Annotated in this window: 56 protein-coding genes and 2 pseudogenes (1 of these 58 cut by a window edge); 28 read left to right on the top strand and 30 right to left on the bottom strand. The window is 59.6% G+C overall.

The window, feature by feature from the left end; all coding sequences use genetic code 11:
* A protein-coding gene (locus tag BMY98_RS21145) for a dicarboxylate/amino acid:cation symporter (RefSeq protein WP_074892349.1) crosses the window boundary here: on the top strand, positions 1-1,328 show its 3' portion. It extends 10 nt beyond the left edge of the window; the window shows 1,328 of its 1,338 coding nt (coding positions 11-1,338); its start codon lies beyond the left edge, outside the window; it ends in the stop codon at positions 1,326-1,328.
* A 109-nt stretch (positions 1,329-1,437) separates the two neighbouring features.
* A complete protein-coding gene (locus BMY98_RS21140) occupies positions 1,438-2,619 on the top strand; it encodes a CaiB/BaiF CoA transferase family protein (RefSeq protein WP_074892341.1) in 1,182 nt (393 codons plus the stop codon).
* A 9-nt stretch (positions 2,620-2,628) separates the two neighbouring features.
* Here BMY98_RS21140 and BMY98_RS21135 read toward each other — a convergent pair whose 3' ends face one another.
* Both BMY98_RS21135 and BMY98_RS21130 read right to left on the bottom strand, forming a co-directional pair.
* Positions 2,629-3,123, bottom strand: a complete 495-nt coding sequence (locus BMY98_RS21135; RefSeq protein WP_074892340.1) for a SprT family zinc-dependent metalloprotease — start codon at positions 3,121-3,123, stop codon at positions 2,629-2,631.
* 83 nt (positions 3,124-3,206) lie between these two features.
* Positions 3,207-3,809, bottom strand: coding sequence for a Yip1 family protein (locus tag BMY98_RS21130; protein WP_074892339.1), 603 nt, complete (start codon positions 3,807-3,809; stop codon positions 3,207-3,209).
* A gap of 440 nt (positions 3,810-4,249) precedes the next feature.
* Between BMY98_RS21130 and ttcA the strand changes: the two genes are divergently transcribed.
* Positions 4,250-5,074, top strand: a complete 825-nt coding sequence (gene ttcA, locus BMY98_RS21125; protein ID WP_074892338.1) for a tRNA 2-thiocytidine(32) synthetase TtcA — start codon at positions 4,250-4,252, stop codon at positions 5,072-5,074.
* A 214-nt stretch (positions 5,075-5,288) separates the two neighbouring features.
* Here the strand turns inward: ttcA and BMY98_RS21120 are convergent, their stop codons facing one another.
* From BMY98_RS21120 to arsC, 16 genes are all read right to left on the bottom strand, one after another.
* On the bottom strand, positions 5,289-6,206 hold the full coding sequence (locus BMY98_RS21120; RefSeq protein WP_074892337.1) for a dihydrodipicolinate synthase family protein: 918 nt from the start codon (positions 6,204-6,206) through the stop codon (positions 5,289-5,291).
* A gap of 252 nt (positions 6,207-6,458) precedes the next feature.
* On the bottom strand, positions 6,459-7,496 hold the full coding sequence (locus BMY98_RS21115; RefSeq protein ID WP_074892336.1) for a trans-3-hydroxy-L-proline dehydratase: 1,038 nt from the start codon (positions 7,494-7,496) through the stop codon (positions 6,459-6,461).
* A gap of 25 nt (positions 7,497-7,521) precedes the next feature.
* The gene (locus BMY98_RS21110) at positions 7,522-8,244 is read right to left on the bottom strand and encodes an amino acid ABC transporter ATP-binding protein (RefSeq protein WP_074892335.1); all 723 of its coding nucleotides are present in this window, start codon (positions 8,242-8,244) and stop codon (positions 7,522-7,524) included.
* Positions 8,237-8,887, bottom strand: coding sequence for an amino acid ABC transporter permease (locus BMY98_RS21105; protein ID WP_074892334.1), 651 nt, complete (start codon positions 8,885-8,887; stop codon positions 8,237-8,239). The genes BMY98_RS21110 and BMY98_RS21105 overlap by 8 nt, the downstream gene beginning before the upstream one ends.
* Positions 8,888-8,897: 10 nt before the next feature.
* Complete coding sequence (locus tag BMY98_RS21100) at positions 8,898-9,563, bottom strand: amino acid ABC transporter permease (RefSeq protein ID WP_065992814.1); 666 nt, start codon at positions 9,561-9,563, stop codon at positions 8,898-8,900.
* Positions 9,556-11,328, bottom strand: a complete 1,773-nt coding sequence (lhpI, locus tag BMY98_RS21095; RefSeq protein WP_074892333.1) for a cis-3-hydroxy-L-proline dehydratase — start codon at positions 11,326-11,328, stop codon at positions 9,556-9,558. The genes BMY98_RS21100 and lhpI overlap by 8 nt, the downstream gene beginning before the upstream one ends.
* Before the next feature lie 391 nt (positions 11,329-11,719).
* Positions 11,720-12,532 (bottom strand): ABC transporter substrate-binding protein, encoded by an 813-nt coding sequence (locus tag BMY98_RS21085; protein ID WP_074892332.1) that lies wholly within the window; start codon positions 12,530-12,532, stop codon positions 11,720-11,722.
* Positions 12,533-12,930: 398 nt separating this feature from the next.
* Entirely contained in the window at positions 12,931-13,683 is a 753-nt protein-coding gene (locus tag BMY98_RS21080; RefSeq protein WP_074892331.1) for an AraC family transcriptional regulator, read from the bottom strand.
* Positions 13,684-13,809: 126 nt separating this feature from the next.
* Positions 13,810-15,105, bottom strand: a complete 1,296-nt coding sequence (locus BMY98_RS21075; protein WP_074892330.1) for an NAD(P)/FAD-dependent oxidoreductase — start codon at positions 15,103-15,105, stop codon at positions 13,810-13,812.
* Entirely contained in the window at positions 15,102-15,338 is a 237-nt protein-coding gene (locus BMY98_RS21070) for a (2Fe-2S)-binding protein (RefSeq protein ID WP_074892329.1), read from the bottom strand. Before BMY98_RS21070 ends, BMY98_RS21075 begins: the two co-directional genes overlap by 4 nt.
* Complete coding sequence (locus tag BMY98_RS21065) at positions 15,331-16,467, bottom strand: NAD(P)/FAD-dependent oxidoreductase (protein ID WP_074892328.1); 1,137 nt, start codon at positions 16,465-16,467, stop codon at positions 15,331-15,333. The genes BMY98_RS21070 and BMY98_RS21065 overlap by 8 nt, the downstream gene beginning before the upstream one ends.
* A complete protein-coding gene (locus tag BMY98_RS21060; RefSeq protein WP_074892327.1) occupies positions 16,464-17,414 on the bottom strand; it encodes a 4-hydroxyproline epimerase in 951 nt (316 codons plus the stop codon). The genes BMY98_RS21065 and BMY98_RS21060 overlap by 4 nt, the downstream gene beginning before the upstream one ends.
* Before the next feature lie 710 nt (positions 17,415-18,124).
* Complete coding sequence (locus tag BMY98_RS21055) at positions 18,125-18,808, bottom strand: GntR family transcriptional regulator (RefSeq protein WP_074892326.1); 684 nt, start codon at positions 18,806-18,808, stop codon at positions 18,125-18,127.
* 90 nt (positions 18,809-18,898) lie between these two features.
* On the bottom strand, positions 18,899-19,570 hold the full coding sequence (locus BMY98_RS21050) for a DNA-3-methyladenine glycosylase I (RefSeq protein WP_065992830.1): 672 nt from the start codon (positions 19,568-19,570) through the stop codon (positions 18,899-18,901).
* A gap of 241 nt (positions 19,571-19,811) precedes the next feature.
* On the bottom strand, positions 19,812-20,417 hold the full coding sequence (wrbA, locus tag BMY98_RS21045) for an NAD(P)H:quinone oxidoreductase (protein WP_074892325.1): 606 nt from the start codon (positions 20,415-20,417) through the stop codon (positions 19,812-19,814).
* Complete coding sequence (gene arsC / locus BMY98_RS21040) at positions 20,414-20,767, bottom strand: arsenate reductase (glutaredoxin) (protein WP_074892324.1); 354 nt, start codon at positions 20,765-20,767, stop codon at positions 20,414-20,416. The genes wrbA and arsC overlap by 4 nt, the downstream gene beginning before the upstream one ends.
* 135 nt (positions 20,768-20,902) lie before the next feature.
* Between arsC and BMY98_RS21035 the strand changes: the two genes are divergently transcribed.
* Complete coding sequence (locus BMY98_RS21035; RefSeq protein WP_074892323.1) at positions 20,903-21,370, top strand: TlpA family protein disulfide reductase; 468 nt, start codon at positions 20,903-20,905, stop codon at positions 21,368-21,370.
* Positions 21,371-21,414: 44 nt separating this feature from the next.
* Here the strand turns inward: BMY98_RS21035 and BMY98_RS21030 are convergent, their stop codons facing one another.
* Entirely contained in the window at positions 21,415-21,927 is a 513-nt protein-coding gene (locus BMY98_RS21030) for a GNAT family N-acetyltransferase (RefSeq protein ID WP_217648325.1), read from the bottom strand.
* 150 nt (positions 21,928-22,077) lie between these two features.
* Positions 22,078-22,857 (bottom strand): AraC family transcriptional regulator, encoded by a 780-nt coding sequence (locus BMY98_RS21025; protein WP_245760102.1) that lies wholly within the window; start codon positions 22,855-22,857, stop codon positions 22,078-22,080.
* A 234-nt stretch (positions 22,858-23,091) separates the two neighbouring features.
* Here BMY98_RS21025 and BMY98_RS21020 point away from each other — a divergent pair, with 234 nt between their 5' ends.
* Both BMY98_RS21020 and BMY98_RS27715 read left to right on the top strand, forming a co-directional pair.
* Positions 23,092-23,550, top strand: coding sequence for a VOC family protein (locus BMY98_RS21020; protein WP_074892321.1), 459 nt, complete (start codon positions 23,092-23,094; stop codon positions 23,548-23,550).
* A 473-nt stretch (positions 23,551-24,023) separates the two neighbouring features.
* Positions 24,024-24,845 (top strand): hypothetical protein, encoded by an 822-nt coding sequence (locus BMY98_RS27715; RefSeq protein ID WP_245760101.1) that lies wholly within the window; start codon positions 24,024-24,026, stop codon positions 24,843-24,845.
* Between the two features lie 127 nt (positions 24,846-24,972).
* On the opposite strand, the gene BMY98_RS21010 is transcribed toward BMY98_RS27715, so the two are convergent.
* Positions 24,973-25,431: a GNAT family N-acetyltransferase gene (locus BMY98_RS21010; protein ID WP_074892320.1), complete on the bottom strand. Its 459-nt coding sequence runs from the start codon at positions 25,429-25,431 to the stop codon at positions 24,973-24,975.
* 341 nt (positions 25,432-25,772) lie between these two features.
* Here BMY98_RS21010 and BMY98_RS21005 point away from each other — a divergent pair, with 341 nt between their 5' ends.
* From BMY98_RS21005 to BMY98_RS20985, 5 genes are all read left to right on the top strand, one after another.
* On the top strand, positions 25,773-26,072 hold the full coding sequence (locus tag BMY98_RS21005) for a hypothetical protein (RefSeq protein WP_175514198.1): 300 nt from the start codon (positions 25,773-25,775) through the stop codon (positions 26,070-26,072).
* A gap of 41 nt (positions 26,073-26,113) precedes the next feature.
* The gene (locus BMY98_RS21000) at positions 26,114-26,476 is read left to right on the top strand and encodes a hypothetical protein (RefSeq protein WP_074892319.1); all 363 of its coding nucleotides are present in this window, start codon (positions 26,114-26,116) and stop codon (positions 26,474-26,476) included.
* Positions 26,477-26,821: 345 nt separating this feature from the next.
* A complete protein-coding gene (locus BMY98_RS20995; protein ID WP_139214555.1) occupies positions 26,822-27,634 on the top strand; it encodes a GTP-binding protein in 813 nt (270 codons plus the stop codon).
* A gap of 162 nt (positions 27,635-27,796) precedes the next feature.
* Positions 27,797-28,459: an Nmad2 family putative nucleotide modification protein gene (locus BMY98_RS27015; RefSeq protein ID WP_342742128.1), complete on the top strand. Its 663-nt coding sequence runs from the start codon at positions 27,797-27,799 to the stop codon at positions 28,457-28,459.
* Between the two features lie 326 nt (positions 28,460-28,785).
* Positions 28,786-29,103 carry a hypothetical protein gene (locus tag BMY98_RS20985; RefSeq protein ID WP_245760100.1) on the top strand — a complete coding sequence of 106 codons (318 nt, stop codon included), beginning with the start codon at positions 28,786-28,788 and terminating at the stop codon, positions 29,101-29,103.
* A gap of 107 nt (positions 29,104-29,210) precedes the next feature.
* On the opposite strand, the gene BMY98_RS20980 is transcribed toward BMY98_RS20985, so the two are convergent.
* Positions 29,211-30,008, bottom strand: a complete 798-nt coding sequence (locus tag BMY98_RS20980) for a phosphodiesterase (protein ID WP_074892315.1) — start codon at positions 30,006-30,008, stop codon at positions 29,211-29,213.
* A 243-nt stretch (positions 30,009-30,251) separates the two neighbouring features.
* Between BMY98_RS20980 and BMY98_RS20975 the strand changes: the two genes are divergently transcribed.
* The 3 genes from BMY98_RS20975 (at position 30,252) to BMY98_RS20965 (ending at position 33,499) form a co-directional block, all read left to right on the top strand.
* Positions 30,252-31,244 (top strand): AraC family transcriptional regulator, encoded by a 993-nt coding sequence (locus BMY98_RS20975; protein ID WP_074892314.1) that lies wholly within the window; start codon positions 30,252-30,254, stop codon positions 31,242-31,244.
* Between the two features lie 132 nt (positions 31,245-31,376).
* Positions 31,377-32,411: a histone deacetylase family protein gene (locus BMY98_RS20970; protein ID WP_074892313.1), complete on the top strand. Its 1,035-nt coding sequence runs from the start codon at positions 31,377-31,379 to the stop codon at positions 32,409-32,411.
* Positions 32,408-33,499: a polyamine ABC transporter substrate-binding protein gene (locus tag BMY98_RS20965; RefSeq protein WP_074892312.1), complete on the top strand. Its 1,092-nt coding sequence runs from the start codon at positions 32,408-32,410 to the stop codon at positions 33,497-33,499. Before BMY98_RS20970 ends, BMY98_RS20965 begins: the two co-directional genes overlap by 4 nt.
* A 100-nt stretch (positions 33,500-33,599) precedes the next feature.
* Here the strand turns inward: BMY98_RS20965 and BMY98_RS20960 are convergent, their stop codons facing one another.
* Positions 33,600-34,499 (bottom strand): LysR family transcriptional regulator, encoded by a 900-nt coding sequence (locus BMY98_RS20960; RefSeq protein WP_074892346.1) that lies wholly within the window; start codon positions 34,497-34,499, stop codon positions 33,600-33,602.
* Positions 34,500-34,609: 110 nt separating this feature from the next.
* On the opposite strand from BMY98_RS20960, the gene BMY98_RS20955 reads away from it, so the two are divergent.
* The 4 genes from BMY98_RS20955 to BMY98_RS20940 all read left to right on the top strand — a co-directional run bounded on the left by BMY98_RS20955 (position 34,610) and on the right by BMY98_RS20940 (position 38,847).
* Complete coding sequence (locus BMY98_RS20955; protein ID WP_074892311.1) at positions 34,610-35,785, top strand: saccharopine dehydrogenase family protein; 1,176 nt, start codon at positions 34,610-34,612, stop codon at positions 35,783-35,785.
* A 96-nt stretch (positions 35,786-35,881) separates the two neighbouring features.
* Positions 35,882-36,880, top strand: coding sequence for an NAD(P)H-quinone oxidoreductase (locus BMY98_RS20950; RefSeq protein WP_074892310.1), 999 nt, complete (start codon positions 35,882-35,884; stop codon positions 36,878-36,880).
* A gap of 51 nt (positions 36,881-36,931) precedes the next feature.
* Entirely contained in the window at positions 36,932-37,528 is a 597-nt protein-coding gene (locus tag BMY98_RS20945; protein WP_245760099.1) for a Na+/H+ antiporter NhaA, read from the top strand.
* Between the two features lie 50 nt (positions 37,529-37,578).
* The gene (locus BMY98_RS20940) at positions 37,579-38,847 is read left to right on the top strand and encodes a DUF2254 domain-containing protein (RefSeq protein WP_074892309.1); all 1,269 of its coding nucleotides are present in this window, start codon (positions 37,579-37,581) and stop codon (positions 38,845-38,847) included.
* A gap of 28 nt (positions 38,848-38,875) precedes the next feature.
* On the opposite strand, the gene BMY98_RS20935 is transcribed toward BMY98_RS20940, so the two are convergent.
* Positions 38,876-40,114, bottom strand: a complete 1,239-nt coding sequence (locus BMY98_RS20935) for a cation:proton antiporter (protein ID WP_074892308.1) — start codon at positions 40,112-40,114, stop codon at positions 38,876-38,878.
* 288 nt (positions 40,115-40,402) lie between these two features.
* A complete protein-coding gene (locus BMY98_RS27915; protein WP_139214553.1) occupies positions 40,403-40,702 on the bottom strand; it encodes a P-loop NTPase family protein in 300 nt (99 codons plus the stop codon).
* A gap of 26 nt (positions 40,703-40,728) precedes the next feature.
* On the opposite strand from BMY98_RS27915, the gene BMY98_RS20925 reads away from it, so the two are divergent.
* The 4 genes and pseudogenes from BMY98_RS20925 to BMY98_RS28185 all read left to right on the top strand — a co-directional run.
* Positions 40,729-41,241 (top strand): hypothetical protein, encoded by a 513-nt coding sequence (locus tag BMY98_RS20925; protein WP_074892307.1) that lies wholly within the window; start codon positions 40,729-40,731, stop codon positions 41,239-41,241.
* Between the two features lie 7 nt (positions 41,242-41,248).
* Positions 41,249-41,689 carry a DUF421 domain-containing protein gene (locus tag BMY98_RS20920; protein WP_074892306.1) on the top strand — a complete coding sequence of 147 codons (441 nt, stop codon included), beginning with the start codon at positions 41,249-41,251 and terminating at the stop codon, positions 41,687-41,689.
* Positions 41,690-41,883: 194 nt separating this feature from the next.
* A pseudogene (locus BMY98_RS27850) lies at positions 41,884-42,945 on the top strand (PAS domain-containing protein); the annotation flags it as partial.
* 48 nt (positions 42,946-42,993) lie between these two features.
* Positions 42,994-43,230: pseudogene (locus BMY98_RS28185) on the top strand (methyl-accepting chemotaxis protein); the annotation flags it as partial.
* Between the two features lie 121 nt (positions 43,231-43,351).
* Here BMY98_RS28185 and BMY98_RS28180 read toward each other — a convergent pair.
* Complete coding sequence (locus BMY98_RS28180) at positions 43,352-43,708, bottom strand: response regulator (RefSeq protein ID WP_367948771.1); 357 nt, start codon at positions 43,706-43,708, stop codon at positions 43,352-43,354.
* 265 nt (positions 43,709-43,973) lie between these two features.
* On the opposite strand from BMY98_RS28180, the gene BMY98_RS20905 reads away from it, so the two are divergent.
* The 5 genes from BMY98_RS20905 (at position 43,974) to BMY98_RS20885 (ending at position 50,491) form a co-directional block, all read left to right on the top strand.
* Positions 43,974-45,785, top strand: a complete 1,812-nt coding sequence (locus BMY98_RS20905; RefSeq protein ID WP_074892303.1) for an ABC transporter ATP-binding protein — start codon at positions 43,974-43,976, stop codon at positions 45,783-45,785.
* Positions 45,786-45,926: 141 nt separating this feature from the next.
* Complete coding sequence (locus BMY98_RS20900) at positions 45,927-46,970, top strand: MsnO8 family LLM class oxidoreductase (RefSeq protein WP_074892302.1); 1,044 nt, start codon at positions 45,927-45,929, stop codon at positions 46,968-46,970.
* A 2-nt stretch (positions 46,971-46,972) separates the two neighbouring features.
* Positions 46,973-48,094 carry an alkene reductase gene (locus tag BMY98_RS20895; protein WP_074892301.1) on the top strand — a complete coding sequence of 374 codons (1,122 nt, stop codon included), beginning with the start codon at positions 46,973-46,975 and terminating at the stop codon, positions 48,092-48,094.
* Positions 48,095-48,407: 313 nt separating this feature from the next.
* Positions 48,408-49,883 (top strand): catalase KatB, encoded by a 1,476-nt coding sequence (gene katB, locus BMY98_RS20890; RefSeq protein WP_074892345.1) that lies wholly within the window; start codon positions 48,408-48,410, stop codon positions 49,881-49,883.
* 53 nt (positions 49,884-49,936) lie between these two features.
* Complete coding sequence (locus tag BMY98_RS20885; RefSeq protein WP_074892300.1) at positions 49,937-50,491, top strand: ankyrin repeat domain-containing protein; 555 nt, start codon at positions 49,937-49,939, stop codon at positions 50,489-50,491.
* Between the two features lie 29 nt (positions 50,492-50,520).
* On the opposite strand, the gene BMY98_RS20880 is transcribed toward BMY98_RS20885, so the two are convergent.
* From BMY98_RS20880 to BMY98_RS20865, 4 genes are all read right to left on the bottom strand, one after another.
* On the bottom strand, positions 50,521-52,440 hold the full coding sequence (locus BMY98_RS20880) for an ATP-binding protein (RefSeq protein ID WP_074892299.1): 1,920 nt from the start codon (positions 52,438-52,440) through the stop codon (positions 50,521-50,523).
* 164 nt (positions 52,441-52,604) lie between these two features.
* On the bottom strand, positions 52,605-53,009 hold the full coding sequence (locus tag BMY98_RS20875) for an META domain-containing protein (RefSeq protein ID WP_074892298.1): 405 nt from the start codon (positions 53,007-53,009) through the stop codon (positions 52,605-52,607).
* Complete coding sequence (locus tag BMY98_RS20870) at positions 53,006-53,443, bottom strand: hypothetical protein (protein WP_065992852.1); 438 nt, start codon at positions 53,441-53,443, stop codon at positions 53,006-53,008. The genes BMY98_RS20875 and BMY98_RS20870 overlap by 4 nt, the downstream gene beginning before the upstream one ends.
* A gap of 85 nt (positions 53,444-53,528) precedes the next feature.
* Positions 53,529-54,515, bottom strand: coding sequence for a 2-hydroxyacid dehydrogenase (locus BMY98_RS20865; protein WP_074892297.1), 987 nt, complete (start codon positions 54,513-54,515; stop codon positions 53,529-53,531).
* 553 nt (positions 54,516-55,068) lie between these two features.
* Between BMY98_RS20865 and BMY98_RS20860 the strand changes: the two genes are divergently transcribed.
* On the top strand, positions 55,069-55,936 hold an 868-nt coding region (locus BMY98_RS20860; RefSeq protein WP_074885320.1), incomplete at its 3' end, for an IS110 family RNA-guided transposase.

The raw sequence follows: 55,936 nt of genomic DNA, 5'->3' as shown, positions 1-55,936 counted from the left end.
GTCAGCCCATCTATAAATCCCTGTACGCTCAGGTGATCGTCGCGATCATCGTCGGTATCGCGCTTGGTCACTGGTACCCCGAAACTGCCGTAACGCTCAAACCGCTGGGTGACGGTTTCATCAAACTGATCAAAATGGTCATTGCACCGATCATCTTCTGCACCGTCGTCAGCGGCATCGCTGGCATGCAGAGCATGAAATCCGTGGGCAAGACCGGCGGCTACGCGCTGCTGTACTTCGAAATCGTCTCGACCATCTCGCTGATCATCGGCCTGATCGTGGTCAACGTCGTCCAGCCGGGCGCCGGCATGAACATCGACGTGTCCACCCTCGACGCCTCCAAAGTCGCGGCCTACGTGACCGCCGGTAAAGACCAGAGCATCGTCGGCTTCATCCTCAACGTTATCCCGAACACCATCGTCGGCGCGTTCGCCAACGGCGACATCCTGCAAGTGCTGATGTTCTCGGTGATCTTCGGTTTCGCCCTGCATCGCCTGGGCGCTTACGGCAAGCCGATCCTGGATTTCATCGATCGCTTCGCCCACGTCATGTTCAACATCATCAACATGATCATGAAGCTCGCCCCGATCGGCGCGCTCGGCGCCATGGCGTTCACCATCGGCGCTTACGGTGTCAGCTCGCTGGTGCAGTTGGGTCAGTTGATGCTGTGCTTCTACATCACTTGCCTGCTGTTCGTGCTGCTGGTGCTGGGCTCCATCGCAAAAGCTCACGGCTTCAGCATCCTCAAGCTGATCAAGTACATCCGTGAAGAGCTGCTGATCGTGCTGGGTACCTCGTCGTCCGAGTCGGCGCTGCCACGCATGCTGATCAAGATGGAGCGTCTGGGCGCGAATAAGTCCGTCGTCGGTCTGGTGATCCCGACCGGTTACTCGTTCAACCTCGACGGTACCTCGATCTACCTGACCATGGCCGCGGTGTTCATCGCTCAGGCCACCAACACCCACATGGACATCACCCATCAGGTCACCCTGTTGCTGGTGCTGCTGCTGTCGTCCAAAGGTGCGGCAGGCGTGACCGGTTCCGGCTTCATCGTGCTGGCCGCGACGCTGTCTGCCGTGGGCCACCTGCCTGTGGCTGGTCTGGCGCTGATTCTGGGCATCGACCGCTTCATGTCCGAAGCCCGCGCCCTGACCAACCTGTGCGGCAACGCCGTGGCAACCCTGGTTGTTGCCAAGTGGGTCGGCGAGCTGGACGTTCCGCAGATGCAGGCCGAGCTGGCGTCTGGCGGTCGTGCCATCGACAACACCGCGCCGACCGACGACCTGGGTGTGGCCGAAACCGCGCCTACTCCTGTTGTGCGTTCGTAAGCTGCACTAGCGGTAAGAGTTGTTGAAAAAGCCTGTCTTCGGACAGGCTTTTTTTATGGGCGAATCGCACCTACTCTGAGACCACCCGCTGGCCATCAGAGAACGCCCCATGCACGGTCCGCTGTCATCGCTCAAAGTCCTCGATTTTTCGACGCTGCTGCCCGGGCCATTCGCTTCGCTGTTGCTGGCGGACATGGGCGCCGAGGTGTTGCGCATTGAGTCACCTAACCGGCCGGACCTACTGCGGGAATTGCCGCCCCATGATCAAGGCGTTTCGGCCAGCCACGCCTACCTCAACCGCAACAAACGCAGCTTGGCGCTGGACCTCAAGCAGACCCAGGCCATCGAGGTGATCAAGCGGCTGGTGGCCGATTACGACATCGTCCTGGAGCAGTTTCGGCCCGGTGTGATGGACCGGCTGGGGATTGGCTATGAAGCGTTGAAGGCGATCAATCCGCGGCTGATCTACGTCGCCATCACTGGTTACGGTCAGACCGGGCCTTATCGCGATCGCGCCGGCCACGACATCAATTACATGGCGGTGGCCGGGCTGGCCAGCCTCACCGGGCGCCAGGACAGCGGGCCGTTGCCCTTGGGCGTGCAGGTCGCAGACGTCGCCGGGGGTTCGCTGCATGGGGTCATTGGTTTGCTCGCGGCGGTGGTCGCCCGCCATCAGACCGGGCAGGGCCAGTACGTCGACGTCAGCATGACCGATTGCGCGTTCAGCCTGAATGCCCTGGCCGGTGCGGGGTATCTGGCGGCCGGCGTCGAGCCCGAGCGGGAGGCGCAGATGCTCAACGGCGGCAGCTTCTACGATTACTACCGCAGTCGCGACGGCCGGTGGTTTTCGGTAGGGGGGCTGGAACCGGCGTTTCTTCACGGGATGTGCGCCGCGCTGGGGCGACCGGAGCTGGCGCGGCTTGGCCTGTCATTCGAGCCTGACGAACAGGCCGCTCTGAAACGCGAGCTGGAAATCGAGTTCGAGCGCCGCAGTTCCGATGAGCTGGAAGCGCTGTTCGCCGGCATCGATGCCTGTGTTGAGCCCGTATTGAGCTTCTCCGAATCGACGCAGCACCCGCACATCCAGGCGCGGGAGATGTTGGCGCAGGTGCCTCGCGGTGATGGCAGCGCTCAGCTGCAGATGGCCTGCCCGCTGAAGTTTTCAGCGGGACTGCCCGCGCCCCGGCACATCGGCGTGGCCGTCGGCGCACACTCTCAGCAGGTGCTGACCGAAGCGGGGTTTAGCGCGCAGGAAATTCAGTCGATGGGTGAGGCGGGTGTATTTGGATGAAGCGGGGGATCACTCCACCCGCGTCTCGCCGCTGAACACCAATATCCCCCGGCACCGCTTGCACAGATAGCGGCGGCCCTTGCGCACCAGCTTATGGCGCTGGGCGGTGAAGGGGAAATCGCTTTCCGGGCAGGGGCAGCGGTAGATGTAGCGGGTCACGCTGCGGCGCTGGATTTCGTAGGTGTGGCAGCGATTGGGCGGCAGCTCGTAGACGCCGCGCATGATCAGCTGCCATTCCTCGCCATGGGGCTGAATGGTGTCGCCGAACAGTTGATAAGCCACCAGGTGCGCCACCTCGTGAGGAACGGTCTGGCGCAGAAAGTCTTCGCTGTTTTCGAGGTACAGCTGCGGATTGAAGCGCAGCATGTTCTCGTGCAGATGGGCCACGCCGGCCTTCTGGCCGCGCAACTTGACGCTCACGACCGGACGTTTGAAAGGGCGCTTGAAGAAATCTTCGGCTTGCTGGTAGCAGGATTCGACGCGGGTGTTGAGTGGTTCGAGCATGCTTCATCGGTCTCCAGAGGAGGCGAGTATGCCGCAAAGCTTCTGTACCGCCAAAACCCAAAGCGCCGAATGGTCGCCCGGTCCTAATTCGTATACTCCGGCCCCATGCCGACGCCCCACAGCACCACCGTAAACGCCATGATCGCCACCAACACCACCAGCCCGACCGCGAGCACCGAGCTTGAGAACATGAAGCCGTCCTCCGGGTGTACGCCCATGAACACCGGCAAACCGACGTACAGCAGGTACACGGTGTAGCAGACCGCGGCCAGCCCGACCATCATCCCGAGCCACATGTGCGGGTAAATCGCGGCCATACCGCCGAGGAACAGCGGCGTCGCCGTGTAGGTCGCAAATGCCACGCAGCGCGCCAGGCTGGGCGTGGCGTCATAGGTGCGCGCCATCCAGTGGATGAAGCCGCCCATGACGGCGACCCCGGCGAGCATCGCGAAGTACGACATCAGCCCCATCCACACCGCGCTAGCGCTGGTCAGCACGACTGGCGGATGATCGCCGATCATCCAGCCCACCTGGGTGGTCCCGATGTACGCCGACACGGCGGGGATCGCCGCGAGGATCAGCGTGTGAGTGAGGTAAAGGTGGCCGATGCTTTCTTCACCTTCGCCACGTATCTGTTGCCATTCCTGATCGGGGTGGGTGAACAGCCCCAAGACGTGATGGATCATGTCCGTTACTCCCGTGAAGTGTGCCGCCGCTTCAGACGAAGCGCCCGACTGCAGATGCCGTCAGGACAAGGTCACAATCAATCATGGGAAATGGCTGCGACCTCTCAGGTCAGTATAGAAACCTGAGCACCCGAAAACCGGCTGGCTTAGAGCGATTGAGGTGTTCAAAGGCCCTGCTAATAGCGGGTGGTCATGAACGCTCGGGCAAGCGCTCTACAAACTGTAGGAGCGCGCTTGGTCTGGGCCGCATCCGGACGAAGGCGTCGTTTCAGTCACTGGATGAGGTCCTGAAACACCGCAATCGTCCGGATGCGGCCCAGCGCCAAGGGCGCTCCTACAGTCGGTGGGATGGACCGGCATTACCCAACCGGGGCTTTTTGCGTAAAATGCCGACCCTTTCCCCCCATCACTTCAGACCACAGCGAGCGGATACCAGCGCCATGGGCACCCTTTCAGTCAATCAGAACAAACTGCAGAAGCGTCTGCGTCGGCTCGCGGGCGAAGCAGTGGCCGACTACAACATGATTGAAGAGGGCGACAAGGTGATGGTCTGCCTGTCCGGCGGCAAGGACAGCTACACGCTGCTGGATGTGCTGATGCATTTGCAGAAAGTCGCGCCGATCCACTTCGACATCGTCGCGGTAAACATGGACCAGAAACAGCCGGGATTCCCGGAGCACGTCCTGCCGGCGTACCTGGAACAACTGGGCGTGGAGTACTACATCGTCGAGAAAGACACCTACTCGGTGGTCAAGGAATTGATCCCCGAGGGCCGGACCACCTGCTCGCTGTGTTCGCGCCTGCGTCGCGGCACGCTGTACACGTTTGCGGATGAAATCGGCGCGACCAAGATGGCCCTCGGTCACCACCGTGACGACATCGTCGAGACGTTTTTCCTGAACATGTTTTTCCAGGGCAGCATCAAGGCCATGCCGCCCAAGCTGCGCGCCGACGATGGCCGCAACGTGGTGATCCGTCCGCTGGCCTACTGCGCCGAGAAGGACATTCAGGCGTATTCGGACATCAAACAGTTCCCGATCATCCCGTGCAACCTGTGCGGCTCCCAGGAAAACCTGCAGCGTCAGGTGGTCAAGGACATGCTGCAGGACTGGGACCGCAAAACCCCGGGCCGCTCCGACATGATTTTCCGCAGCCTGCAGAACGTCCAGCCGTCGCAACTGGCGGACCGCAACCTGTTCGATTTCACCAACCTGCGCATCGACGAAACCGCCGCCTCGCGGTTTGTGAATCTGGTGAATGTGTAAGGGCGAATGCGCTGGCTCATGCGCCGCAAAACCGTAGGAGCGTGGCTTGTCCCGCGATCGGCGACGCAGTCGTCGTGAAACCTGCAAACGCGGGGCACCTGACTCACCGCGGCTGCCTGTTTGCTGCCGCTTCGCGCCAGATCGCGGGACAAGCCACGCTCCTACCGTAGATGGTGCGGGGCTCACGTAAGCGTTCACCCCATCAAAGCGCGTGTTACAACCCCACATCCGGCAACACCGGCTTGTTCGCCAACGCCGTCTTCATCAATTTCTCGACATATTCCCGGTCGCTGTCCGGCAGCGCCAAACGCGGTGGGCGGGTGAGGGCGCTGCCGCGTTCCATGATCGCTTCGCACAGCTTGATGCACTGCACCAGGTCCGGACGCGCGTCCAGGTGCAGCAGCGGCATGAACCACTCATACAGCGCCATCGCCTCGGCAAAGCGCCCGGCCTTGGCCAGACGGAACAGCGTCTCGCCCTCTTTCGGAAAGGCGTTGGACATCCCCGACACCCAGCCTACCGCGCCCACGGCGACGCTTTCCACCAATACGTCATCCAGCCCGGCAAACAGCACGAAGCGATCGCCGACTTCATTGCGCACGTCGATAAAGCGGTTGGTGTTGCCCGATGAATCCTTGAAACACACGATCGTGTCGCAGTCCGCCAGGGAGATGAGAATGTCCGGCGTCACGTCGTTCTTGTAGATCGGCGGGTTGTTGTAAACCATCATCGGCAGGTCGGTGGCGGCGGCCACGGTGCGGAAGTGCGTGGCGGTTTCGAAGGGCTTGGCCGAGTACACCAGCGCCGGCATCAGCATGATCCCGTCAGCCCCGGCTTTCTGCACTTGCTTGGCAACGTCACAGGCGTTGGCGCTGGTGAACTCGGCAATGCCGGAAATCACTGGCACGCGCCCGGCCGAGGCGTCTTTGGCGGCTTCCACCAGGCTGATTTTTTCCGCGACGCTCAACGAAGTGTTTTCCCCGACCGTGCCGCAGATCACCAGCCCGGACACACCATCGCGCACCAGGTTGGAAATGACCTTGTGGGTCGCCTCCAGATTGAGTGAGAAATCGTCGTTGAATTGCGTGGTAACGGCAGGGAAGACCCCGCTCCAGGATACGGACTGGCTCATGATTGACTTCCTGATTGGATAAAGGTATTTCGTATACGCTTAATTTCGGACGAATCACGCCCAGCGATTGCTGCGTTTAACCTGTACTTCAGGCCGCCCCGATCCCCTGTAGGAGTGAGCTTGCTCGCGATGCGGTGTGTCTGCGACGTATGCGGTGACTGACACAACGCATCGCGAGCAAGCTCACTCCTACAGGGTTTTGCATTCATTCAGAAAAATCGGTTTCGCATTTATTGAAAGCAGCCGCAGCATTTAAAACTTCAACCCCACCGGCCAGGTGTCACTCAACTTGTACCCCTCCGGCCACGGGTCGCTCGGGTCGAGCATGTGCTGGTGCGTTCCGGTGATCCACGCCCGCCCGGACAGGCTCGGGATGATCGCCTTGCGCCCGGCCACTTCGGTCTCGCTCTGAATCTTGCAGTGAAACTCCGAGCCAATGATCGAACGCCCGATAAACCGGTCGCCCACCTTCAGCTGGCCCTTGGCATGCAACACCGCCAGTCGCGCCGAACACCCGGTGCCGCACGGCGAGCGGTCGATCTTTCCCGGGCGAATCACCACCGCGTTCGCCGCGTGGGCCACACCGCCGTCAAAACTGACCGGCGCGGCGATCTGGCAGAAGGAAATGTGATTCCAGTCCTTATTCAGTGGATGGCTGAACCCCAACTGCTCGTTGGCCGCCTTGGTGATTTTCAGCCCGGTTTCCACCAGGTCCTTCGCTTCATGGGCGGTCAGGGAAAAGCCCAGCTTCACCGAGTCGACGATGGCAAAACTGTCGCCGCCATAGGCGGTGTCGACCTGAATCGAACCCAGCCCCGGCACTTCGATCCACACGTCCAGCTGATCGGCGAAAGAAGGGTGGTTGTGCACCTCGACGCTGGTCACCTTGCCGTCGCGGCACTGGGCTATCGCCTCGATCAGGCCACCGGGCGCCTCAAGAATCAGGCGGGTTTCCGGCTCGGTCATCGGCAGGATTCCGCTGTCCAGCAGCACTGTCGCCACGCACAGGGAGTTGGAGCCAGACATCGGCGGCACGTCGGCCGGTTCCATGATGATCCAGCCCATCTGCGCTTTCGGGTGCTTGGGCGGCACCAGCAGATTGACGTGGCGGAACACCCCGCCGCGCGGCTCGTTGAGCATGAAATTGCGCAGCACGTTGTCCTTCTCGATCCAGCGCGACTGCTCCCAGATCGTCTCCCCCGGCGGCGGCGCAACCCCGCCGACAATCACATCGCCCACCTCACCTTCGGCGTGACAACTGACCACATGAATCACTTTCGTTGAGCGCATGACCTAAGGCCCTCCTGAAATGGCTCTAGTTGATCGACCTCAAAAAATCCGCCGTCTCCGGACGCTGCGGGTGGCCGATCACCTGATCCGGCGTGCCGATCTCATGCACCAGGCCGTTGCGAAAAAACGCCACGCGGTCGGACACGTCCCGTGCGAAGCGAATCTCGTGGGTCACCAGAATCATCGTCATGCCGTCCTCGGCCAGCATGCGCATGGTGTCCAGCACCTCGCCCACCAGCTGCGGATCAAGGGCCGACGTCGCTTCGTCAAACAGCATGTAATCGGGCGACATCGCCAACGCCCGGGCAATCGCCATGCGCTGTTGCTGACCGCCCGACAACTTGCCGGGAAACACCTTGAGCTTGTCGCCCAGGCCCACATGGGTCAGTTGCTTGACCGCAAGCGCCTCGGCTTCGGCCTTGCTTTTGCCCAGCACGGTGCGCGGGGCCAGCATGACGTTTTCCAGCACCGTCAGATGGGGAAACGCGTTCCACTGCTGAAACACGATGCCGATCTTCTGCCGCAGCTTGTTGATGTCTGTGCCTCTGGCGTGAACCTCGGTGCCGTCGACGCGAATGCTGCCGCTCTTGATCGATTCCAGCCCGTTGATGCACATCAGCAGCGTCGACTTGCCCGAGCCCGAACCGCCGATGATCGACACCACTTCGCCCTTGTTCACCTGCAGGCTCACGCCCTTGATGACCTCAAGCTCGCCGAATGACTTGTGCACGTTGTCGATCTCAATCATTTTCCTGCCACCTCGTTTCCAGCCGGGCGCCCAGGCGAGCGACCACCAGACTCATGACGTAATAAATCAGGCCGGCGATGCACAGCACCAACAGCGGCTCCTGAATGCGCGTGACGATGGTTTGCGAGGCGCGCAGCAGTTCGACGATGCCGATCCACATCACCAGCGCGGTGTCCTTCATCACCCCCAGCAGCAGGTTGATCCAGCCGGGAAACGCCACGCGGGTGGCCATCGGCATGACGATCTGGCGCAGGTCCTGCCAGTACGTCAGGCCCAGGGAACGGCTGGCGCGGCGCAACGTGAGCGGCACCGACAGCACGCCGCTGCGCACGATCTCCGTGCAATACGCGGTGACGTACAAACCCAACACCACGCAGGCGACGGCGAATGCGCTCCAGTTCAGGCCGACGATGCTTTTCAGCGCGTTGAACAGCACGAACTGAATCAGCAATGGCACGCTGCGAAACACGTCCAGCACCCAGGCCAGCGGAATGGTGGTGCGTGGCAGCAGGGCGCGGGCCATGCCGCAGATCACCCCGGCCAGGGTGCCGATGAACATCGACACCACCGTCAGCAAAATCGTGACCCAGGCGCCTTGCAGCATGAATTGCAGGTCGTTCCAGCTGAACGTGCTCTCGAACATGCCCCTCTCCTCAGTACCGGAACAGCCGCCAGGACAGCAGGCGGGCAACGGCCACGATCAGCTTGGCGATCAGGTAATAGAGCACCGCCGCAATGGCGAAGAATTCAAAGGTGCGGAAGGTCTTGACGTTGTAATCCTGGGTCACGCCGGTGAGGTCGTTGTTGAGGCCGACGATCACCCCCATGGATGTCATCAGCACGGCCCAGACCATCTGGTTGGTCAGCGGATAGAAAACGATGCGCAGCAATTGCGGAATGACGATCAGCCGATAGGCCTGGGGCGCACTCATGCCCAGCGAACGGGCGGCGCGCAACTGGGTGTCGGGCACGGCCTTCAGACCGCCACGGAAGTTCTCCGCCAGATAGCCCGCGTTGTTGATGGTGATGCCGGCGAGCAACGCGGCCCACGAACTGATGTGCAGCCCGAACGAGCCCAGGCCGAAATACAGGATGTACACCTGGAAGAGCGACGGCGTGTTGCGCGCGATGGAAATCCAGGTCGCCGCGAAGCCCCGGAACAGGCGGTTTTTGCCTTGACGCATGAATACCAGAAACAGCGCGATGGTGACGCCGAGGATCATCGACAGCGCGGCGGTTTCGAAGGTCACCCAGGCGCCGTTGAGCATGTCAGGCAGCGCCTTGAACGCCGCGCGCCAGTGGAAGTTGTAATCAAACATCTGCGCTGACCTCCGCTTGGTGCGCCGCCATCAACCAGACCGGCAGGCGCCCGCTGGCAACCCCGGTGATCGCGCTGTGTACGCACTCGGCCAGGCTGGCGAAATGCACGCTACGCCCCACCAGTCCGGGGGCGTAGTGCGCGTATTTGCCGGAGTTGGTCATCAGGTTGCGCGCGGTCGGCGGGATGACCGGCTCGCCGAGCATGCACCAGCAGGTGTCGGTGACGAACTGCACGCCGAAGTTCTCCAGCGTCTCGACATAGCCAGCCTGTTGCGCGCGCTCGAGGGTGGCGCGGCCGCAGGTGATCACGATCGCCACGTTTTCATGCTTGCGCTGGTTGCCACACAGGTGCGCCAGCGTCGCGCATTCGCTCAGGGAAAAATGCGGATTGCCCAACGTCACCGCGTCCACTTCTGGCGTTTGCGCGCTGTTCAGCTCGCGCCAGCTGTGCAGCAGGTTCGCCGGGCTGACGTTCAGGGTTTTCTCCGGCGCATGCCCGCCCAGCGCCAGTTCGGCGGTAGTAGCTTCGGGGGTCACGCCGGCGATATGAAACATCGGCGCAGCGGAGGTGGTGGCGAACGCGGCACCGAACGCCTTGAGGTCATCCAGCGTTGGCGCCTTGGTTTCGAGCCCGCAGACCACCGGGATCGTGGCGCCGCACAGAAGCCCGACGTGATAGCCCAGCAGCGGATAGAAACTGTCGTCGAGGCCTTCCAGCGCGGGGGCATCAATGCGCAGGGTCGCCAGCCGTTGTTGGGTCAGGTGGCAGCCGATCTTAGGCGCGCGGCCGGTGAGGGCGATGCAGATGTCGAGGTAGTCCGGGTACTTCAGGGTGCGCGCGCCGATCACGCTGTTGGCGTACACCACCGCGTTGGATTCGGCCCAGACGATCTGCTCACCCAGCTCCGGGGCGCTGTCCAGCAGGTACGGCGCGCAGGTAAAACTCACCCGCGCGCCCATCTCCAAATAGGCATCGCCGAGCTGGCTGGCCGGTTCGCCGAGGGCCGGATCGACACCCAGTTCGCGCCAGCGGCGCTTGTCCACGGAAATTGAATTGAGAGTGGTGGGCACGCGCACCTTGGCGCCCCATGTCACCAGTTGCCGGGCGAAACGAAGGCTGGCCGGTCCTGTATAGATGCAGCCGTCGATGTGCGCCTGGGTGATGTCCAGCAGTTCGGTTGCGCCCTGCAGCTCGGCCATGCGCAGGATGATGCCCATCGCCACTTGCGCAGCTTTGCCGTAAGCGCCGTCGAGAAAACCCTGATCAGTTTCGGTGAGTGAAATCTGACTGATCGGGCGGTGACTCGCCTGTTTTGTTTGATCGCGAGAGAGAGGCGGCGGCGGGGAAGCAAAGCCGCTGACGCAATCATCCTCGACCCGCACGAAAGCGACGTTCCGCAGCGCTGCAAAACCCGCTTCGCCGAGGCTGATCACCGGAATCGAATGGCCGAACATGTGCTCGGCGATCAGCACGCCGAGGGTGAGGATGTCTTCCACGCGTTCGAAGACCAGCGCGGCCGGCGCGTGGCCATTGAGGATCAATTCCAGCAACACGCTGCTGCCGGTGCACGAGCCGCGCCCGCTGGGAATGGCCAGCACCCGACCGTTGATGAACTGGCCGCTGAGAGGGTGATGGCGGTCGATGACTTCACCGGTAAACGGCTCGACCCCGCCCCAGAAACTCAGGCCCACGTCGGCGTACAACAACTCACCCTGAGCGCAGCCGGAAACGAGACAACGCCCGTTCAACGAGACTTCAGACATCGTGGGCTCCTGAGTAATGAACCGGTTCCAGCGTGGGTGCCGAGTGATGATCGTTCCCACGCTCCGCGTGGTAATGCCGCTTTTGTTTGATCGTTCCCACGCTCCGCGTGGTAACGCCGCGTGCGACGCTCCGCGTTGCGCTTTTCTGACGCAGAGCGTCAGGCCCTGCATTACCACGCAGAGCGTGGGAACGATCAGCATCAGCACGAGGAGCGAGGGAACGATCATCCTTGTAGGAGCGTGGCTTGTCCCGCGATCTGCCGGGAACCGGCAGCAGACCGGAAAACGCGGTGTGTCAGGTCCAGCCGGTTGCCGGGTTTCACGACGGGTTCCCCGCCGATCTCGGGACAAGCCACGCTCCTACACGGTCCGCGCCCTCTGATCGTTCCCCTCAGTAATAGACGCCCGGCACGGTCAGGTCCACCGGCTTGCCGCTCACCCATTTTTCATACAGCTCGGCATAGCGCCCCGAGCGCACTTGCTGGTTCACGAACAGGTTAAGGTAATGAATCAGCCCGTACTCGTTACGCTTCGCCGCAAGGGAAACGTAGTCGATGGTGTACGGCGCATTGCCCGCAATCTTCAGGCCTTTGTACTTGCCGGATTTGAGCGTGGCGGCGGCGACGGTGTTGGTCACCACGGACGCTTTGATGTGGCCCTGGGCGACGGCGAGGATGGTGTCGTTCTGGGTCTGGTAGGCGCGGAAACTGCCGCTGCCCCATTTTTTCTGATCCTTCTCCAGCGCGATCGCTTCGAACGTGCCGCTGGTGTTGCCGACATCCTTGCCCTTGAGGTCGTCGTAGCTGTTGATGCCGGCGTCGTCGCGGGTCAGCACCACCATCTGGAAGGCGAAATACGGGATGCTCATCGCCACCGTTTTCGCCCGCTCCAGGGTGTCCGAGGTCGACGCCACGATCACGTCAGCGCGCCCTGAAACCAGTGCAGGAATGCGGTCCGGAAACGGCGTTTCCACTACTTCGGCGGTGACGCCCAGCACCTTCGCCAGGTCGTTGCAGTAATCAACGTCAAATCCGACCGGGTTGTTCTTGTCGTCACGGGACCCCATCGGCGGGAAGTCCAGGGTCACGGCGCAGCGCAGCTTGCCGGAGTCGATGATGTCATCGAGCTTGTCGGCCAGCGCGGTGTTGATAAAGGCAGAGCTCATGACGGCGAGGAGGGCGACGGCGACAGCTTGGTTTTTCATAGAAGCCTCGGTGCGTGCAAAGGGAGAAACGGCCGGATAAGTAATTTCGTATACGATATTTGATATGCACGCAACGTGCCCGTTTTGCCAGTAAGCCGTGGAAGGCTCTGGATCAAAGGGCGCGTGGATAGCAGCGTGGTTTGAGAGAGGAGAGGGGTGTTACATAAAGGAGCAGGAATGCGTGGCGTGCTTCATTGATGGACGTTGCAGTGCCGGAGACTGCTGCCCTTGCCGCACCGCAATCATCCAGCGGGACTGCAATCATTGTAGGACCGGCTTCAGCCGGGAACGCGTCATTCGGCACACTGCAAAATCAACGGTGCACACCCCGGCCTCTTCCCGGTTAAAGCCGGTCCCACAAAAAGCTCTGCGATCATCCAGGGAGGATGGCAGCGAACTCAAATGCGCCTTTGCGAACCCCGATACTCACTCGGCGAAGCCCCGGTCAACGCCTTGAACTGGCGGCTGAACGCGCTGTGATCGGTGTACCCGCAGCGCAGGGCGATCTCGGTGATCGACAGGTCTTCCTGCAACAAGCGCGACGCTTCACCCAGCCGCGCCTTGTGAATCATCTGCCGTGGCGTGAGCTGGAAGATGCGTTTGCAGTGCCGCTCCAGCTGGGCGATGGACAGCCCGGCAATGGCGGTCAGCTGTTCAAGGGTGATGGGCCGCGCGAAGTGTTCGCGGATGTAGGCGTCGACCTCGACCAGCTTCTGATACGCCGGATGGGTCGTCTGCAGGATTTGCAGATCCCGGGAAATCCCCGCCAGCCCGATGATCGCGCCGTGCCGGTCGCGCAGGGCGATCTTGTGGGTCAGGCACCAGATCGGCTGATTGCCGTAATAAAGGTGCAGCTCCAGCTGATCGCTCAGCTGCCTGCCATCCGCCAGCACGCGGCGGTCCTGGGCGGTGTACAGCGGGCCGAAGCGCGCGGGGAAGACTTCCTCGGCGGTCAGCCCGACGATTTGGTTCTTCTCCTTGAAACCGCAGCGCTGCACCAGCGTCTGGTTGACCAGCGCATAGCGCGCCTGAGCATCCTTGACGAAGAACACCACCCCGGGAATCGCATCGAACAGCGGCGCGACCAATTCCAGGCTGGCGAGCAGTTGATCGAGGTCGTGCAAGGGCGCGGTGGGGATGAGGTCAATCATGTTCACGGGCGGGAAGGCCGGGCGGGAGGATGGAATCGATGATGCGGGATGTTGGGTGCGGCGGCTAGTCGGGGGGCGACTGATCTGCGGGGACAGATTGATTTACGGTGAAGCGCTGTAAATAAATCAGTCCCCTTTAAACAAAACAGATTCGCCCTCATCCAGGCAGGCGAGGGTGGAGATCCGCGCCGGGCTGAAGGGTGGGCGCAACAACGGCGGTTCCCAGCCGAACAACGTCTGCGCCGCCGTCCCGCAGATACGTCCCTGACACGCGCCCATTCCGCAGCGGGTGGATAGTTTGGCGCTGGTCCAGCTGCCATGTTGCGCAAGGTCCGCGTAACGCACGTCCTCACAGCGGCAGACCAGCGTGTCCGGCATCGCCAAGTGTTTCAGCGCAGGATTCAGGCTGAACGCCTTGTTCAACCGATCCGCAAAACCCTGCCAGCGCTGCCGCTCACCCCTCAAGCCTTGGGCCATTTCGCGTTCGCCGACCGCCACAAGCCCGGCAATACGGCCCTCGACCAATGCGAGTTCGCTGCCGCCGAAACCGGTGCATTCACCCGCTGCGAAGTGATCGGCCAGACTGCTCGCCTGCCAGTCATCCACCACGATGGCCTGATCTCGGACGGTACAGCCCAGTGCTTGGGCGATCTCGACATTGGGGACCAGACTGAAACCGCAGGCCAGACGATCGCAGGCCAGTTCCTCAACCTTGTCGCCCACCTGAACGCGCACGCCTTCCAGCCGATCCGTGCCCAACGCCGCCAGCACATGGGCCGACGTTCGATAGGCGGCGCTCGCCAAGGTTACCGCCTGAATCGCTTTGTTCGGCCAGCGCCACAACCCGGCGGCAAACCCGGCGACGGCGCTCAAGGGCGCCTGCTCGGCAACGCGTACCACCTCGGCGCCGTGCTTTTGCGCGGTCGCCGATGACGCCAGCAACAGCGGGCCAGTCCCGGCAATCACGATGCGTTCATCAGCGACCGCCAGCCCGCCTTTGATCAGCGCCTGCAAACCGCCGGCGCCGGTGACCCCCGGCAGTGTCCAGCCTGGGAAGGGCAGCAGCCGCTCCCGCGCGCCGGTGCACAAAATTAGCCTGTCGTAACTCAACACCCAGCCGCGTTCGGCGTCCTCCAGCAGCAAGCGCTTCGCCCCGGCCAGCGCGACCACCTTGCAGCCGCTGTGCAGGCGAACGTTGCAGAAACCCTGCAACTCCCCGCGCATATCGTGAGCCTGTTTCGGCACCTGAGCGTTGGGGCCGTCGCGCCAGATCTGCCCGCCCGGCAGCGGGTTGTCGTCGAGCAGGGCAATGCTCAGCCCGTGAGGCGCCGCAGCCAGGGCTGCCGCCATGCCCGCCGGACCGGCGCCGATGATCAGCAGATCGACGTGCTCGGTCGTTGTCGGGTTCACGGCCGCGGTCATGGCTGAGTCTCGACGCGCATGCCGTCGCGGCAGAGCGTCTGGCAGGCCAATCGGCGCAGGCCGTCGATGCTCACCCGGCACTCCTGGCAAATGCCCATGCCACACAAGGGCGCGCGACGCTGGCCGCTGACTGACGTGCGGCTGCAACGATCGCCGCTCGACATCAGCGCGGCGGCCACCGTGGTGCCCTGGGCGAAGCGAAAGGGCTGACCGTCGATGCTCAATTCAGGCATGGGCGCGGGCTCCGATAAAGCGTTGCGGCAGATAGGGTTCCAGGTCGAGGGGCGGCAGGGTGCGCAGCATTTGCGCGGCGAGCAAGCGGGCGGTGCCGGTTGCCGTGGTGACGCCGAGGCCTTCGTGCCCGACCGCCAGCCACAAGCCGGGTTGATGCGGGTGCTCGCCAATCAGCGGCTGACCGTCGGGGCTGGCGGATCGAAAGCCGGTCCAGCTGCGAAGGCCAGTCATATCGCCCAAGCCGGGGAGAAAATCCATGGCCCGGCGCAGCATCCGCCCGAGCATGGCCGCGTCCACTTCAGGGTCATGGTTGTCGAACTGCCGCGATGACCCGATGAACAACTGGCCGGTCGGACGCTGCTGCACATTGAACGCTACCGACGGGCCGTTGCCTTTGTGGGCGCTGGTGACGTAGCCCAGTTCGACCAGCGTGTGGCTGATCTGCGCAGGGTAACGGTCGGTGATCAGCAGGTGGCCCTTCTTGGCTTGCAGCGGTAAATCGGGACAGAGTTCGCGGGCGTAGATGCCGCTGGCCAGCACGACGGCGGGGGCTTGCAGCCATTCACCACTCGCCAGCCGAACACGGTTGCCCTGAACCTCTGCGACCTCCGCATGACGCTGAACCACTCGGGAAGACTGGCGCTGCAACAGCCAGCGCGCGGCATTGGGCGCGTACAGAATGCCGTCGCCGCTGACCTTCAATGCGCCGAGCAGGCCGGATCGCAATGACGGCTCGGCCTTCGCCAGTTCGGCGCCGGACAGCAACTCGCAGGCCAGTCCGTATTCGCTCAGCGCCGCCTGCTTGCGCTCGGCTTCTTCCATTTCCTCTTCATTGCAGGCCAGCCACATCGTGCCGTTGGTGCGCATCGCACAGTCGTCCGGCATCTGCGACGCCAGCTCGCGCCAGGCCCTGACCGAATATTCCCCCAGCGCCAACTCGGCAGCGCTGTGGTCCAGCACCACCAGATGGCCCATGCCCGCAGCGGTCGCGGCGGGGCGCTGACCATCCAGCACCAGCACATGCAAACCCTGAGACGCCAGCTCATCCGCACACGCCGCGCCGACGATGCCGCCGCCAATGACGATCACGTCGGCGGCATGGCCTTGCAGGGTGGCGGCGTCGGTCATGAGCGAATGCCCCAGGCGAATGGGTCTTCGACGTCCAGCAACAAGGTGGCTTCGGCGCTGATGTAGGCGCGGCCACGAATGGTCGGCACGATGCGGTCGCCCGTCTGCCGCTCGCCTTGCTCCCAAACGAAGCTGCCTTCGAACTGGCTGCCGATCACGCTGGCCTGCTGCCATAAGGTGCCGGGTTGAAGTTTGCCGTCTGCTGCCAGGCACGCCAGTTTGGCGCTGGTGCCGGTGCCGCAGGGCGAGCGGTCGTAGGCTTTGCCGGGGCAGAGCACGAAGTTGCGGCTGTCGGCGTGATCGTCGTCCGCGAACAGCTCGATGTGGTCGATGACGCCGCCGTCTTCGCCGCGAATGCCCTGGCTTTCCAGCGCCTGACGGACCTTCCAGGTGTAATCGGTGAGGGCGTCGAGGTTATCGGCGGCGACGTTCAGGCCGTGGTCGGCGATCAGGAAAAACCAGTTGCCGCCCCAGGCGATGTCGCCGGTCACGCTGCCCAGTTTCGGCACCTCGACCACGAAGTTTTTGCGATAGCGGTAGGAGGGCACGTTGTCGACGCTGACCGAGCGGTCCTCGTGGAGCGTGGCCTGAACTGTGCCGACCGGGGTTTCGATGCGGTGCACGCCAGGGCCGATCCTGCCCAGATGCGCCAGCGACACCACCAGCCCGATGGTGCCGTGGCCGCACATGCCCAGGTAGCCGCTGTTGTTGAAAAAGATCACCCCGGCGCAGGCCTCGGGATCCACCGGCTCACATAACAGCGCACCGACCAGCACATCGCTGCCGCGGGGTTCTAGCACGGTGGCGGCGCGCCAGTCATCGAACTGCTCAGCCAGACGCTGACGCCGCTCGGCCATGCTGCCCCGCCCAAGATCGGGAAACCCGTCGAGCACCAGCCGAGTCGGCTCGCCGCCGGTATGAGAATCGAGGATCTGGATGCGTTTCATGTATTCCCCTGTCGGACTGAGTCTGGAACTGGCTACGACGATTGCTGGTGGGACCGCGTACACCCGATGTCACTGGCTACCACGATCCCCGTGGGACTGGCTTCAGCCGGGAAGGCGTCGGTCGCTACGCTGCAAATTCTGTGGTGCCAATGCTGGCCTATTCCCGGCTAAAGCCGGTCCCACTAAAAGCGCTGCGTACACCCGATGCCACTGGCTACCACGATCCCTGTGGGACCGGCTTCAGCCGGGAAGACGTCGGTCGCCACACCCGAGATCTATGGTGTTCACACCGGCCTCTTCCCGGCTAAAGCCGGTCCCACTAAAAGCGCTGCGTACACCCGATGTCACTGGCTACCACGATCCCTGTGGGACCGGCTTCAGCCGGGAAGACGTCGGTCGCCACGCTGCAAATTCTGTGGTGCCAATGCTGGCCTCTTCCCGGCTAAAGCCAGTCCCACTAAAAGCACTGCGTACACCCCGATGTCACTGGCTACAACGATCCCTGTGGGACCGGCTTCAGCCGGGAAGACGTCGGCCGCCACGCTGCAAATTCTGTGGTGCCAATGCTGGCCTATTCCCGGCTAAAGCCGGTCCTACAGATCACGGCGCGGAGCCACTTCATTATTGAGGCAAGAGTGCCGCGATCGACGTCCAGGGTCTTGACCGATTTCACCCTTCTCAATGACGAAATCGGCACAGCCGTCAGTCGCTCAGATCTCGCTTAGCACCGCGTGGGGCAGGTGGGCGTAGAGGGTTCGGCAGACGCCGATGATGTGGTGCTCGATCAGTTCGGCGGCTTTGTCTGCGTCACGATCGGCACAGGCCTTGAGTATCTCGCGGTGTTCCAGGTCAGCCCGCTCCTTGCCTTCGTCGAAGCTCATCTGCACCCGCAGATAGCGTTCGACCTTGTCGTGTATCGAGCGAATCATGTTCAGCAAAAACGGCCGCTGCGCCGCTTCATACAGGCAGGTGTGAAACGCCCAGTTCAGCTCGGCCCAGCGTCCGATGTCGTCATCGCGCATGAACTCGTCACAGATGGCCCGGGCCCGATCCAGCTGGGCAGCGGTCATTCTCGGCACGGCGAGGCGGATGGCTTGGACTTCCAGCAGCACCCGCACTTCAAAGATCTGCGCCAGTTCCGGCTCGGAAATCCGCGTGACCACGGCACCCTTGTTGCGCTGGAACTGCACCAGCCCTTCGGCTTCCAGGCGCTTGAGCGCTTCACGCACAGGGATCTTGCTGACGTTGAACACGCGGGCGATGTCGTCCTGACGAATCGGCTCGTCCTCGGCGAACTGGCCGGAGATGATCGACTCGCGCAGGTACTTGGAAATCACCTCGGACGCGGAGGGCGCGACACCGAGGTTGGGGGCGTCAGGGAGAAGGAAAGGCACGCAGATGACTCGACAGGGGCTGATGCCGAATATTGTATACGACCTCCGATTTGTTACGCGCTGTGTCTTCTCCGTCGGTAGGAAAATGGATCAGTGGTTCGCCGTGTACGACAGCATCATCGACAGCTGACACATCGGCCGTCCGCTGTCCGCATGCCACTGATTGAACGCCGCTTGCACCGCCGCCTGATCGCGCTGGCTGCTGGGCACGCGGTCGACGATCTTCTGCGCATTCAGCGCCGCGACCACATCATTGCTGGGAATGAAGGTGTCCTTGCCGACCATCCGCAGAAAGCGCGGCGACGACAGCCCGCCCATCTGATTGCCGTGCTTGAACAGGTAACGCCACAACCCGACGATATCGGTCACCGGCCATTCAGCGATGAAATTGCCGAAGCTGCCGTGTTCGTGGGCGATGTCGAGGATCAACTGCGCGTTGCGCGGCACGCTCTTGAGCTTGCCCAAGTGACGGATGATCCGCGCGTCTTGCATCAGGCGTTCAAGGTGATCGCCGCCCATTAGCGTGACCTTTTCCGGATCGAAGCCGAAGAAGGCCTGCTCGAAGGCCGGCCATTTGGCGTCCACCAGGCTGTGCTTGAGACCGGCACGAAACACCCGCAACGCCATGGTCGACAGGTAGCGGTCGTCGCTGAGGGCTTTCAGTTTTTTCGGCGTGGCGGGGGTCGGCAGATGCGCCTCGAGGGCGGCGACGGAACCAAAGCGGTTGAGACAGTATTCATGGAGCCATTTGTAGTCTTGCATGCCCTCTCCAAAACAAAATTCATGTGCGCGATTGCTGGCGTAGCGCATTTCTCACTGTTTACGGCAGACCTGTAGGAGCGCGCTTGCCCGCGAATGCGGTGTATCAGTCAATAAATACGTTACAGACAGATCGCAATCGACCGGATGCAACCCAGACCAGGCGCGCCCCTACAGCGCCCTGTGTTTGACCCGGTTTGAGCAAGGGGTTCCAGCAATCGCGCGCGAGCAACGCCTTGGGCTATTAACCCTTGGACGGATCGAGCAACAACGCGGTTTTCGCCAGCCGCTGACCCAGCGCGCGACACAACGCCGTTTCGTGCTCATCCAGCGCGCGTTTGCCGTCGGCACCGGCGTGATGACTGGCGCCATACGGCGTGCCGCCGCCACGGGTTTCGATCAGCGCCGCTTCGCTGTAGGGCAGGCCGCTGATGAGCATGCCGTGGTGCAGCAGGGGCAGCAGCATCGACAACAACGTGGTCTCCTGGCCGCCGTGCAGGCTAGCGGTGGAAGTGAACACGCTGGCCGGTTTGCCCACCAGTGCGCCGGTCAGCCACAGGTTACTGGTGCCGTCGAGAAAGTACTTCAGCGGCGCGGCCATGTTGCCGAAGCGGGTCGGGCTGCCCAAGGCCAGGCCCGCGCAGTTTTTCAGGTCATCCAGAGTCGCGTACAAAGCGCCGGCGTCCGGAATGCTCGGCGCCACGGCTTCGCAGTCGGTGGACACTGCCGGGACCGTGCGCAGGCGCGCTTCCATGCCGGTCATCTCGACGCCACGGGCGATCTGCCGCGCCATCTCAGCAGTCGCGCCGTTACGGCTGTAAAACAGAACCAGAATGTACGGCGCGCTCATGGCAGGATCTCCAGAATGTTTTCCGGCGGACGGCCAATCACGGCCTTGTCGCCGACGACGAGAATGGGGCGTTCGATCAACTTGGGATGGGCCACCATGGCGGCGATCAGTTGTTCGTCGCTCAGGCTGGTGTCAGCCAGGTTCAGGGTTTTGTACTCGTCTTCACCTTTGCGCAGCAGCGCGCGGGCGCCGATGCCAAGCTTGCCCAGCAGGTCGCTCAGTTGCGCAGCATCGGGCGGGGTGTCGAGGTAATGAATGATGGTCGGCGTCAGGCCGCGGGCTTCAAGCAATTCCACCGCGCCACGGGATTTGGTGCAACGCGGGTTGTGATAAAGCGTGAGATCGGTCATTTGCGGGTCGCATCTTGCCTGAGGTGGCGGCTATTCTACCTGCGTCACGGTAACGACCGGTAACACGCGGCGAGCGATGCACCATCGGCGTAGCGTGCATCTGGAAAAAAAGAGCACCTATAAGGAAACAGCATCATGGCAAGGCGATTGACAGCGGCGGCAGCACTGATTGGAAGTCTGTTGCTCAGTGGGTGCGGCGTGGACCTCGGCACCGACCAGAATGGCGAAAAAGTCGCCAGCAGCCGCGTCGACAAGCACTGGCTGGTGGTCAATTACTGGGCCGAATGGTGCGGCCCGTGCCGGACCGAAATCCCCGAACTGAACACCCTGTCCGAGCAGGTCAAAGGGCAGAACGTCAGCGTGTTCGGCGTCAACTTCGACAACCTCCAGGGCGAAGACCTGAAGAGCGCAAGTAAAGCGCTGGGCATCACCTTCACCGTATTGGCCCAAGACCCGGCCGATCACTACGACCTGCCGAAAAGCGAAGCCCTGCCGGTGACCTACATCATCGACGACAAGGGCAAAGTGCGTGAGCAGTTGATGGGCGAACAGACGGCGGCAGGGGTGATGCAGAAGCTGACGGAGTTGAAGGGGAAGGGCTGAGGCAGATCAAGTCAGCTTAGTTGCGCAACGGGATTGCTCGCGGATTAACGCTCATCGGCCAGAAGCGCCCAGCGCTCGTGATCGCACCAGACCCCGGCGATCTGGAGGTATTTCGGGGAGAACCCCTCTTTCCGAAATCCCAGGCGTTTGACCAGCGCGATTGAACGCACATTTTCAGGTTGAATATTGGCTTCAATACGGTGAAGACCCAGCTCCTCAAAAGCATACCTCGTCGTCAGTTCCACCGCCTGGGACATCCTTCCCGTCCCGGCAAACGAGACCATGCCCCAGTAGCTGAGATACGCGTTCTGAAAGCCTTTATAGAAAATCTGGCTCAGGTTGGTCACACCCACAATATGGTCGGATTCTCTATCGCGAGCCACGAGCCCAACGCTGGCGCCTGTGGTTTGAGCGGAGTACCACTCCTCGAACCCTGAAGCGGTTATGAACGGCTGTACCCAGCGACCGTGGTAGTCCCGGCTTTCCTGATTCGCGTGTAGAAGCTCGTCGATATCGGTGCGTGTCACCCGGGCGAGCTTAACGTTTGACATTTCCATGTGAGTGCCCCACCAGCTAAAAGAAAACTGATCCTCTGGCGACTCCTGAAGTGGCTGGCATTAATTTCTTCATCTGTTCCGGCACATGGTTGAAGGTCTAGCCTGTAGCGTGCAGGATCGGGTTGGCTGGTACAGCGGTTCTTACACCCATCAACTTGATCTAGAAATTGCCGCTTTGCTAATCAGTGTCTGCGCTCGCACATATTGTCCTGGCGTAACACCCATTATCCGACGGAACATGGCAATGAAAGCACTAATATTTTCGTAGCCAAGCTCAATCGCCGTTGTCGTCACTGACATCCCCTCGACCAATAGTTGAATAGCGCGCAACGTGCGTGCACGTTGACGCCATTCAGAAAAACTAAAACCGGTTTCAGCGACCAGACGCCGGGCAAGTGTTCTAGGTGCCATACCTGACCAAGCAGCCCAATCCTCAAGTGATCTATTGTCATCAAGCTGAGCAAGTATCGCATCGGTGATACGCCTCAAGCGCGGGTCATTGGGGTGCGTCAGACCGATGGGTTCAGCAGGTGAGGTAGCAATTTCATCCAAGATGACTGCTGCAACCCGCGACTCCATTTCGTTGCGGGGTGGTTGTCCCCACGACGCAGCGCGGCTTACCGCTTCGCGCAGCAAACTGCTGACCCTAAATGTGCATGGCATTTGATGCAGGATCCCGCAATCTTGCTCCGCGATATAGACCATCGCTCCTGCAAAAGCGCCATGTGACATCATCGCGTGTGCGACACGGGGAGGTATCCAAATGGCATGGGTAGCCGGCACTACCCATGAGCCGCCGTCAGTGCTGACGGAAAGCAGCCCGGCAAGGCTTGCGATTAGTTGGCCTGTCGTATGAGTGTGGGGCGCCGTTTCGCGGATCGCGCGGTCGCGTTGCTCTATCGCCAACAGTGGCATAAGCGCGCGGTTCATGGCTGGTTTACGTTATCCAATGTCATATCCGAGGTAGCCATATCATGAATGCCTAATGGAGAATAAGACCGGTGAGAGGAATACTCAATGTCTAGAAATCGCAAATGTTGCTTCTCTTGGATTGGTCTGATTATGCGTACCTCCCACACATGTATTTTCTGTGTTTTGGCCGTAACAGCTGGATGCGCAAGCTCACCTCCCTATTTGGCCCGTTAACCTTTAAAGGATCATTTGATGAATTCTAGCCACATGGTGCATGCCGTCGATCATATTGGCTTCGCAGTCAGTTCACTGGAAGAAGCCATTCGCTTCTGGACAATTGGACTTGGGTTCACTCTTGAGCGTCAGTCGGAAATGGGCGGATCATTCATTTTGCAAGTAACCGGCACCGCCGATCCGAGCGTGCGAACGGCGATAGTCAAAGGCCCGGATGGCAGCCGAGTAGAGTTGCTGGAATATTCGCAGGGTGACCGCCACGGTATCACTCCGCCTACGGCATCAGCGATTGGCTCAGCGCATTTGGCATTGAGAGTGCAAGACATATACGCCGTACTCGAACGCATTGAGCAAGCAGGCTGGAAAGCAAGAGGCAAGCCTCAGGCGATTCCCGCAGGCCCACGCAAGGGAACTCTAGTTGTATATGTGACCGGGCCAGACCATATCACTCTGGAACTGATGCAGGCCAATGAGTAGCTTCCTGCCGAAGGCTGTTGAGCTTATTTCCCTAACGCAATTACTTAAAGCGCTCTCCGTCGCGCATGACGTCTCATGGCAAACATAGAGATCATCACCTTCAAATATATAGCTGGCGTAATCATACACTTCGCCACCCGCATAAAAGTTGGATTTCCTTTCTGGCACTCCACTGCGCAGATCGAAAAACTAAAGCCCTGTTAGTGCGCTAGAGCGCAGATCACTAACGCGAAAAGGCGCAGATCTTAAATTACCGCCCTATAGGATCTATCAATGACTGCTTTTGGCGGCGGACATTCCTGAATTAGCAGCTTCTGGCCTTTCGTCCCTATTGCAAACATCCGCGCTTCCAGGCGTTTGCTCTTTACTAGACGCTTACGATGGCATGGGCAGACCAGGCCCTTATTCGAGGCGTTTTCTTTACCCTCGCCCCTGAAAACTCCAGCTCTCAGATGAATCGCCGATAAACAAAGGTGAAATTGGATTTTTCAACACATGGAGATCAGATTTTGGTCAGCTCAATCAATACCAATACTCCCTCGAACCCGAATATCAAAGTGTCCGGCATCCAGGTCAGCCAGACCTTGTCAGTGCCCTCGACGGCGGCCGAAACGCTAGCGACTACGTCCGGAAGTGCTAAAGATACTGGCTCACTCTCCTTACTTGCGCGCCAGTTAAGTGAAGCCTCCGCTCGTGCAGAAGCAAGGGATAAAAGCCTCAGCCGCAAAGAACTGGGTGAGAAAGTCGGACAGCTGACCGAGCAACTGGTTGGCAGCAGCTACGACGCCAATAAAGCACGGCACGATGCGGAAACTCCTGACAGCGACGACCCTGAACGCATGGAGCGGGCCAAAAACGCGACCCAATTTGTCAATGGCAGCGGAAAAAACCCGTTCGGCGGAATCTCACGAGAACAGCTTTCTGTCATCGCCTATGACGAAAGCGGTGATTTTACAGTCAACGAGAAAAAATCGGCCTGGTTGGAGTCATACCGTCAGGAGCGCGTATGGCGCCAGCAAGTCGTGGCTAAAGGAAGTGTGGAATACAGCGCGACAGGCAAGCTGACTGATTTTTACACATCGGTTCTCGATCACTATAAAGGACTACCAGCCATTGAGCAGTCGCAATACCCCACTGAGTACGAAGCCAAGCTTCAGAGCTGGATTGACCAAGACTTCAACTACAAAACGAACACCGCTGGAGATAATACTGATAACAAAAGCTTTCTGGACAAAGTCCTAAATCCTGAAAGCAATATATTTACCGGCCAAGGCACCTCAGGCACTCACTCCTGAAAGCTTCCTTTTTCGTGACCAATCTGCAACGCGTTAGCCACCGAAGCCTTTAATGCTGGAGTTCGGTAGGTGATTTGGCCGGATGCTTACGTTTGCTCTCCATCTTATGCTGTAAACCTGAGCGAGTTCAAAGATCCCGCAGCATCAATCGCTGCTCCTTACCCCACGCCCGAAAAGTCTCCTCCACCTGCCATCCACGCTTGGCGTAGTAGTCGCTGCGATCATAGGTGTGCAAGTACAACCGCGTGGTGCCGTTGGCCTTTGCGGCGTTGCAGATGCCTTCTATCAATTGTTCCGCCAACCCTCGCTTCCTTGCCTGCGGGGCGATAAAGACGCAGGCTAGCCAGGGCCCCAGCTCCGGGCGCTCGGGCAAGTCGTTGCCGGCAAGTGCAGCGCCGCCAAGTAGCTGGTCATTCTCTAGGGCGATCAGACATTGCCAATCACCATTGCCCTGGCCTTCCGCGAATTCGCGTTGCCAATCGGCCAATGGCTGCTCAACAAACTCGTATGCGAACTGCTGATGCAGCCACTGCGCCAGGGTGTCGCTGTGTTGCATATGGTCACGCAGCCAAACCAGGCGGGGCATGTGAGAATCTTCCTTGTTTTTGGATCAGTACGCGTATGTGGCCGCAAGGAGGGAATAGGGTCAAGCGCAACGGTGAAAAGGAGGCTGAAACGGTAAAAGATTTATTTTTTCTTACGGAATGACCGCTTCTGGCCGATGTCTGCCTGTCGTGAAAGGCGGGCATTTACAACAAAATGCCCCCCGTCTGGGGTTAGAATTCATGAGCCTAGCTCTAGGTGTGCGACCCTATATTTCACCTGAGACCCGTCGATATAGAAAGCAGCCGTTCAAGCTATGAACAAGTTTAGCCGCGCCCAACCTACTCTGTTTACAAATGCCTGCTGACACGAAGGATCCTGTGCATGCTCCAATCCCTGCTCGACAAAATCTTCAGTCGTCCTCTGACTCAGGAAGGATTTGCCAAAAAATTTATCGAGTCAGCCCGCAAGGCTGGCTACAGCGAGGCCATGGACTTTCAGGCTAGCGAGTTTCGCATCCGTCATAACAATGGCTCGTACTTCAATCTTCATAACGCCTTTCACGACTATCAAAATGGTGACAAGACCCAGAAGGTCGCTATTCTGAATGGTTACGTATCGACTCGCTACCGGACACTAGGATTTCCTTCAGCAGAGCAGCTTGATCGCCTGACTGCCTTGTGATCGCCGCTCAACTAATCTGGCGCACTGCGATGGAGGCATGAATGCCCGACACTTACAGCGCGCATGATCACGCGAACCGTAATCAGGCCGAAATTCTCATCAGCAACCATTGCGCTTGCTTTGGTTGCTATGCGGTATTTCCTTCGTCTGATGTGACACGGTTTACTGAGATCACGGCATGGTGTCCAAAATGCGAGGCTTTCAGTACGGTCGTTGGCGATGCTTCCGGGCTGCCTTTGGATCGAGAGTTTCTGGAGGCAGTTCACGATCATTGGATCGGGCCTCAAGATTGGTTAGATGATATGGCGGCGCAGACTCATGCGATCGCAAATGCTGTTTACAGGCAGACAAGCACAACGATGGATGAGAAACGAGTTCGCCCTTGGTGGAAGTTTTGGCGATGACACTCCCAATTATCCAGCGAATGCAATTGATCAGATTCTTGGTGTCACTGACGGTGCCGCATTTTTGAGCAGGTTTAACGTCGTCCGGATAGCGCTCAACCTAGATGACCGCTTCTGAGATCATCCTGGCGGCAGGCATTACGGTAGCGGGGCATTTGCAGAGTGGTGCCTTGTGGATATTCTTCGGGCCATTCGGCCAAACACCGCAGTGTGTCTCGCTCCTGTAACCGAGCCGGACGCACTTGGAGCCTAAGGTGCAGGTTTTTGTCGAATGGCTACAGAATAATTTTGCGCAGTGGCAGGAGAAAGCAGGTGATCGCTAGAACCGGCCGTAATAGGAACTCAATGAAGTCGACAATCTGTAAGGCCATCGCCTGCATGCTACTCATGTTTTCCCTGCCCACATGGAGCAACACGCTCCCCGATATCGTGGTGCTTGGTGACGACACTCGTGTGTTATTGGTGAAACAATGCACGCAGCCATGTCGTTCCGGCGAGAACAGCATAGCGGCTGCAACACTGGGCAGTTCCGCCTCAAGCATCGCCTCCCTGGCCCAGCGCGGGAAGCATGCGGTGATTGTGGTCGACGCAACACAAGGCCCGCTACAAATTATCCGTGAACATATCCTGATCGCCCGGCAGGCGGGAGTGCCCAGCCTATCTTTGTTGTTCGTCAACACCGACCGAGTGAAAGACAGTGAATTGCTGAAGATGGAAGAACAAGAGGCCCGGGCATTGCTGAACACCTATGAGATGAACGGCGATCACGCTGCGCTGTTCACGGTCAAGACCTTGCGGCGCGGTGGCGATGAGTTAAGTGGCGCTCTTGCTGCACTCAAAAACACCCCGGATCGGCCCGAACAATCGCTCTCTTTTACCAACGGTCAGCAACTCGCGACATTTATCTATCTGGTTACGCCGCTAGAGTCGAACTGGACTTTGGCACTGCAAAAAGACAGTCCCGTCACCGTCTGGATAAACGGCCAGGTTAGCCAAGAGCGGGTGTCGTCGACCCGTACCTTCAACCCTGGCGACAGTGGCGATCTGACCCTGCAACTTAGCGCGCCGGTTCGAGCGGCTGCCGGCTCACGCTTTTTGCTGGAGAGGGAGGGCAGAATTATTGCGTTGGGGGTGGTGAAGGGCGTAGGCGCCGGGTAGGGCAATCGGCTTGCAGAGACGGCTCGGGCGAGCGTCTGCCTCTGGCCGAAAGCTACCTGCCCCCAAGGCCCGCTTTTGGCCAAAAGGAGGCGGTCGAAATGTACGTAGAGCCCGGCAGTGGGTGTTACGGTGGGCATCCAGAATTGCACCAATACTAGGGGTATGGCTCAATCGGTCGGTTGTGCAGGAGGCATGATTTTGCGAGTTCACACATATGTGATCGCTACAGACGCGGGCTCAGCCCCGAACTACGACATGCCTGCCGTGACGCTGGCTGTCTGTAAGCCGCGAATCCGCAAGAAGGCTAAGGTGGGTGATATGGTGCTCGCATTTGCTGGTTCGAAAGTGAATCCCATTTCAAGCCACAGTGTCGTTTGGGCGGGAATCGTATCGGAGGTGCTGGCCTTCAGCGAGTACTGGAACGACCCTCGCTTTGCCTCCAAGAAGCCTGGCCGTACCGAGGTACCGGACAACTTCTACAAGCCCACAAACGGTGGCTTTATCTGGCAGCCCAATCCTGTTCACGGCCCTGAAGCTCAAGATCGCGACACCGGCGGGCTGAATGTCCTTGTGTTCAACCATGCTTGGCGCTTCGGGGGCCTCGGTCCCCTTCTGCCAGAGCATTTTGGTCTGCGCATGGTTAGCCGGCGCGGAGAGAGAATCGCAGATCTTCCCGATTTCAAATGGCATAGCCTGGAGACTTGGCTAAATGCCCAATCACAGGTCACCACTGAGCCAACCAACCAGGGCAAATCTTGCAGCAATAAATTGCCGCGTTTGCCTCCTGCACCACGACCAGCGTCGCGAACCAAGCGGTGCAGTTAACAGCAGCAAATCTGTTGCGTGTGTGCATTCGCTGCTGAAGCCATTTTTTCACCAAATCGGCCAAAGGTAAGACACCTATCGGCCAGAAGCAGCCCGTCGCGATCAGAAACGTTTGACGACAACGTTTCGCTCTTGCAGTCTGCTTTGCCCCCTATTTATTCACTAGGCTTGCTATGTCATTCGCAACTGTAGTGCTGCTCGACTCCTGGCCACAACCAAGTACTTCGCCCGAACCCGTCGTATTTGCCACAGACACGCAGCTGTGTTTACGGTATTGCACAGATGAGGAAGAGATAGTTTTAATCCATTTTCCCCTAGTGCGAAAAATGCAGTTTGGCTCCCCAAACGATGAAGCTTTGGGCGGCCATCCGCTTATTGCACATGGCCTCAAGCATTATCAAATTCATCGAATAGATAATTCGCCATGGCTGGCAGAGCTTGAGCAGAGAAACGCCATTCATCCGCGACACGATAAACATCGGTTTCTAAAAGATGCCATCCATTATGTCTTTACGTTTCAGGACTCTACCCTGGAATGCATCGTCATTGAGGGGCAGTTCTCGCATCCGACAGTGCAAGTCTTTACCTCGGAGCAGAAGGCACGGGATGTCTGGCGCGAACTGATAAATGACGTAGGCGCATGATCACAATAGTCACGATTGCGTAATTGCTTTGGGTCGGTAAGTGCCTGTCACCAGCACTCACCCGTGCAGGCACTCACCCTTATCCACTCCCCGCCAAACTTCTCCGCTCATGCAAACGGCAGTGGCCCGCGGAATGTGCCGATTGGCACCCAGTGGGTAATCAGACCGGTATCCATCTTCCAGTGATGCAGGAGTAACGCCGGCGGCTCCACATAGGACGCCTCTTCAGCCTCTGCATCCAGGGCCAACCCGATGGCCGTCGTTGTGCTGGGCGCAGTGCACAGGACTGTGCCGCCAAAACGTAATTGCATTGAGCGGTGAATGTGTCCGCACACCACACGTTCGATCGCCGGATAGCGCTGCACCACCTCGCGCAGCCGCTCCGAGTTCCGGCAGGCATAGGTGTCGATGTAAGGAATGCCACTGAGGAACGGCGGCTGGTGCAGCATGACCAGAGTAGGGCGCGTCGGCTCCTGGGCAAGTGCCGCATCGAGCCAGGCCCCAGCCGCCTCGCTCATGTCGCCGTGATGTTCCTGCGGTACGGTCACATCCACACCAATGATCCGTACCGGTCCGAGGTCATCGGCGACGAAGTGCCACGGGCCTGCCGTTGAAGAGAGATACGGCTGGGAAAAGGTACTACGCATTAAGTTTCGGTCATCATGATTGCCAGGAATCATCAGCAACGGCTGCTCGATCCCGGCCAGCAATGTACGCGCCATTGCATACTCTTGCGGTAGCCCCTCATCCACCAGGTCGCCGGTGATGATCACGACATCGGGTCGCGGCATGAGCCTGTTCAGGTGTGCAATGGCCTGCTCGCACATCGTGTTTGAATCAACCAGCCCCTGATAAAGCATGCCTTGCGGCCTGATATGCAGATCGGAAAGGTGGGCAATCAGCACGGGATATTCTCCATGGAGGATGCGGTGATCAATGGCGGGGTGAAGGTAGCATGCCTGAGCTGCGAAGGATGGGGTCAGCGTCCATGCGGCATGCCAGAGCGCCGAGATCTCGAAGGCCGGAACAGGCGATGGAGGTCGAACCGGCCCAGGCTCCAACAGCCAGTCGCCGAAGCAAAATCAACCAGGCGGGATTCCGGCACATAACTTGCCCTTCTCGTATTCCTCGCCTCGCTGGAAGTCCCCATGCTGCACTCCCATCTCACCACCCTCAATGCTGTCTCACTGGTCCTGAGCACGTTCAAGGCACAAGGCTGGTCCGCCGAGGCGCTGCTGGCCGGCAGCGGCATATGCGCCGCGGACTTGAACCGTGCCGACACGCGCATCGCCACGCATCAGGAGATGCAGGTGTGCGCCAACGCCGTGGCTCTGAAGCGCGACATCGGCCTGATCGTGGGGCAGCGTATGCATGTCTCATCCTACGGCATGCTCGGCTATGCCCTGCTTACCAGTGCCACTTTCGGTGACGCGCTACGTCTGGCTCTGCGTTATCCCGCGCTGCTGGGAACACTGTTCGAGCTGAGTCTGGAGGAAGACGGCGAGCGTATCTGGTTCACTGCGGGGGATTACCGCGAGAATCCGGCACTGACCGCTTTCAATGTCGAGCTGTGCCTGGGGTCGCTGAAGGTCATTTGCGACGACCTGCTCGGCCACTCACTGCCCTTGCTGGGCGCCCGCTTTGAGCACGATGCGCCGGACTATCAGACTCGCTACGCTGAATGTTTCGACTGTCCGTTGCAGTTCCAGGCCACCGTCAATGCATTTGCTTTTGATAAACGCTGGCTCGCCCAGCCTTTACCGCTGGCTGACGCGGTAACCCATCAGGCCATGACCGAGCGCTGCCGAAAACAGAACACGGAATTCACCGGGCGCGAGGCCTGGCTGGGGCGAATCCGGCTATCGCTGGCTGCACAACTGCATGCCGCACCTGGGCTGGACATGCTGGCCCGACAGATGAACTGCTCGGCGCGCACCTTGCGTCGACACCTGCACGACCTGGGCTGCAGTTATCAGGAACTGCTCGACGAACTTCGCTTCGAGCGCGCCAAGCAACTGCTCGCCGAAGACCGGTGGCCCATCTACCGGATCGCCGAGGCTCTGGGCTTCAGCGAGACCGCAAGTTTTCGGCACGCCTTCGTGCGCTGGAGTGGCGTGGCGCCGAGCCAATTTCGCGCATGACGCCTCATTGAGGGGCGAATTACGGACAGAAAATCTGGCCATATTTATCCCCTTTTGGCCGCACGTGCCGTTCTCATAAACCGCGCCCGGCGCAAGACTGTATTGACCGATACAGCCCGCGGAGAACAACAAATGCTGACAATCTACTCGGATGATCACCACCTGCACCACGGCCGCTGTGAGCTGATGGACGGGCAGTTGATGCCCTGCTTCGAAATGCCCTCACGCGCCGATCATGTATTACGACGGGTCAGGGACCGTCAACTTGGCGAGGTACAGGCGCCGCAGGACTTTGGTCTGGAACCGCTGCAACGCGTTCATAGCCGTGAGTACCTCGATTTCTTCAAGGGTGCCTGGGCGCGCTGGACCGAATTCGGTCAGGAAGGCGACCTCCTGCCCTACACATGGCCTGCCCGTACGCTGCGACGCGTATTACCTGAAAGCCTGCATGGTCAACTCGGTTATTACAGCTTCGACGGCGGGGCGCCAATCACCGCCGGCACGTGGCAGGCAGCCTACTCGGCGGCGCAGGTCGCGCTTAGCGCCCAACAAGCGATACAGCAAGGTGCCCACAGTGCTTTCGCCCTGTGCCGTCCGCCGGGACACCACGCAGCTGGCGACTTGATGGGCGGTTATTGCTACCTAAACAACGCCGCTATTGCTGCCCAGGCTTTTCTTGATCAGGACCACAAAAAGATCGCGATTCTGGATGTTGACTACCACCACGGCAACGGCACCCAGTCGATTTTCTATGCGCGCAGCGATGTGCTGTTTACCTCGATTCACGGCCACCCGGAAGCGGAGTTTCCGTTTTTCCTGGGCTATGCCGACGAGTCCGGTGAAGGCGCAGGTGCCGGTTTTAACTTCAACTATCCACTGCCGGCCGGTTCCGGCTGGGAAACCTGGAGCGCGGCGCTCGAGCAAGCCTGCACGGAAATTGATCGTTATGACGCTGACATCATCGTCGTCTCCCTGGGCGTGGATACCTTCAAGGACGATCCGATCTCGAAATTCAAACTCGACAGCGAGGATTATCTGGCGATGGGCGCACGCATCTCCCGCTTGGGTAAACCTACGCTGTTCGTGATGGAAGGCGGCTACGCGGTGGAAGAAATCGGCATCAATGCCGTCAACGTTCTCGAAGGTTTTGAAGGGGCTGCCCAATGACCATGTTCAAGTCACTTATCCTCTGCGCTGCCGTTATCAGCGGCATGGCTCATGCCGAAGAGAAAACCCTGCGGGTCTACAACTGGTTCGACTACATCACCCCCAAGGCGCTGGAGGACTTCAAGGCGCAGAATCCCGGCCTTAAATTGGTGTACGACATCTTCGACACTAATGAAGCGTTGGAAGCCAAGTTGCTCACCGGCAACTCAGGGTATGACGTGGTAGTGCCATCCAACGTGTTCCTGGCCAAGCAGATCGAAGCCGGTATATTCCAGCCGCTGGACCGCAGCCAATTGCCGAACTGGAACCACCTCGATCCCAAGCTGATGAAGCTGATCGAGGCCAACGATCCGGGCAATAAATTCGCCGTTCCTTACATGTACGGCACCATCCTGATCGGCTTCAACCCGGACAAAGTCAAGGCCGCCCTGGGTGCCGATGCGCCAGTGGACAGCTGGGACCTGATTTTCAAGGAAGAAAACATCAGCAAGCTCAAGTCATGCGGTGTAGCGCTGCTGGACTCGCCATCCGAAATCCTGCCCCTGGCCTTGCAGCACTTGGGCCTCGACCCCAACAGCAGCAACCCCAAGGATTATGTGAAGGCCGAAGCGCTGTTGATGAAAATCCGCCCCTATATCACCTACTTCCATTCCTCCAAATACATGGCGGATATTGCCAACGGTGACATCTGCGTCGCAGTCGGTTACTCCGGCAGCTTTTCCCAAGCCGCCAATCGTGCCAAAGAGGCCAAGAACGGCGTGACCGTAGACATGCGCCTGCCCAAGGAAGGCGCACCTATCTGGTTTGACATGCTCGCCATCCCCAAGGGTGCCAAGAACCCCCAAGACGCCTACACATTTATCAACTACCTGCTGCAGCCGCAGGTGATCGCGCCAATCAGCGATTTTGTCGGCTACCCCAACCCCAACAAAGACGCTACCGAACAGGTTGATCCGGCGATTCGCAACAATCCCAACCTGTACCCCACCGAGGCCGCGATGGCCACGCTCTATACGCTCAAGCCTCTGGGGCGTGACGCCGAACGCGCCCGCACGCGGGCTTGGACGAAGATCAAGTCAGGCACCTGATACCTGGAAAAGCCCCCAGCGATTGATTAGCGGTCTCAGGTCGAGAAGGCTTAAGGTTAAGCAGGGACATGGACGTCAGCTTTCGGCCAGAAGAATACAATCAGCGCCCTGACTGATCACGCAAAGCATCCAGAAGCAGACGAAAAGCCGGCTTGTGCTGGCGCCGGCTTGGGTAGTAGAGGTGATACCCGGTGACGGTGCCAGTCCAGTCCTCCATCAGCCGCACCAGCCGACCTTGTGCCAGATCTTCCTCGATCAGATGCTCCGGGAAGTAGCCCAGCCCGGCACCCGCCCTGACAAAATCACGCATGAGCCAGATGTTGTTACTCACCAGATGCCCGTCGGCGCGTACTTTGATTTCTCTCCCGTTTTTTGCAAAAGGCCAAGCCCACAATCCGCCCGAGGTGGGCTGACGCAGGTTGATGCAGGCGTGCTCGGTCAGATCCTGTGGCGTCAGGGGTTTAGCACGGTGTTCCAGATAGGCGGGGGCGGCCACCAATGCCAGGCGGAAATCCCGGCCGATAGGCATGCTGATCATGTCCTGAGCCAGCTGCGCCCCCAGGCGGATACCGGCATCGAAGCGCTCTGCAACGATATCGACCAATGCGTAGCTGTCGTTGATTTCGACCTTGATCCCCGGATAGTCGGTCATCAATTGCAGCGCAGCCGGGGCAAGGACCAGATGGGTTGCGTGCTCCATGGAGGTGATGCGCAGGCTGCCCGCCGGTGTGCCGCTGAGTTCGCTTAGCTCGTTGAGCCCTGACTCGATCCCGTCAAAATGCGGCCCGATGCTGTCGATCAGCCGCGCTCCGGCTTCGGTCGGCGCGACGCTGCGGGTACTGCGAGTCAGCAATTGCACACCCAGGCGGGATTCCAGTTTGGTGATGGTGCGGCTTAGCGCAGGCTGGGACACGCCAAGCTGCGCCGCTGCCTTGGTAAAACTGCCTTCACGGGCGACCCGCAGGAGGGCCAGGAGGTCGGTGACGTTGTCGCGCACGATTGATGCTCTGGGGTTATAGGTCCATTCCAACCATACCATCTAATCATTTGTAGGCAGGATGGCTAGAGTGTCGCATTCGCTTCGCGGCGCTTTCAGGAATCATCTTCTCCATGAGTAAACAAACATTCGATGTGATCATTTTCGGCGCCACGGGTTACACCGGTCGGCTGGTCGCTGAATACCTCTTCGCTCAATACGGCGTCGATGGCCCTGTCAAATGGGCCATTGCCGGTCGCAGCTTGAGCAAGCTGGAAGCCATTCGGGACAGTTGGGCAAACGCCACAGCGCTGCCGCTGATCGTGGCCGATGCCCAGGACCGGGCGTCCGTGCGCGACATGGTTGCCGCGACCCGGGTCGTGATCACCACCGCAGGGCCGTTTTCGGTCTATGGCTCGGACCTGGTGGCCGCCTGCGCCGAGTTGGGGACGGACTACGTTGACCTCTCGGGGGAGATCCCCTGGATTGCCCGGATGATCGGCAGCCATCAGGCCCAAGCCCAGGCATCGGGCGCGCGCCTGGTGTTCTCCTGTGGTTTCGATTCGGTGCCGTTCGACCTCGGCGTATGGTTCACCCAGCAGCAGGTCATGAAGAAGTTCGCTCGCTACGCGCCTCGGATCAGGGGCCGCGTGCGCAATATGCAAGGCGTGCTGTCCGGTGGCACGTTCTTGAGTGTCGACGCAGTGGTTGCAGCGGCGGCGCAGGATCCTGCGCTTGGTGAACTGGTGGCCGATCCCTTCGCCTACACACCAGGATTCAAAGGTGTCGAGCAACCTGATGATCAGACCCCCTACCGGGATGAACTGACTCAGACTTGGGTCGGGCCTTTCATCATGTCGGGCATCAATTCCAAGGCGGTGCATCGCACAAACTTGCTGGAAGGGCACCTGTGGGGCACGTCGTTTCAGTACGACGAAATGCTGATGCTCAAGGCACAACCGAGCGAAGACGATGAGCCTGGCTTGGCGGGCTTCTCCTTTAATGAGGGCGGTCATCCTCAACCGGGGCAAGGGCCGACACAGAAGGAGCTTGAGGCAGGCTTTTATGATGTGCTGTTCATCGCTGAACTGGCCGATGGTCAGGTGCTCAAGGCATCCGTGAGTTGCGATGAGGATCCGGGCTACCTGTCGACATCCAAGATGTTGGCCGAGTCAGCGATGGCGCTGGCGTTCGATGTGACGCGTGAGGAGACCCCGGGCGGTTGCTGGACGCCCGCGGCGGCGTTGAATGAGGCGTTCATCAAGCGCCTGACTGAAAAAGCCGGACTGAGGTTTACCGTCGAGGGTTGATTCGATGGGCCGCTAAAAAGGCTGAATGTCTTTGACGTTCAGCTTTCAGAGTCTTTAGCTCTCTCAACAATTAGCCTAGTCAACAAAAGGTGTCCCATGAATGTGCCAAACCGTATGAACTACATCGAGATCACCGAACCCGGTGGCCCCGAGGTATTAAAGATAATGCAGGCCGATGTGCCAACGCCGGGTGATCACGAGTTGCTGATCCGGGTTCACGCCGCCGGCATCAATCGTCCCGATGTCATACAGCGTTCGGGCAAATACCCGATGAAACCCGGCATGACCCCTGTGCCCGGGCTGGAAGTGGCCGGTGAGGTTGTTGGGGTTGGCGCAAACGTGGCCGATTTCAAGCTGGGCGACAAGGTATGTGCCCTGACCAATGGCGGTGGTTACGCCGAATACTGCGTTGTGGCGGCCACCCAATCATTACCGGTCCCCGACGGCGTGGACATGATTCAGGCCGCGGCCATTCCGGAAACCTTCTTCACCGTGTGGGCCAATCTGTTCGAACTGGGCCGTGCCCAAAAGGGCTGTACCGTATTGATCCATGGCGGCACCAGCGGCATCGGCACCACCGCGCTGATGCTGTGCAAGGCCTTGGGGATCAAGGCTTTTGCAACGGCCGGCAGCCAGGAAAAGTGCGACCGGATCCGCGCACTGGGCGGCGAAGCGATCAATTACCGCGAGGTGGACTTCGCTCAAGAGATCGCCCGGCTAACCCACGAGAAGGGCGTGGACGTGATTCTCGACATCATGGGCGGGAGCTATTTCGAGAACAACGTGGCGTCACTTGCACGACGCGGTCGACTGGTCATTATCGGCTTTCTGGGCGGCAACTCCGTCAAGGACTTCAATCTGCTGGCGTTGATGGAAAAGCAAGGCTCGGTGACAGGGTCGATGATGCGCTCGCGCAGCGCGGAGGAAAAAGCCGAGATTGCTCGCGCCGTTCTCGCCAATGTCTGGCCGTTGCTCAGTCAAGGCGACTGCCTGCCGATCATTGACCGTGTTTTTCCTCTCGCCGACGCAGCACAAGCGCATCAGCGAATGGAGCAGGGCGACCATATCGGCAAAATCGTGCTGAAGGTGTTGTGAATTGAAACGCCCGGCGTGTGTCATTGACTGCCCGCCGGGCGCTGTTCATATTTGTTTGAGGAGGCCGTGGTTGTACGGTCGGCACCGTCCAGGGAGCGGCCACTCGAAATCATTTCTCAGGCATTCCGAGATCTCACGCACCGGGTAGACCAGGGCGAGAAGAAGGTCTCGGCACCCCTCAAGCAAATCCGGCTCGCCGAGCGTGAAGTGATGCCCCCTGTGCAGCGAGTTCACGAGGCTCTCCATCCGTCGGTCGCTTTCGTGATCATGCCGCTGTTCGCACTGGCGAACGCTGGGGTCAACTTCCATGGCGCTCAGCTAAGTGATGCCGCTGTAGTTCCAGTAGTCTATGGCGTCGTAATGGCGTTGGTGTTTGGTAAGCCTATCGGCGTGGTGCTCGCTACTTTCCACTTGGTTCGCACAGGGCTTTGCAAACTGCCTGAACAGGTGACTTGGCGCGGAGTGATACTTGTAGGTCTGCTCGCCGGTATAGGCTTCACGATGTCGGTTTTCATCGCGGGCTTGGCCTACGACGACGACCGTTTATTGGCAGCGGCGAAGCTGACCGTGCTGTGTGCTTCCTCTGCGTCTGCAGTGGTGGGTTTGCTATGGGGCTTGTTCAACTTCAGAAAGCCGGCCAGTCGTTAGTTGGTACAGATATCATCCAACTCACCCTCACGTAACAGCGGAGTTTCGCAATGGTTGCTCGTTGGCAATGGCTGTTGATTCGCACGACCAGACGTCTGTGGTTCAGAGCGGGACTGTTTTCCCTGCTGGGCGTTGTGACGGCGTTGCTGGCTGTCGTTCTCAGAGACCACATTCCAATAGACCTCCCTGGCAAGATAGGCGCTGATGCCGTCGACAAGATTCTCGGCATCATCGCTTCCAGCATGCTGGCCGTCACTACGTTTTCTCTAAGCACCATGGTCACGGCCTACGGAGCAGCCAGTACGGGCACCACCCCGCGCGCCACGACACTTGTCATGGAGGACACGACCACTCAGAACGCGCTGTCGACCTTCATTGGCTCGTTCCTGTTTAGCCTGGTCGGCATCATTGCTCTAAGTACGGGTGCGTATGGCGCTCAAGGCCGGGTTATCCTGTTCGCGGTCACACTCGCTGTGGTGGTACTGATCGTCTACACCTTGCTGCGATGGATCGACCATCTGTCCAGGCTTGGCCGGGTAGGTGAGACGATCGACCGGGTTGAGGCCGCCACCATCAGTGCGCTCACGGAGCGCCGCCGATTACCTTACCTGGGCGGATGCGCCTACCCTGAGCCTCCGGGTCAGGTGCTGCCACTGCTCCCGATCCGCAGTCGGGAGGTGGGCTACGTGCAGCACATCGACGTACCTGCGTTGGACGCTTTCGCACAGAAAAATGCTGCGTTGATTTATCTTGAGATACTGCCTGGCAGTTTTGTAAATGAAGGCGAGCTGCTGGCCCGGGTAATGAGAGCGAGCACCGAGCCGCTGGATGAACCTCAGGTGAGGCAAATCCTGTCCGCTATCACCCTTGGCGTTCGTAGAACCTTCGAGCATGACCCTCGCTTTGGTTTGTCCGTATTGTCTGAGATTGCATCAAGGGCGCTTTCGCCCGCCGTAAATGACCCGGGCACGGCAATCGATGTCATTGGCAGGGGAATTCGCGCGCTCAATGCACAGGCCAGGTCCGGGACGCTGGAAAAGCCTGAGGCACAGTGCAGTTGCGTGCATGTGCGCGGGCTCTCCGTGGAGGACATGTTTGACGACTTCTTTTCGCCGATTGCGCGTGACGGCGCAGCACTCATCGAGGTCAACATCCGTCTTGTCAAAGCGCTTGCAAGCCTTGCGCATTCCTGCCCGGCTTTGTACGCCGACTTGGGCGCACGTCACATCGGCGTCATCCTGGAGCGGGCGGAGGCGGCGATGACGCTTGACGGTGACAAGGCGCGGTTGAGAGCGTGCATTGCCGCCTCGCTCCCGTGAGCCCGCCGTCAGCGCTGGCGATCCGTGCTCATTTCCTGCAAGGGATAACGCGCTTCACCAGCGTTCCGATGCTCATGCCCTGAACCAAAATGGAGAACACGACGACCATGTAGGTCAGCGACACCACCACGTCTCGCGCATGTCCCGGCGGAAGAGACAGTGCCAGTGCTACTGATATCCCTCCCCGTAATCCGCCCCACGTCATAACGCTCCAGGCGCCGGCAGGCAGCCGAAAGCGTTTGCCCAGCACTGCGACGGGAGCGCCAACCGTCAGCAGCCTGGCCAGCAATGTCAGCACGATGACCGCCAGTCCCGTGACAGCGAGCGTACCTGAGAAGTGGATCAGCACTACCTCCAGGCCAATGAGCACAAATAGAACCGCGTTAAGGATCTCGTCAATCAACTCCCAGAACATGTCAAGGTTCTTCTCGGTTTCTTCCGACATGGCATGGGAGCGGCCTTGATTGCCAATGATGAGGCCCATTACCACCATCGCCAGCGGGCCCGAGACGTGCAGATGACTCGCTAAAGCGTAGCCGCCAAGTACTGCGGCCAGGGTGATGAGTACTTCTTCCTGATAGCTGTCGATGCTTTTGAGCATTCGATAGGTGATGTAGCCCAACACCGCGCCAACCAATGCGCCGCCGCCTGCCTCCTCGACCAACAGTTGTGAAGCACCAAGCACTGAAGGCGCGTCACCACTGACAATCATCGCCAGAATGAGCGAAAACAGCACGACGCTGACTCCATCGTTGAACAGCGATTCGCCTGATATCACCAGCTCGACGCTTGCGGGTGCACCTGCTGACTTCAAAATGCCCATTACCGCGATGGGGTCCGTTGGAGAGATGAGCGCACCGAATACCAGGCAGTATGAAAGGGGCAGAGCCAGGTCAGTAAGCGAAAGCAGCGCCCAAAGCGCAAAACCAATGAACAGCGTCGAAACCGTCGTTCCAACGACCGCCAGTGATGCAACTTGCCATCGGTAGGCACGCAGCTGTGATAAGTCTACGTGTAGTGCGCCAGCGAACAGCAGCAGCGATAACATGCCTTGCATCAACAGTTCTGAAAAGTCGATGGACTCCACCAGTGAGGTTTCGAATGTATGCAATGCTTCAAAACCCAGTCCACTGAGCGCCATGTTGACGAGCGAAAGCGCCAGCGCAATGCTCATTACGCCAATGGCGGGCGGCAGACCGACATACCGTCTGTTGAGAAACGCTAGCACCGCGGTGATGCTGAGAAAGACTGCGACGGTATCCAACATCGGTCTACAAGCTCCATGTAAAAAAGGGGATGAGGGCGGTATTGTGAAGTGCACGCACGTCATGTGGGTTCGGATTTCCATGGCTGACCGATTTCGACCCAAAGCAAGCATTGCTAACGTGGGTTGAGAATCGTGCCTCGACCGTCAAATTTCGAGCTACTGCCGTGCGTGTGACAACGCATGAATGACATCTGCAGCCAAGTTTTCAGCACTGTTGATCCCGTCAATCCGGAAGACCGTCGCGGTCCGCTCTGATAGCCAGGCCTCGTGCCACTCGCGGTTACGCCCTCAAATGTCTGGATCGTCATACTGCGAAGCCCATTTGCGAAAGGCGACGTGCATCTCATGCATGTCACCACGCGGTGTTATTCGATCTCCGACACGCTCCCTTTCACCTGCGGCCAGCCGTGCTAGGCGGAAGGGTGTTGGTGTGACAGCGAACACAATCAGATCGACATGGGTAATCAGCGCTTCTCTCCAGCCCAAAAGCGCCGAATCCAAAGACGAGTTCAGCGTCTCTAACGCCCCGCCGGGAATCAGCAGCACACGCCTACCGCACCAGAACTTCACACAGACCAAAGCGGTCACATCGCTAGTCCCGACGAGTGATGCGTATGAGCCTCTTAGAGCAGGAAATGCAGGACCGTGAACACCCCGTTGCCGAGGACATGGCGCTGCAGCGCAAAGTCTGGAAGTTCCAGCGGGTTGGCTGGTATGTGCTGACGGCGGTTGTCATCCTGACATTGCTTGGCTTGTTTTCCAGAGGCCCGCTCAGCTCGCTCGAAACGGTGAGTGAGCAGGGTGATCTGACGGTGCAGTACGAGCGTTTCCACCGTGCTGGAGGCACTAACCCGATGATCGTTCAGGCCACTGGGCAGCCGGGCAAAGAAGTCACGCTGTCGATCAGCAAGCCTATGCTGGATGGCTTCAGCATCGAGTCTATCCAGCCGCAGCCGGTCAGCTCTGTGGGCAGTCCCCAAGGTTTGAGTCTTACTTTCCCCACCGACAAGAGCGGTCACGTCACGCTTTTCATCTCATGGCGCAGCGACGGCATCGGGCTATTCAAAAGTCAGATCAGTGTCGTTGGCGGCGGCCATATTCCCGTTACTCAGTTCATCTACCCATAGGTGCTCAATGGATGCCGTACTACGCGCGGGTGCGATTTATTTTGCCCTGATGGTGCTCTTCAAGATTTCTGGCCGGCGATCATTGGGCGAGCTGACGTCGTTTGATTTCGTGCTGCTGATGGTCATTGGCGAAGCCACCCAGCAAGCGCTGCTGGGCGATGACTTCTCGGTGACCAATGCGATTCTGGTCATTGTGACGTTGATGGTGATCGATATCGGGCTTTCCCTCGTCAAACGACGCTCCAAACGCTTGGCCAAGCTGATCGATGGGGGGCCGACGATCATCGTTGAAAACGGCACGTTCCTGCGCCATCGCATGCACGAGGCCCGCATCCAGGAAGACGACATCCTGGAGGCCGCGAGAATAGAGCAGGGCTTCGAGCGGGTGGAGCAGATCAAGTACGCGATCCTCGAGCGCAACGGCAAGATTTCGATCATTCCTGCCTGATCATCTGCCCCGTCACAGTTTGGTCAGACGGGGCATATCAGGGCCAAAAAATCAGAGCTGGCCATGGTTTCCTCCGCGTAGCCCGTTAGCAACACACTTCGCAGGCGTGTCCCCTATTACTGAACAATTTCAGCGAGTTGACGGCCATTTGTTCAGCCAGACAGATAAAGTTTTTGTGGCTCAAGACGATATGAATGGCAAGGTGCCATGGAGGAGGCCCGTCACGCATTTCGAGTCTGTACAACATGCCCAATTTTTCCCTTCTTCGCCGTGATCGCCGCGCCCTGAAGCAATTGCTGACGTCGATCATGAGCGGCAAGAATCCTGAGGTCGCCCAGTGCAAAGAAGGTCCAGCAGTTCTGGATGCCTGGCGCCTGATCCAGTCCTCCAATGATCAATACCAATCCCGCATAGGCCAGCTCGAAAGAGAGCTTGAGGATGCCCGCGAGTTGCTTCGCGAATCGGCAGCCTCTGCGTCAGCCCATGAGATCAGGTTCGATCTGGTCAATCTCGCGTCCAGTGAAGGTCTTTGGGACATGGAGGTGGTGGCCGGCGATCCGGTTAACCCCGGAAATCGCTTTTGGTGGTCGCAGCAATTTCGCAGCCTTTTGGGGTTCAAGGACGAAAGAGATTTTCCGAATGTGCTCGCCAGTTGGGCCGATCGGCTCCATCCGCAGGACAAGCAGGCAACACTCGACGCCTTCGCTCGCCATCTCAACGACAAGTCCGGGATGACCCCATACAAAGTCAAAAACCGGCTCGCCATGAAAGACGGTTCATATCGCTGGTTCCATGCACAGGGTGAGACACTCCGAGACGAGCGGGGCACGCCCATCCGGGTCGCTGGCTCGCTCCGGGATATCCATGACCAACTGGAGCGGGATCAGGAGCACGACGTCATCATCACCCGATTCGAGCTGGCTCGGGAAATGCTCTCGGATGGGCTTTGGGATATGGAAGTCATTGCCGGAGACCCTGTGAATCCAAAGAACCCGTTCTGGTGGTCACCTCAGTTCCGTCGGTTGCTGGGTTTCGAAACGGTCGAGGAGTTTCCAGATGTGTTGGACAGCTGGGCATCCAGGTTACACCCCGATGACAAGGACAGAAGCCTCAGTGCATTCGGGGCCCATCTGAATGACAGATCAGGCAAGACACCCTTTGATATCGAGTACCGGCTGAAGATGAAAAGCGGCGAATATCGGTGGTTCCGTGCGCGAGGCCAGACCAGACGCGACCCCGCCGGCCTGCCTCTGCGAGTCGTCGGTGCGCTTGTGGACGTCAACTTGCAGCACGAGCAGGAGATGCTGAGGGAAACAGAGGTCAAGCATCAGCAAACGCTTGAGCACAACATCGCTCAGTTGTCCCAGATCGTGGGGACGATCCAGAGCATCGCAAGCCAGACCAACCTTTTGGCCCTCAATGCGGCCATTGAAGCTGCACGTGCGGGCGAGGCGGGGCGTGGCTTCGCAGTGGTTGCCGACGAGGTTCGCAAGCTGGCGACGCGTACCACTGAAGCCACTGAGCAGGCTGCCGGCATGATTGCTCGCTAGACCCTTCCTGCCTTTAAAGACCTGGTTCCCTGAACCAGGTCGAAGTCTGGAAAGAAGTCCCTGTGACTCGGAAAAATGACTCTCCCACGTAAGCGCCCAGGGACCGGCAGGATCACTCTCGGTTTATTGCCAAAGCCAAGGCGCGCCGGCAAATGGTGCCTATATCTTGGGAGTGCCAAGGTTTAGGGATGAAAAGTGGAGCGTATCCAGACTCCAGGATTTGTTGCCCCCGTCCCCCGGAAGACAAGATCACAGGGATGCGGGGCCAATGCGCTTGCACCCGGTTTGCCAGCCCGATACCGCTCAGGCCACCCGGCATATGGATGTCGGACAGGATGAGATCTGCACCTCCCGAGGTCTCGCACAACCAGTCCCAGGCGTCGTCGCCTGTCTCTGCTGTTACGACCTCGAAACCCTCCGTCTCTAAAATTTCATGGATCAAACTGCGGATGAGCCAGTCATCTTCCACCACTAATACGGTTGATAACACTGTCCTGTGTCCATGCTGGTTCGTCGTGAAGTTGGACTGGGGCACTGCCTGTGGGTTCCCACTTCCGATAAAGCCGTCCCTCGGCTCTCTTTGCACGGTTATGTCGCTTTAATTGAGTGGCGTGTAGTGCTATGCAAAGCCTGAATAGCCCCGGATTATCCAGAAGCTATCCACAAGACCGGCGGAGCGAGCCGGACTAGCCGGTACAATCCCCTGTCACTGACAACCCGGAGCCTGCGCTTTAATGTCGTTGTTCAATCGTTTGACTGCATTTTCAACCCAGAGCGGCAGGGCGGTCGGCCTTGTCTGGGCGACATCCCGTCCCTTGTTCAGCGGCTTGATCGTGGCGACGCTGATCGCCGGCATCTTGCCCGCGCTTGCCGCGTGGATTGGCCAGCGGATCGTCGATGCGGTGGTTCAGGCGATGCAAATCCATGCCAATGGCAGCCAGGCGCCGGTATGGCCGGTCCTGCGTTATGTGTTGGCCGAGGCGGGCGTATTGGCGTTGCTGGCCGCGGCGCAACGGGCGCTTTCAATGCAACAAGCGCTGCTGCGGGTGCAGTTGGGGCAGAAGGTCAACCTGATGATCCTGGAAAAGGCCCAGACGCTTTCGCTGCTGCAGTTCGAAGACTCGGCGTTTTACGACAAGTTGGTGCGCGTGCGCCGGGATGCATCGACCCGGCCACTGGGCCTCGTCACCAAGGGCCTGGGGCTTACGCAAAACCTCATATCGCTGGTCAGCTTCGCGGTGCTGCTGGTGCATTTTTCCCCGTGGGCGCTGTTGATCCTGGTGGTCGGCGCGCTGCCGGTGTTCTTCGCCGAGACGCATTTCTCCGGCAATGCCTTCCGCCTGTTTCAACGCCGCGCCCCGGAAACCCGCCATCAAAATTACCTGGAAGCCTTGCTGTCCCATGAGTCCCACACCAAGGAAGTGAAGCTTTTCGGCATGGCGCCCTTGTTGCTGCAACGCTATCGCGACAATTTCACCCGCCTGTACGCCGAAGACCGCCGACTCACCGTGCGGCGCGACGCCTGGGGCTTTGTCCTCGGGCTATTGGGCACTGCCGCGTTCTACGTGGCCTACGCCTGGGTGGTCATGGACACCGTGCGCGGCCAGACCACACTGGGGCAGATGACGATGTACCTTGTGTTGTTCAAGCAAGGCCAGGTCGCCATCACTGCCAGTCTCAGCGCGATTGCGGGTTTATACGAGGACGGCCTGTACCTGTCAGACCTCTACGAATACCTTGAGGTACCGGTGGCACCTGGACGCGGCACGCTGAAGGCCGGCGCACGCCCGGGCGACGGCCTGCGCTGCGAGGGTCTGGGGTTCCGCTACCCGGGGGCCGCTCACCCCACGCTCAGCGACATCAGCCTGCACCTGACGCCCGGCATGAGCCTGGCCCTGGTGGGCGAAAACGGCTCCGGTAAAACCACATTGATCAAGCTGCTGACCCGGCTCTATGCGCCTGACGAAGGCCGGATACTGCTGGACGGCAGCGATTTGCAGGACTGGGACGAACAGGCCTTGCACCAGCGCATCGGTGTGATCTTTCAGGACTACATCCGTTACCAGATGACCGTCGGCGAAAACCTCGGGGTGGGTGACGTCGACGCTTTCGATGACCAGGACCGTTGGCGCGATGCGGCCACTCAAGGGATCGCCGCCGACTTCATCGAGCGCTTGAGCAACGGCTATCACACGCAGTTGGGGCGCTGGTTCGCCGGTGGGCAGGAACTGTCCGGTGGTCAATGGCAAAAGCTGGCGCTGTCGCGGGCCTACATGCGTCGCGGGGCCGATCTGCTGATTCTGGACGAACCGACGGCCGCCCTCGACGCTGCGGCCGAGGCTGCCGTCTTCGAGCACTTCCGCGAGTACGCGAAGGGGCGCATGACGTTGCTGATTTCTCACCGATTCTCCAGCGTGCGCAACGCTGATCACATCATCGTGCTGGATCAGGGCCGGATTCTGGAACAAGGCACCCACGCGCAACTGATGGCTGGCGGCGGGCGCTATGCCAGTCTTTTCGACATCCAGGCGCGTGGGTATCGGTAACCGTCGACCCGCACAGTTCCCGTGCTCGACCGACTGACTTGGAACCATGATTGGTGAATTTAATTCATGCCATTCGGTAAAAACTAGCCGAAATCCCGCGTCGTTTCTCCAATAGGCTGTGTTCTTTGTCTGGAGGGCGCAGTGAGACTTAGCATTCTTGACCATTCCCCAGTAGACGACGGGTTCACCGCCAGCGATGCGCTATGGGCCACCACGCGGCTGGCGCAAACCGCTGAATCCTTGGGTTTTGAACGTTACTGGGTAGCGGAACACCACCAATCCAGGGTTCAGGCGGGAAGCAGCCCTGAGCTGCTGATGATGCAGATTGCCGCCCATACAGAGACGATCAGGGTTGGCTCGGGTGGCATCATGCTGCCGCACTACAGCGCGTACAAAGTGGCCGAAACTGCGCGTGTGCTGGAGGCGTTATACCCAGGCCGGATAGACCTGGGAGTAGGGCGGGCGCCCGGAGCGGATCAACGCGTCACCCGTGCCCTCAATGATGAGAAGACACACCAGATCCCTTTCCCGGCCAAGCTCAAGGACCTCAAGGCGTTGCTCCTTGGTGACACAGACGGGTCAAGCGATCAGCGGCAGGCGATCTACGCTGCGCCCCGGATCACAACCCTTCCTGAGTTGCACATACTGGGTGCCAGTGGCAGTACCGCTGAACTGGCCGCTCTGGAAGGAATGGGCTTCACATTCGCCCACTTCATCAACCCTCATCATCAGCAAGGTGTACTGGCCGCCGAGCATTATCGAGCCAACTTTCGCCCTTCAAGACTGCATTCCGCGCCCAGTGTCATCGTTGCTGTATTCGCCGTAGTGGCCGACACCGTCGAACAGGCCGAGCGGCTGGCAACCAGTTTTGACGATTGGTTGCTGCGGGCAGAGTCCGCCACGCCAGCCGAGGCGTTAACGCTGCCCGAGGCGGTCGACCCTGCGCAGTACAACGCTGAAGCCCGCGAGCGCGTGACGCTCAACCGCAAGCGGGTGGTTATTGGCGACGGTCCGGCGGCGATGCAGCAACTGCGGCGCATTGCTGCGCAGTATCAGACCGATCAGATGATGATTGTCCCCATGATCCCGGGGGAGGCGAACCGGCAACGGGCTATCGAGTTGCTCGCCCGCGCCAACCACGAATTCAACCTTCGCGCCCCACAGCGCTCACTTCCGGAGAGTTAATCATGACCTTATTTGAAGACTACAAACTCGGCACCACAACGCTTGGCAACCGCATCGTCATGGCGCCGATGACCCGCTCGCGTGCCCCTGACGACATTGCGACCGAGCAAATCGCCCTGCACTACACCCAGCGCGGCACCGCAGGTTTGATTGTCTCGGAAGGCACGCCGATCTCACGTGAGGGCCAGGGTTATCTCTTCAATCCGGGTATCTATACCGATGCGCAAATCAAGGGATGGAAGCTGGTCACCGACTCGGTCCACAGCGTCGGCGGAAAAATGTTCGCCCAGTTGTGGCACGTTGGCCGCGTGTCCCACACCTCCATTCAGATCGACGGCAAAGCGCCCGTCAGCGCTACCAGCAAACAAGCACAAGGCGCAGTCGCCTTTGGCTACACAGACGACGGAGAGCCGGGTTTTGTGGCCACATCCACGCCACGCCCGTTAACCACCGAAGAGGTAGCACGCGTGGTGGAGGATTTCGCCCAAGCTGCGGAAAACGCTATCGCGGCCGGATTCGACGGGGTGGAAATTCATGGCGCCAACGGCTATTTGCTGGAGCAATTCCTGAATCCGCTCGTGAATGACCGAACCGATCGTTATTCAGCCGACACGCTGGAAAATCGTTTGCGTTTCGTATTTGAGGTCGTCGATGCGGCAGCCGCCCGAGTCGGCGCTGATCGGGTGGGCATCCGTGTTTCCCCGTACGGCCAGTTGTTCGATATGCCCTTGTATCCGCAGATCGACGAAACTTACTCGGCGCTTTGTGCCGGCATGCAGCAGCGCGGCATCGCTTACGTTCACGTGATGGATCAGACCCACTTCTTCATGGCAGAAGAAGGCTCGGCCGCACAGGAGCAAGCGCTTCGTGACCTGCTCAAAGACTGCAAGACACAGTTGGGCGAGACCGCATTGATCCTCGCCGGGGACATGACCCGTGAGCGCGCTGAAGCCCTGTTGCAGGCGGGCCTGATCGACCTGGCCGCATTCGGGCAGCCCTTCATTGCAAATCCTGATCTGGTCGCTCGGCTGCAAAATTGCTGGTCACTGACCCAGCCGGATCGCGACACTTACTATGGCGGCGATGCAAAAGGCTATGTCGACTACCCGCCCTACACGGACTGATTAGCGGCGATTCTCTGCTGCAGTGATGAACGCCGGAATTTCTGGCGATGGTCGTGACGATTTCCAGCGCGACCTGTCACTGTGTCGAGCTCAAAGGACAGGCGGTGGGCAAGCAGCTGTTGCGGAGCAGGAGGGTAATGCCCGTCGGTTGACCGTCAATATTTTTAAACCTATCAAACGCATAGTCAGAACCAATTCAGCATTCGCGGGCTCTAGCCGTAGGCTTTCACTCTCAGAACACCAAAAAAAGAGAGAGTCCGCGATGTACTTTTCCCGCTCCCATATTGCCGCCAGCCTGATTGGCGCGAGCCTGATGGTCAGTTCTGCAGCCTACGCAGACACCCTGACCCGCGACAACGGCGCCGCTGTCGGCGACAACCAGAACTCACAGACCGCTGGCCCAAACGGCCCGGTTCTCCTGCAAGATGTGCAACTGCTGCAAAAGCTCCAGCGCTTTGACCGTGAACGCATTCCGGAGCGTGTCGTGCATGCTCGCGGTACGGGCGTACATGGTGAATTCGTTGCTTCCGACGACGCCTCTGACCTGAGCAAGGCCAAGGTCTTCAGCAAAGGCGAGCACATCCCGGTGTTCGTGCGGTTCTCCGCCGTTGTCCACGGCAATCACTCCCCTGAAACCCTGCGTGACCCCCGCGGCTTTGCCACCAAGTTCTACACGGCCGACGGCAACTGGGACCTGGTCGGGAATAACTTCCCGACGTTCTTCATCCGCGACGCGATCAAGTTCCCGGACATGGTCCACGCCTTCAAGCCTGACCCGCGCACCAACCTGGATGATGATTCCCGACGTTTCGACTTCTTCTCCCACGTCCCGGAAGCCACGCGCACATTGACCTTGCTGTACTCCAACGAAGGCACACCCGCCAGCTATCGCACCATGGACGGCAACGGCGTACACGCCTACAAACTGGTGAACGCCAAAGGCGAAGTCAACTATGTGAAGTTTCACTGGAAGAGCCTGCAGGGCCTGAAAAACCTCGATCCCAAGCAGGTCGCTGAAGTGCAGTCCAAGGACTACAGCCACCTGACCCACGATTTGGTTGGCGCGATCAACAAGGGCGACTTTCCGAAGTGGGACCTGTACGTGCAGGTGGTCAAGCCTGAGGACCTGGCGAAGTTCGACTTCGACCCGCTGGACGCCACCAAAATCTGGCCCAATATTCCCGAGCGCAAAATCGGCCAGATGGTCCTGAACAAGAACGTGGATAACTACTTCCAGGAAACCGAACAGGTCGCCATGGCGCCAGCCAACGTCGTGCCGGGTATCGAGCCTTCGGAAGACCGCCTGCTGCAAGGCCGGGTATTTTCCTACGCGGACACGCAGCTCTATCGCGTCGGTCCTAACGTGTTGAGCCTCCCCATCAACGCGCCACGGGTCCAGGTTAACAACGGCAACCAGGACGGCCCGCTCAATACCGGTCACACCACCACCGGCGTGAACTACGAGCCGAGCCGGTTGAATCCGCGTCCGGCGGCTGAAGAAGCCCGCTACAGCCAACTGCCATTGTCCGGCAGCACGCAGCAGGCCAAGATCCAGAAAGAGCAAAACTTCAAGCAGGCGGGCGACTTGTACCGTTCCTACAGCGAGAAGGACCGCAAGGACCTGATCCAGAGTTTTGGTGAATCCCTGGCGACCACCGATACCGAAAGCAAGAACATCATGCTGTCGTTCCTCTACAAGGCGGATCCGGAGTACGGCACCGGCGTGACCAAGGTTGCCAATGGCGATCTGGGCAAGGTCAAGCAACTGGCCGCTGCACTGAAAGACTGACCGACCACCTCGGCCCGCTTGCACGGCGGGCCGGGGCTTCTGGAGGACATCACATGCGCAGAACCTTTCATGCGTTGCTGCTCTGTCTGGCGGCGGGCCTTGCCCACGCCAGCCCGTCAGACACCGGCAGCACCGCCGATACCCAGGCACAACTCAAGGAGCTGTTTTTCCAGGCCGCCCGAGAGGGGCGCCAGGACATGCTCAACGAATTCATCAATGCCAAATTCGATCTGAACGTACAGGACGAAAAAGGCTATACCGCGCTGATTCTTGCCGCTTATCACGGCCAACAACCTGCCGTGACGCAACTGCTGAACGCTGGCGCAGATCCTTGCGCCAAGGATCTGCGGGGCAACACGGCATTGATGGGGGCGATCTTCAAAGGCGAACTCAGCATCGCGCGGCAACTGGTCGCTTCTAACTGTGCACCCGACCAACGCAATAACGCCGGTCAGACGGCGGCCATGTACGCGGCGCTGTTCCATCGCAAGGATGTTCTTGAAGCTCTGGCAGCCAAAGGCGCGGATCTCAACGCGACAGACGCCATGGGCAACCGGGTGCAAAACCTGGAGCGCGGCGAGTTCCAGCCATTGCCGGCGACCCGATGACTGCTCGCAGGCTCTAAAGGTGAGTGGGTTCAGCCTGACGTCAGTAATTGCTGGGTCAGCGTCTTGAGATGTTTCATCGCGAAAGGCTTGAGCAGCAATTCAGTCTGGCCGCTTTTCAAGGCAATCGCAGGGATGCTGTTTTCGGCGAAACCGGAGATGAACAAGACCTTGAGCGTGGGTCGCGCATCCAGCGCGGCTACGGCTAATTCATCGCCGCTCATGCCGCCCGCCAGACCGATATCGGTGATGAGCAAGCTGACCTCAGGCAGTCGCTCTAGCTGCTGTAGCGCCTGCGCAGCGGTTGCCGCCTTGGCGACCTGATAGCCCATGTCCAACAGTGTCTCGCTGATCAGATCGCGGATGGCGTCCTCATCGTCGACCACCAATATGGAGCCGCTCAGCGTGTGAGCCTTGTCCTCGGCCGCAGTTGGCGAGACGACGCCGGGAGCCGGTGCCGTACCTTGATGCAAGGGCAGAAACAGGTTCACCGTCGTGCCTTTACCTACCTGCGACTCAATCTGGACGTCCCCGGATGATTGTCGGGCAAAGCCGTGGACCATCGAAAGCCCCAGGCCAGTGCCGGAACCCAGTGGCTTGGTTGTGAAGAACGGATCGAATGCACGCTCGAGTACGCTGCGCGGCATACCTGTGCCGGTATCGCTGACACTGAAACGTGCATATCCACCTGCGCTGAGTGTCCCGGTTGCGTGCGCCGGCTCGATGCGCACAGCGGTGACCTCAATCTGTAGCCGGCCACCTTGCGGCATGGCGTCGCGCGCATTGATGCACAGGTTCAGTAGCGCGTTTTCCAACTGGTGCGCGTCGCAAAAGCACAGCACCGCGTCCTTGGCCGCCAGTACCTCCAGCGCTATACGAGGGGTCAGCGTTCTGCTGATCAGGTCCTCCATTTCCTGAACCAATAAGGCCGGATCGATCACCGTACTTGCCAGTGTCTGGCGCCTGGCATAGGCCAACAGACGATGGGTGAGGGAGGCGGCGCGATCGGAGGCATTGCGGGCCAGACCCACGTATCGTTGAAGTTCGGCGTGCCTGCCTTGGGCAAGCCGTTGTTCGAGCATGTCCAGGCTACTGGTGATCACTGTCAGCAGGTTGTTGAAGTCATGGGCCAGACCGCCGGTCAGCTGACCGACCGCTTCCATTTTCTGACTTTGCTGTAATTGTGACCTGACCTCTTCGAACGCTTCCTCGCGTTCTTTTTGCAGAGAGATGTCTCGGGCTACCGCGAAGTAATGCCCCTCGCGACGTGCAATTCGCCAGTTCAGATGCAACGGCGTCCCATTGCTGCGCGGGCCCTGGCTATCGAGCTCAGCTACCGGCAGCTCGCTGAGTCTGCGCAAGGCATCGGACAACTGCGAAGGAGAGATAAAGCTGAAAAATGCCCCGTCTTTCAGTGCATGTTCCGCGTGTCCCGTCTCGGTTTGCCAGGAGGGATTCATCGCAACGACTTCGCCACGTTCGGACAGCATGCAGATCAGGTCGGGGGAGACATTCCAGATGCCATCCCGCTCAAGGGTGCGCCGCTCAACCTCAAGCTCCAGACGGTCATTGAGATCGGAAAGCGCGTTCAAGCTCTTCTGGAACAATGCGCAGATGACTGACATGCCGAAGGTCACCAATGCGAAGCTCGCGCTGCTGGCCCAGGTCGAAAACCCGTCGTTGAAACCGATTTCGCCGATGAAAAAATATTGCGCAGTGAGAACCGCGAGCACGCAACCAAAAGCGGATGGCCCGACCCCGAAGCAGAAGCCGATGAACATCAATCCGGGAATGAAAAACAGGTAGGGCAGGGCTGTGAAGGGAAGCAGCGAACGAAGCGCGCAGCACAGCATCACTATCAGAAGTGCGCCCGCATAGCGCGCCGGTTTGCTCCGCCGAGTGCGGGCAAAGCGTCGAACCCGCTCAAGGCGCGATGACAAAATACTGATCAAGTGGGCTCCAAGGGTCCAATCCGTACTCTCGGGCACGCCTGGCAAGTCGTGCATCAATGTTAGGGAACACGGTGTAAGGGCTATCGGCCAAAGCGCGGGCTGCATGAGCGTCCTGCGGCATCCGGCTATATGCGCAGGATGGCGATGCCCGTGGACTACTGCATTCAGTCCTCTTCCAGCCAGAACCGCAACGGTTTGCCCTGGGCAGGCCAGAGCCGCAATTGCTCGATGGGCGACACATCCCACCGCTGCACGTTGCCCATCGCCTCAAGGAACCGATGTTCCTGCTCCATCAGCGCCGGCGCGCACTGTTTTCGGGTGCTGCCGACCGGGCCGAAGCTGATCGCATCGCCCTGCAATTGATACGGAGCGAACCAGTGATTGCAGCCGGCATTGCCGTAGGCGCGGCCGTCGTTGCCCAGGGTCATGGTCAGGTGGCTGTTGTCGATCAACGGCCGTTCACCGATCCATTCCAGCACGTAGCCGTGATCCTGCTTGAGTGCCGAGGGTTTGGTCGCACAGCCCGCCAGCAGCGTGGCTGCCAGCAGCGTCAGCAAAAGCGGTTTCATGCCGCTTTCTTCGCGCAGGCAGGGCAGAGGTGGTTTTCGCCGACAACCTTCCAGCCCAGCTCTTCGATGCGCGCGGTGGCGGCAGGTTTGAGGGCTTTTTTGCCGTCCTTGCCGTCGACCATGAACTCGATGTCGCGCTCTTTGCCGCAGTCGTTGCAATTGACTTTCCACTGATGGATCGCCAGCTCGGTGAACGCCGGGCCGTTGGCAACGGCCACCCACTGACCGGTCGGGTTGATCAGGTGACGGACTTTTTCCACGTTCAGGCGCATGAACAGCTCTTTGCTGCCCTTGACGGTGACCAGCAGCACATCGTCGGGCTTGATCGAGCCGCCGTTGCCGGTGACTTGGTAGCGACCGACCGCCAGGCTGCGGCATTCGATCAGGGTGTGTTGCGGGGTGAGCATGCTGTAACGGAAATCGTGTTCGGCCATGGGGGTCTCCAAATAGGCGCGCATGCTAACACTTTAGAGGATGAATTCTCGCGGCCGACGACCCTGTGACCGGCAGCACGCGCGTTCACTGCACCAGATTCTGCGGGCTACCCGCCGCCCAGTGAGTGATGTTATCCAGCGTAGTCTGGGCGATGGCGCCGAGGGCTTCTTTGGTCAGAAACGCCTGATGGGCGGTGATCACCACGTTGGGGAATGTCAGCAGCCTCGCCAGCACATCGTCCTGCAGCGGCAGGTCCGAGCGGTCCTCGAAAAACAGCTGTGCTTCCTCTTCATAAACGTCCAGCCCGAGGTAGCCCAGCTGGCCGCTCTTGAGTGCGTCGATCAGCGCCGGCGTGTTCACCAGCGCGCCGCGACCGGTATTGATCAGCATCGCGCCGTGCTGCATGCGCGACAGCGAATCCGGGTTGATCAGGTGTCGCGTGTGATCATTGAGCGGGCAATGCAGGCTGATGATCTGCGCTTGGGCGAGCAGTTCGTCGAGGGGCAGATAGCGGGCGCCCAGCGCTTCGACCAGCGGGTTGGGGTACGGATCGTAGGCCAGCAGTGTGCAGCCGAAGCCCGCCATGATCCGCGCGAACGTGGCCCCGATCTGCCCGGTGCCGACCACGCCGACGGTCTTGCCCACCAGATCGAAACCGGTCAGGCCGTGCAGGCTGAAATCGCCGTCGCGGGTGCGGTTGTAGGCGCGGTGCAGATGGCGATTCAGCGAGAGGATCAACGCCACCGCATGTTCGGCGACGGCATGGGGCGAGTAGGCCGGAACCCTCACGACGCTCAGGTCCAATCGCCTGGCGACGGCGAGGTCGACGTGATTGAAACCGGCCGAGCGCAGCGCGATGAGTCGTGTTCCGCCTGCGGCCAGTTGCTCCAGCACCGGGGCGCTCAAGTCGTCGTTGATGAAAGCACAGACCACTTCGTATTGATCGGCCAGCGCCACCGTGTCCAGTGTCAACCGCGCGGGCTGGAAGTGCAGCTCGATGGCCGGCGCGATCTGCGCGCCAAGAAAGCTGTCGCGGTCGTAGGTCTGGCTGCTGTAGACAAGCGTGCGCATGGTTGCTCCTTATTCGGCTTCGGACTGACGCGGGCCATCCGCTAAGATGCGGAGGCCTGTGAGGCGAGGTACATCCGATGTAAACATATCGGCCGAGATACCCCTTCGCGGGCAAGCGCGCTCCTACAGGTTTTGTGTCGAACGCGGGTGTCGGGTTTGGGCCAAATCCAACAGCGATCAGATTTTGCGTTAAACGTGGATCTCGGTGCTGACCCAAATCCACTGTAGGAGCAATCGGAGGTTACGACGGTCGCGAACCCGGTGTGTCAGTCGACATCTCCGTTTCAGAGCCACCGCGTTCGCCAGCAAGCCGGCTCCTTGTATCTCGACTTTGTCTTCACAGAAGGTAAAGTTCTCGACTGATCATCGAGGGAAAGGCGTGAAGACGACCGGCTCCTAGTGGCGTTATAGCCTGCGAAGTAGATCCATTCTCCGCCTTTCCAACCTCACTCATTGAGCTCGTACGATATCTAGAGCCACGTTGTGAGCTCGCATTTACAAGGTCGAAGCCGAGTGACGCGATGATTGATCTTCAGTTGAAAAGGAGAACAGCATGTCTGCATTCGTTGGCGTTGACATGGCCAAGAATACGTTTGATGTTGCGACGCCGTTGGACAATGGCAAGCACCGCACCAAGGGCAAGTTGAGCAATGATGCCAAGGGGTTTGCCGAGTTTGAGTCCTGGCTTCAGAAGCACGCCACACCGGATGCGCTGATAGTCATTGAGGCCACGGGTAACTACCACGAAGCGCTGGCAGATTTCCTTTTTCAAAAGGGATATCGGCTTCATATCGCGAACCCAGCCACCACCGCCGCTCATGCCAAGTCGGAGTTGTCACGCAACAAGACTGACAAAACCGATGCCAAACTCATCTCCGATTTCGCCATGCAGAAGCATCGCAAGCTGCGGCTTTGGGTGCCTGAGCCACAGTCGCGGCGCCGTCTGAGGGCGTTGGTCCGCCGTCTGGAAGATCTCAACGAGATCCGTCAGATGGAGAAAAACCGCCTGGAAGTTGCCAGCCCGAACGTCGTAACGTCGATCGAATCGGTGATTGCTCATGTCTCGGAAGAAATCACCGAAACCGAAAAAGCGATCAAGCAACACATCGACGATGATCCTGACCTGCGCGGCAAGAGCGAGTTGATGACCTCTATTGATGGCATAGGCGAGAAAACTGCTGCGCTGATCCTCGCGGAACTGGGTGACCCTTTGGATTACGAGGGACCGAAAAAGCTCTCTGCTTTCGCTGGATTATCGCCCAGACAGGACCGTTCTGGAGGTTACGTGGGTGCAACCCGCATTAGCCGAACCGGCTCGTCGCGGCTCAGGGGCGGCCTTTACATGCCCGCGATCGTAGGAATTCAACACAATGAGGTGCTGAGCGAGTTCGCCAAGAGATTGAAGGCGAACGGAAAGGCTC

The organism is Pseudomonas graminis (assembly GCF_900111735.1).
Lineage (GTDB): Bacteria > Pseudomonadota > Gammaproteobacteria > Pseudomonadales > Pseudomonadaceae > Aquipseudomonas > Aquipseudomonas graminis.
This window is presented reverse-complemented; position numbering and strand designations above follow the sequence as displayed.

Excerpts from the sequence above, each read along its gene's own strand:
- BMY98_RS21140 (WP_074892341.1), top strand. The coding sequence starts at position 1,438 with ATGCACGGTCCGCTGTCATCGCTCAAAGTCCTCGATTTTTCGACGCTG.
- BMY98_RS21135 (WP_074892340.1), bottom strand. The coding sequence starts at position 3,123 with ATGCTCGAACCACTCAACACCCGCGTCGAATCCTGCTACCAGCAAGCC.
- BMY98_RS21130 (WP_074892339.1), bottom strand. The coding sequence starts at position 3,809 with ATGATCCATCACGTCTTGGGGCTGTTCACCCACCCCGATCAGGAATGG.
- ttcA (WP_074892338.1), top strand. The coding sequence starts at position 4,250 with ATGGGCACCCTTTCAGTCAATCAGAACAAACTGCAGAAGCGTCTGCGT.
- BMY98_RS21120 (WP_074892337.1), bottom strand. The coding sequence starts at position 6,206 with ATGAGCCAGTCCGTATCCTGGAGCGGGGTCTTCCCTGCCGTTACCACG.
- BMY98_RS21115 (WP_074892336.1), bottom strand. The coding sequence starts at position 7,496 with ATGCGCTCAACGAAAGTGATTCATGTGGTCAGTTGTCACGCCGAAGGT.
- BMY98_RS21110 (WP_074892335.1), bottom strand. The coding sequence starts at position 8,244 with ATGATTGAGATCGACAACGTGCACAAGTCATTCGGCGAGCTTGAGGTC.
- BMY98_RS21105 (WP_074892334.1), bottom strand. The coding sequence starts at position 8,887 with ATGTTCGAGAGCACGTTCAGCTGGAACGACCTGCAATTCATGCTGCAA.
- BMY98_RS21100 (WP_065992814.1), bottom strand. The coding sequence starts at position 9,563 with ATGTTTGATTACAACTTCCACTGGCGCGCGGCGTTCAAGGCGCTGCCT.
- lhpI (WP_074892333.1), bottom strand. The coding sequence starts at position 11,328 with ATGTCTGAAGTCTCGTTGAACGGGCGTTGTCTCGTTTCCGGCTGCGCT.
- BMY98_RS21085 (WP_074892332.1), bottom strand. The coding sequence starts at position 12,532 with ATGAAAAACCAAGCTGTCGCCGTCGCCCTCCTCGCCGTCATGAGCTCT.
- BMY98_RS21080 (WP_074892331.1), bottom strand. The coding sequence starts at position 13,683 with ATGATTGACCTCATCCCCACCGCGCCCTTGCACGACCTCGATCAACTG.
- BMY98_RS21075 (WP_074892330.1), bottom strand. The coding sequence starts at position 15,105 with ATGACCGCGGCCGTGAACCCGACAACGACCGAGCACGTCGATCTGCTG.
- BMY98_RS21070 (WP_074892329.1), bottom strand. The coding sequence starts at position 15,338 with ATGCCTGAATTGAGCATCGACGGTCAGCCCTTTCGCTTCGCCCAGGGC.
- BMY98_RS21065 (WP_074892328.1), bottom strand. The coding sequence starts at position 16,467 with ATGACCGACGCCGCCACCCTGCAAGGCCATGCCGCCGACGTGATCGTC.
- BMY98_RS21060 (WP_074892327.1), bottom strand. The coding sequence starts at position 17,414 with ATGAAACGCATCCAGATCCTCGATTCTCATACCGGCGGCGAGCCGACT.
- BMY98_RS21050 (WP_065992830.1), bottom strand. The coding sequence starts at position 19,570 with ATGCAAGACTACAAATGGCTCCATGAATACTGTCTCAACCGCTTTGGT.
- wrbA (WP_074892325.1), bottom strand. The coding sequence starts at position 20,417 with ATGAGCGCGCCGTACATTCTGGTTCTGTTTTACAGCCGTAACGGCGCG.
- arsC (WP_074892324.1), bottom strand. The coding sequence starts at position 20,767 with ATGACCGATCTCACGCTTTATCACAACCCGCGTTGCACCAAATCCCGT.
- BMY98_RS21035 (WP_074892323.1), top strand. The coding sequence starts at position 20,903 with ATGGCAAGGCGATTGACAGCGGCGGCAGCACTGATTGGAAGTCTGTTG.
- BMY98_RS21030 (WP_217648325.1), bottom strand. The coding sequence starts at position 21,927 with ATGGAAATGTCAAACGTTAAGCTCGCCCGGGTGACACGCACCGATATC.
- BMY98_RS21025 (WP_245760102.1), bottom strand. The coding sequence starts at position 22,857 with ATGAACCGCGCGCTTATGCCACTGTTGGCGATAGAGCAACGCGACCGC.
- BMY98_RS21020 (WP_074892321.1), top strand. The coding sequence starts at position 23,092 with ATGAATTCTAGCCACATGGTGCATGCCGTCGATCATATTGGCTTCGCA.
- BMY98_RS21010 (WP_074892320.1), bottom strand. The coding sequence starts at position 25,431 with ATGCCCCGCCTGGTTTGGCTGCGTGACCATATGCAACACAGCGACACC.
- BMY98_RS21005 (WP_175514198.1), top strand. The coding sequence starts at position 25,773 with ATGCTCCAATCCCTGCTCGACAAAATCTTCAGTCGTCCTCTGACTCAG.
- BMY98_RS21000 (WP_074892319.1), top strand. The coding sequence starts at position 26,114 with ATGCCCGACACTTACAGCGCGCATGATCACGCGAACCGTAATCAGGCC.
- BMY98_RS20995 (WP_139214555.1), top strand. The coding sequence starts at position 26,822 with ATGAAGTCGACAATCTGTAAGGCCATCGCCTGCATGCTACTCATGTTT.
- BMY98_RS27015 (WP_342742128.1), top strand. The coding sequence starts at position 27,797 with ATGGCTCAATCGGTCGGTTGTGCAGGAGGCATGATTTTGCGAGTTCAC.
- BMY98_RS20985 (WP_245760100.1), top strand. The coding sequence starts at position 28,786 with ATGCAGTTTGGCTCCCCAAACGATGAAGCTTTGGGCGGCCATCCGCTT.
- BMY98_RS20975 (WP_074892314.1), top strand. The coding sequence starts at position 30,252 with ATGCTGCACTCCCATCTCACCACCCTCAATGCTGTCTCACTGGTCCTG.
- BMY98_RS20970 (WP_074892313.1), top strand. The coding sequence starts at position 31,377 with ATGCTGACAATCTACTCGGATGATCACCACCTGCACCACGGCCGCTGT.
- BMY98_RS20965 (WP_074892312.1), top strand. The coding sequence starts at position 32,408 with ATGACCATGTTCAAGTCACTTATCCTCTGCGCTGCCGTTATCAGCGGC.
- BMY98_RS20955 (WP_074892311.1), top strand. The coding sequence starts at position 34,610 with ATGAGTAAACAAACATTCGATGTGATCATTTTCGGCGCCACGGGTTAC.
- BMY98_RS20950 (WP_074892310.1), top strand. The coding sequence starts at position 35,882 with ATGAATGTGCCAAACCGTATGAACTACATCGAGATCACCGAACCCGGT.
- BMY98_RS20940 (WP_074892309.1), top strand. The coding sequence starts at position 37,579 with ATGGTTGCTCGTTGGCAATGGCTGTTGATTCGCACGACCAGACGTCTG.
- BMY98_RS20935 (WP_074892308.1), bottom strand. The coding sequence starts at position 40,114 with ATGTTGGATACCGTCGCAGTCTTTCTCAGCATCACCGCGGTGCTAGCG.
- BMY98_RS20925 (WP_074892307.1), top strand. The coding sequence starts at position 40,729 with ATGAGCCTCTTAGAGCAGGAAATGCAGGACCGTGAACACCCCGTTGCC.
- BMY98_RS20920 (WP_074892306.1), top strand. The coding sequence starts at position 41,249 with ATGGATGCCGTACTACGCGCGGGTGCGATTTATTTTGCCCTGATGGTG.
- BMY98_RS20905 (WP_074892303.1), top strand. The coding sequence starts at position 43,974 with ATGTCGTTGTTCAATCGTTTGACTGCATTTTCAACCCAGAGCGGCAGG.
- BMY98_RS20895 (WP_074892301.1), top strand. The coding sequence starts at position 46,973 with ATGACCTTATTTGAAGACTACAAACTCGGCACCACAACGCTTGGCAAC.
- katB (WP_074892345.1), top strand. The coding sequence starts at position 48,408 with ATGGTCAGTTCTGCAGCCTACGCAGACACCCTGACCCGCGACAACGGC.
- BMY98_RS20885 (WP_074892300.1), top strand. The coding sequence starts at position 49,937 with ATGCGCAGAACCTTTCATGCGTTGCTGCTCTGTCTGGCGGCGGGCCTT.
- BMY98_RS20875 (WP_074892298.1), bottom strand. The coding sequence starts at position 53,009 with ATGAAACCGCTTTTGCTGACGCTGCTGGCAGCCACGCTGCTGGCGGGC.
- BMY98_RS20870 (WP_065992852.1), bottom strand. The coding sequence starts at position 53,443 with ATGGCCGAACACGATTTCCGTTACAGCATGCTCACCCCGCAACACACC.
- BMY98_RS20865 (WP_074892297.1), bottom strand. The coding sequence starts at position 54,515 with ATGCGCACGCTTGTCTACAGCAGCCAGACCTACGACCGCGACAGCTTT.